Raw genomic sequence first — 55,386 nt, forward strand, 5'->3', positions numbered from 1 at the left:
CCGCTACGTGAAAAACTTCAAGCTGCACCCGCTGCTGAACACCACCTGGCGTTATATCGACCTCCAGAAGTAAACCCTGCTTTCTGTACCCGCAGCCGGCCCCGCAGGGGGCTGGCTGCCCGCGTTTGTCTGGAGACTTGAATCATGCTTGCTTATATCCTGCGCCGCCTGTGGCAGATGGTCCCGACCCTGTTCGGGGTGATGCTGCTGCTGTTCGTACTATTCAACTGGGTGGGGGGAGACCCATCCTACATCCTGGCCGGCAAGAGCTTTTCTGCCGAAACGCTGGCCAATATTCGCCACCAGCTGGGGCTGGATAAATCCCTGCCCGAACAGTTCCTGATCTTTGTACAGCAGGTACTGACCCTGGACTTCGGTATCTCGTGGTCTACCCAGCAGCCGGTAGCCGAAATCCTGGGTAACCGCATTGGCCCCTCGCTGACCCTGGCTTTGCCCATGCTGCTGGTCAGCCTGCTGCTGTCGGTCATCATCGCTGCCATCGTGGCCTATGTCCGCGGCAGCCTCACCGACCGCATCGTTACCCTGATCTGCACGCTGGCCATGTCGGTCAGCGCCCTGGTGTACATCATTGCCGGCCAGTACTGGCTCGCCCACAAGCTGGGCTGGTTCCCCATCCTGGGCTGGAGCGACAGCCTGGCCACCAATCTGTGGCTGTATGTACCGCTGCCATTGCTGCTGGGCCTGGTCGTCAGCCTGGCACCGGATATCCGGTTTTACCGTAGCTGCTTTGTCGAAGAGATGAACCACGACTACGTGCGTACCGCCCGCGCCAAAGGGCTGTCCGAGCAGGCCATCATGCTCAAACACGTGATGCGTAACGCGCTGATTCCGGTCGTCACCTCGCTGATGATGTCGCTGCCCTACCTGTTTCTGGGCGCGCTGCTGCTGGAGCGCTTTTTCGGCATCCCCGGCATGGGTAACGAGGTGCTCAATGCGGTAGACCGCAGCGACTTCCCGGTGATCAAAGCCATCACCATTTATGTCGCCCTGGCCACCATGGTGTTCAACCTGCTGGCCGACATTGTTTACAAGCTGATCGACCCGCGCGTGCAGCTGAAATAAGGACTCCCCATGACAAGTCAAACAACCCTAGCGGCCGACGATGCCAGCTGCCCGGCGTCCCGCAGCCTGTGGCAGCTGGGCTGGCAGCGCCTGCGCCGCGACCGTATCGGCCTCACCGCCCTGTGGGTGGTGCTTGCTTTCGTCCTGCTGGCACTGGCTGGCTGGCTAGGCCTGGCCGGCAGCCACTGGCGCGATGAGGTTGCCAAACCGAATATGCCGCCCGCCCTGTTCAAGGGCTATGGCCCCGCAACCGTAGAGCTGACCGCGGCCGATATCGATGCCGCACAGCAACACAACACCAGCGCTGCCGATGCCAGCGCCGCCACCGGCATGAGTGCCGAAGACGACCCGCTAGCCGCCGACATGGCCGCAGCCCAGACCCAGGCTGCCAAAGCCGCACCACTTAGCGTAGCACCGGCAAACGACAGCGTGCTGCCACTAGGCAGCGACAGCCGTGGCCGCGATGTATTGCAAAAGGTCATACAAGGCACCGCCACCTCTCTGTTGGTGGGCTTGTCTGGCGCGCTGCTGGCCATTCTGATCGGTACGCTGCTGGGCGCGCTGTCCGGCTATTTCGGCCGCCGTGTCGATGACCTGCTGATGTGGTTCTACAGCGTGTTTACCTCAGTACCCGACATGCTGCTGTTGCTGGCCTTTTCCGCGGTGATGAGCCGCGGTATCGACACCGTGATCATGGTCATGGCTCTCACCAGCTGGACAGGCACCTACCGGCTGATGCGGGCCGAATTCATGAAACACAAAGGCCGCGAGTACGTACAGGCCGCCGATGCCATTGGTGCCAGCCACCGCAGCCGCATGTTCCGCCACATTCTGCCCAACGTAACCCACCTGCTGCTGGTGCAGTTTTCCATCCTGACCGTAGCGCTGATCAAGTACGAAGCCATCCTGTCTTTCCTGGGCTTCGGGGTAGGCGTCAGCCAGACCAGCTGGGGTGCCATGCTGGCGGAAGCGCCTGCCGAGCTGCTGCAAGGCTACTGGTGGCAAATGGCTGCCGTAACCCTCTTCATGTCGCTGCTGGTCACCGCCTTCAGCATGCTCACCGACAGCCTGCGCGACGCGCTGGACCCGAAAGTGAAATAAGGATTCCCGATGACCCAAGCATCCCCCCTGCTGAGCGTACGCAACCTGGGCGTGAGTTTCCGCATGGAAAGCGGCGAACACTTCCAGGCGCTCAAAGGCATCAGCTTCGATATTGCGGCCAACCGTACAGTGGCCCTGGTGGGCGAATCCGGCTCCGGCAAGTCGGTCACCTCCATGGCCATCATGCGGCTGCTGCCGGAGAACAACACCGAGATCGCCGCTGACAGCGAAATCCTGTTTGAAGGCCGCAACCTGCTGCAAGCAGACCGCCGCGCCCTGCGGGCGCTACGCGGCCGCGATATTGCCATGATCTTCCAGGACCCGATGAGCTCGCTGAACCCGGTATTCACCGTGGGCGACCAGATTATCGAAACCCTGATGCTGCATACCGGCATGCGGCGCAAGGCGGCCCGCCAGCGCGCCGTCGCCCTGCTGAAAGAAGTCGGCCTGCCCGAGCCAGACCGCAAGGTAGACGCCTACCCGCACCAGCTGTCCGGCGGCCAGCAACAGCGCGTGATGATCGCCATGGCCATTGCCTGCGAACCCAAACTGCTGATTGCCGACGAGCCTACTACGGCACTGGATGTCACCATCCAGCAGCAAATCCTGCAGCTGCTGGCCCAGCTACAGAAAAAACACGGCATGGCAGTGCTGTTCATCACCCACGATCTGGGCCTGGTGGGCGAGTTTGCCGATGAAGTCATCGTGATGCGCCATGGTGAAATCCGCGAGCACGGCCCGCTGCAGCAAGTGTTCACCCAACCGCAGGACGCGTATACCAAAGCGCTGCTGAACTGCCGTCCGCAGCTGGATAGCCGCCCGGCACGGCTGGCGGTAATCGACGATTTTCTGCAAGACCAGCCCTACCAGGTACCACCGCAGCGCGAACGCGGCTACGCCCCGGGCGACGATATCGTGCTGGACGTGCAGGGCCTGTGCAAAAGCTTTGAAAGCCGCGAAGGGCTGTTCGGCAAGCATGTGTTCCATGCCGTGAAAGACGTGTCGTTCCAGCTGGCGCGCGGTAAAACGCTGGGTATTGTGGGCGAATCCGGCTCCGGCAAAACCACGGTGGGGCTCACGCTGATGCGCCTGCACCAGGCCAGCGCCGGACGAGCCCTCTTTAATGGCCAAGATATCCTGGCTATGTCGCCCGGCGAATTTCACGCCTGCAAACGCCGTATCCAGATTATCTTCCAGAACCCCTACGCCTCGCTGAACCCGCGTTTTACCGTAGAGGAAATCCTGCTGGAGCCGATGACACTGCACGCCATCGGCCGCGATCACGCCGAGCGCAAACAGCTGGCTGCCGCGCTGCTGGAACGCGTAGGCCTGCCAAGGCGTGCCTTGCAGAAATACCCGCACGAGTTTTCCGGCGGCCAGCGCCAGCGCATTGCCATTGCACGCTGCCTGACCATGAAGCCGGACGTGCTGATCTGCGATGAGTCGGTGTCTGCGCTGGATGTGTCGGTACAGGCGCAGGTACTGAACCTGCTACAAGACCTGCAGGATGAATGCGGGCTGTCCTACCTGTTCATTTCTCACGATCTGTCGGTAGTGAAGCATATCTCCGACCAGGTCATGGTGATGCAGCACGGCCAGGTGGTAGAGCAAGCCAACGCCGATACCATGTACGCCAACCCGCAGCACCCCTACACCCGCCAGCTGCTCTCGGCCATACCGCAAGGTTGGCCGCAGCATGGCGGCACACAGGTAGCGTAGCCTAGCCGGGCCGGCTAGCCTGCTGCGGGTGGCTGCAAGAAGTGTTGCAGCATCCAGGCGGCTGCCGGCCCGGGTGGCTGTGCACGCCGCCACACGGCGTGCAGGCTGCGCCGCTGCGGCCAACCTGGCAGCGGTAAAGGCACCAGTTCGGGCGCGTACCGTGCGACCAGCCAGTCTGGCAACTCGGCCCAGCCAAAACCCAGCTGGGTCATCTCCAGCAGCAACAGATAGCTGGGCGCGTACCAGCGCTGCCCTGCGCCACCAGCCGGTGCCGTATCGCCATAGGTGTTCAGGCGCAGCTGGCGATGGGACTGCAGCTGTGACTCGTCTTGCGGCCACTGGCGGGCCAGCGCGTGCTGCGGTGCCACGTAGAGCGAGGTGCTGGCCGGCTGCGGCAGCGGCTGGCTGGCCAGCAAGCCATCCTGGATGGCCAGGCCGCACAGCAGCCCCAGCTGCGCCCGCCCCTGCCGCACCAGCGCCAACACGTCGTCCTGCTCGCCCACCAGACACTCCAGCTCGGTATGGGGAAACTGCGTGGCAAACGCCTGCAGCGCTGCCTCCAGGCTACCGGTATGAAAGGTATCGGAGAGCACCAGGCTCAGCCTTGGCTCGGTACCTTCCGCCAGGGCCCGGGCCTGCAAGCAAAGCTGGTCTTGCGCCGCCAGCGCCTGGCGTGCCATGGGTAGCAGGCGCTCGCCGGCCTCCGTCAACTGCGGCTGGCGGCCACTGCGCTCGAACAGGCTGACGCCCAGATCAATTTCCAGATTTGCCACGCACTCACTCACGGTGGACTGGCGCTTGCCCAACGCGCGCGCCGCCGCCGAAAACGAGCCGTGCTCGGCCACCATCACCAGGGTAAGCAATGCTTCATTGCTGACAGACATATCGGCCTTTCCGATAGAAGCTAACTTTTATACACCTGAAAAACCTATCACACTGCCGGCATGATTCCCACCGCCAGCTTAGGTCCCCCATGAACCCGCACGAGAAAACCCTGCCCGAGCGCGCCTTGCATGCCGTCCTGTATGAAGTTTGCGCCATGCTGATACTGGTACCACTGGGCAGCTGGCTGCTGGGGCACAGCCCGGCGCAGATGGGGGTGCTGGCCATCATGCTATCCACCATTGCCATGAGCTGGAACGTGGTATTCGGCGCCCTGTTCGAACGCCTGGAGCGCGCCCGACAATGGCAACGTACGGTAGCGGTACGCTGCCTGCATGCCACCCTGTTTGAAGGTGGCCTGGTGTTTATCTGCGTGCCGGTAGTGGCCTGGTGGATGGCAATAAGCTACTGGCAGGCGCTGCTGCTGGATATCGGCATTCTGTTGTTCTTCTTGCCGTATACCTATGTTTTCAACTGGTTATACGATGCCGTGCGGCAGCGGTATTTTTTCCAGCACCAAGAGTGAAGAAAGCACGCAACAATGCCAAAAGGATTGTCTTATAGATAGGTTGTCGTCATGAGTCGCTGCGGCAAGAATGAGCCTCCATGCAGCTTTGCTGCGTCATGTAACAGAATGGAAGGCCATGCGTCCAAGCCAGTGGCTGCTGCTGATTGTTCAATTTTACCTGTACGGGGCCGGCTGGCTGCTGGCCATTCTGCTGATACGTCATCAACGTCGTTTGTTATGGCAATACAGTCTGTCAGCACTTTGTCTGGCTAACGGCATACTGCTATGTATGCTGATGCCGGCCGATACTTTGTCTCAACCTCTGCCTTATGCGTTGATGTCCTGGTGGCTATTGGCCGGCTTGGCTTACGCGGTCAATGGCAACTTGCTTTTCATGCGTCTGCCGGCTTGTTCACAGCGGACAATACTGCTGGGTAGCCTTGCCGCCACACTCCCGCTGTTGATACTAGGTTACCTGGGGCTGAGTGATTGGCGTCTGATTGTCATGTCGATAGAAATCGCACTGCTTATCCTGTCCGTCACCTGGATAACCCACTCGGCGATGCTGCGCGAGTTTCCAGGCCCGGGCTCATGGCTGTTTCAGCTGGCGGCAAGCCTGTTTGGCCTATTTTTCGTGGGGCGTGCCGTACTACGCCTGTGGCTGGGGGAAAGCGTGATACCCGAGCTGTACCAGCCTAGCGACAATAACTTGCTGGTAGCCGTGGCGTTCATGGTGATGGCAGCCATTTTCAACCTGACCGCAGCGGTAAGGATTGCAGCACGCATGGCCAAGCAGCTGCACCAGCTATCACAACACGACCCGCTGACCGGCCTGCTCAACCGGCGCGCCTTGCATACCCGGCTAACGGAGGCACAGCAGCAGCAGCAGTTTCCCTGCTATAGCATCATCATGATCGATATAGATCATTTCAAACCCATCAACGATGGCTACGGCCATAGTATCGGCGATGCGGTACTGGCCAAGGTTGGCCGCATCCTGAAGCAGTACACCGACGAGCACTGCCAAGCCTTTCGGCTGGGAGGGGAAGAGTTTGCCCTGGTGCTGCAAGGCGTATCGCTGGAAAAAGCACTGGTGCAGGCCGAGACACTACGACATCACATCGCCCAGAGCCCTGTGATCCAGGATAACCATGTCATCTGCTTTACGGCCAGCCTGGGCGTTGCAGAAGGCAGTACCGGCCTGCAAACGCTGGAGCATGTACTGAATGCCGCCGACCGAGCCATGTACCAGGCCAAGCAGCAGGGTCGCAACTGTGTCAGCCACACCCCGCGCTCAGCCACGCGCAGCATCGTCAGCTATGCGCAGGTAAAACCCTCGACTTCGTAACTAGTAGCCACGCTGCCGCTCTACCTGCCCAGCTACCGCCTCACCCTGTGCCAGACGCTGCAGCCGGTCGGTAATCTGCGCCACCGCCTGCTGGCGCAAGGTAATGGCGGCAATATGCGGCGTCAGCGTCACCGCCGGGTGCTGCCACAAGCGGCTATCTGGCGGCAGCGGCTCGCGGGAGAAAACATCCAGCTGGGCACAACGCAGCAGCCCATCGTCCAGCGCTGCCAGCAGTGCCGCTTCGTCCAGCAGGTCGCCACGGCCGGCGTTGATCAGCATGGCACCGGCAGGCAACCGTGCCAGCCTGGCGGCATCCAGCAACCCTGCCGTCTCGGGTGTGGAAGGTAGCACGCAGGCCAGTACGTCACTTTCCGCCAGCAAGGCGTGCAAGCCCTCTTGTCCATGGTGGCTTACAAGCCCCGGCAGGCTACGCGGCGTGCGGCTCCAGCCCTGTACGCGGTAACCGTCGGCCTGTAAGCCACGCGCCACGGCCAAGCCGATTTCGCCCAGCCCCAGCACTCCGACACGCACATCGGCGGACAGACGCGGTGGCAGCATTTTCCACACGCCGGCAACCTGCTGGCGACGGTAGATATCCATATGCCGCTGATACGACAACACGCCAAAACGCACGTATTCCAGCATCTGCGCCGCCATGCCCCCATCCAGCAGGCGATAGATCGGTAGCGCCGGGTCCAGGTCATCGCGCGCCAGCAGCTTATCCACCCCAGCGCCCAGGGCAAAGACGCCTCGCAAGGCCGGTAAACCGGCAAATAGCCCGGCGGGCGGCCCCCAGGTCACCACGTAAGCCACTTGGCTCGGGTCGTCCAGCTCATCCAGCGTGATAAACGTTTGCTGCGGCATGGCGGCACGGAAAAGTGCGATGTAAGCCTGGGTTTCTTTCGGGCTAGGGGTGTAGAGCAGGATCATGGTATGGCGCGCCAAAGGAAGAACAGCACTTATAAACCAGCCGGGTAGCGGTGCCAAGATGCTGGCTGGCTTTAGCGCGCCCTCTTGCTTGCCAGGCACTGGCGCTTGATGACATGCCGCTGCCTGTCACCCCGGGCTTGCGCCTTGACAGCGGCGAGCAGGATAGCGCTACGCTGCCAGCCGACACACGGCGGCCAACCTACCGAGGCCGCGATCCGGCCGCTGCGTCAGGTGCCGCAAAAAGTGCGGTAGCCGCGTGCCAGCTCGGCACTGGCCGGCAGCGCGTAGCGTTCCAGCCCAGGGCGCTCCGCATAAGGCTGGGCCAGCACGGACAGCAATTGCTGCGCCAGTGCCATATCACCGTACTCGCTGGCCGCAGCCAGCGCCTCTTCTACCAAATGGTTACGCGCAATGTACAAAGGGTTGGCCGCACGCATCTTGCCCGCCACCAGCGCCATAGAGCCGCCGTGCGCCAGCCGCGCTTGCCAGCGCGCCAGCCAGCTGTGCAAAACGTCTGGCTGCGCAAACAAGGCCGCCAGGCGGGTGGCATCACCGTCCAGCACGTCGGCCAGATAGCGCCAGGCGAGTGTGAAATCCACCCGCTGCCGATGCAGCATCAGCAGCCAGTCTTCTGCCAGCGCCAGGTCGTCTTCCTGTGCATCGGCCAGGCCCAGCTTGCCCCGTGCCTGCGCCAGCCACGCCTGCTGGTAATGCGTCTGGAAGCCATGAATCACCTCGGTGGCCTGCGCCACGGCGTCGTCCATCGACGCGGCATCCAGCAGCGGCAGCAGCGCCTCGGCCAGCCGCGCCAGGTTCCACTGCGCGATGGCCGGCTGGTTGCCGTAGGCGTAGCGGCCACGCTCGTCAATCGAGCTGAACACCGTGGCCGGGTCGTAAGTGTCCATAAAGGCGCAGGGGCCGTAATCGATGGTTTCGCCGGATAGCGTCATATTGTCGGTGTTCATCACACCGTGAATGAAGCCCGCGTGCAGCCACTGTGCCACCAGGCTGGCCTGGCGCTGGCATACCGCCGCCAGCATGGCCAGGTAAGGGTTGGCCGCGTGCTGCAGCTGCGGGTAATGGCGCTGCAGCGTATACGCCGCCAGCTGGCGCAATGTAGCGTCGTCGCCGCGGTTGGCAAAGTACTCGAAGCTACCCACGCGAATATGGCTGGCCGCCACCCGCGTCAGTACCGCACCCGGCAGCGGGCGGTCGCGGTATACCGTATCGCCGGTAGCCACCACGGCCAGTGCCCGCGTGGTGGGGATGCCCAGCGCGTGCATGGCCTCGCCGATGATCAGCTCGCGCAGCATGGGCCCCACCGCCGCCTTGCCGTCGCCACGGCGCGAAAACGGCGTGCGGCCGCTACCCTTGAACGCGATGTCGCGGCGCAGCCCTGCCGTATCCACCACCTCGCCCAATAGCAAGGCGCGGCCATCGCCCAGCTGCGGCGAATAGCCGCCAAACTGGTGGCCGGCGTACACCTGCGCCACCGGCTGCGCACCAGCGGGTAACTGCGCCCCGGCAAACAGCGCAGCCAAGGTAGCCTCATCCACGCCGCTGCTGTCCAGCCCCAGCTCGCCTGCCAGGTTAGCATGCCAATACAGCAGGTGCGGCGCGCTTGGTTTATCCGGGTTGGCCGCAGCGCAGGCCTGCGGCAGCTGCGTAGCGTAGCTGTGTTCAAACGGGATGCGAATCATGGTGACCACCTGGGCAATGTGCGTGCAGTACTAGGTAGCCTGCTGGCGGCAAAAGTGCCGCAGCAGGCGAGAAAAAGCCGCCTTGTTAGGCGGCCGGGGTCATGCTTTCTATGCGTAGCTTAGCGGCCGCGGCCAACCTTGCCGGCGGGCTTGGCCCCCGCACCACCACGCCCTGCGGCTGGCTTCGCGGCGGCGGGCTTGCCGGATGCCGGTTTGGCTGCTGCCGGTTTGCCTGCATGAGCCTTGGCGGTGGCGGGTTTGCCGTTGCCTCGCGGCGCACCGGCGTAGCTGCGCGGCTGGCCTTGCTGCGCCTTGGCGCGGGCGGCCAGGCTCTGGCCGGCAAAGCGGTGGCGCGCGGCGGCAGCCTTGTCGCCCGGTGGCGTCGGCGGAATCAGGCAATGCTTGGCGTGGCCGATCAAATCGCTACGGCCCATTTGCACCAGCGCGTCGTAAATGATCTGCCAGTTATCCGGGTGGTGGTAGCGCAGCAGCGCCTTGTGCAGCTTGCGGCGGTAACCATCACGCACCACGTCCACTTTTTCCGAGCTGCGCGACAGGCGTTTCAGCGGGTTGCGCTTGGTGTGCCACATGGTGGTGGCCAGCGCCATCGGCGTCGGGGTAAAGGTTTGCACCTGGTCGAGACGGAAGTTGTTTTTCTTCAGCCACAGCGCCAGGTTCACCATGTCTTCGTCGCTGGTACCCGGGTGGGCGGCGATGAAGTACGGAATCAGGTACTGCTCTTTGCCGGCCTGGCGGCTGAAGCGCTCGAACAGCTCCTTGAACTTGTCGTAGGCGCCCATGCCCGGCTTCATCATCTTGGACAGCGGGCCGTCTTCGGTGTGTTCCGGCGCAATTTTCAGGTAGCCGCCTACGTGGTGCTGTACCAGCTCCTTGATGTATTCCGGCGATTTCACCGCCAGGTCGTAACGCAGGCCGGACTGGATATTGATCTTCTTCACGCCAGGCAAGGCGCGCGCCTTGCGGTACAGCTGGATCAGCGGCCCGTGGTCGGTGCCCAGGTTTTCGCAGATATCCGGGAACACGCACGACAGCTTGCGACAGGAACGCTCGATTTTCGGGTCTTTGCAGCTCAGGCGATACATATTGGCCGTAGGGCCGCCCAAGTCGGAAATGTGGCCGGTAAAGCCCGGCGTCTTGTCGCGGATTTCCTCGATTTCCTTGAGGATGGACTCCTCCGAACGGCTCTGGATGATGCGGCCTTCGTGCTCGGTAATCGAGCAGAAGGTACAGCCGCCAAAACAGCCGCGCATGATGTTGACCGAGTACTTGATCATCTCCCACGCCGGGATGTGCGCGTCACCGTAGACCGGGTGCGGGTTACGGGCGTAGGGCAGGCCGAACACGAAATCCATTTCTTCGGTGGTCAGCGGAATCGGCGGCGCGTTCAGCCATACGTCGCGGGTACCATGCAGCTGCACCAGCGCACGGGCGTTACCGGGGTTGGATTCCAGGTGCAAGGTACGGCTGGCGTGCGCGTACAGTACCGGGTCGTGTGCCACCGCCTCGTAAGACGGAATGCGGATCACGGTTTTGGCGCGCTCGGCGCGGCGCTTGGCCAGGCGCTCTTCGCGCGACTCGATTCGGATCACCTGCGGCTTGCTCGGGTCGTTGGCCGCAGTCGCTTCGGCAGCTTGCTCTGGGATCTCCTGATACGGGTTCAGGATCACGTCCACCTTGCCCGGCACATCCACCACGCTGGAATCCATCTCCTGCCACTCGTCGTCCGGCTTCCAGCCGTGCGGCACCATGAAAGCCGTACCGCGGATATCACGCATCTCGGACAGCTTTTCACCACGAGCCGCGCGGTGGGCAATTTCCACCAGCGCGCGCTCGGCGTTGCCGTACAACAGGATGTCGGCTTTGGACGTGGCCAGCACCGACTGGCGCACCTTGTCGCTCCAGTAATCGAAGTGGGCAATACGACGCAAGGAGGCCTCGATGGAGCCAATCATCACCCCTACGCCAGGGTAGGCCTCGCGGCAGCGCTGCGCGTACACGGTTACGGCACGATCCGGGCGCTTGTTCGGCTCGCCGTGCGGGGTGTAGGCGTCGTCCGAACGCGGGCGGCGATCAGCCGTATAACGGTTGATCATGGAGTCCATATTGCCGGCAGTGACGCCATAAAACAGGTTGGGCTTGCCCAGCGCGCGGAAAGCGTCGGCGCTGTTCCAGTCCGGCTGCGCAATAATGCCCACGCGGAAACCCTGCGCTTCCAGCAGGCGGCCCACCAGCGCCATCCCGAAGCTGGGGTGGTCGATATAACAGTCACCACTGATGATGATGATGTCGCAGCTATCCCAGCCCAGCTCGTCCATCTCGGCACGGCTCATGGGCAGGAAAGGGGCGGTACCAAAGCGTTGCGCCCAGTACTTGCGGTAGCTGTTAATGGCTTGGGGTGCGGCAGGAAGCGTCATTGTGTGCAGGTGTTTCTTGAAAGACCGCGCATTGTGCCAGAAAGCGTCGGCGCTTTCACCTGAAAAAATGCTTTTCTTTCATCAACATAGCGAGAAAATAACCCTGTAGCCAAGCTGGATTTCTTGCTATGCCACAATAGAATCACAAAATACCATTAAGTAATTTGCTCACTATTCTTTAGTATTCGATAATGATTTAACACTATTGCCGAGTACATCAGCATGCCCGCTTATTCGTGGTTGGCTCGTTTATCCATCAGGGCCCAGTTTCTGCTGGTTTTATCGATTGTTGGCATCGGGCTCATGCTCACCGGTGGCATGTCGTGGCGACAGCTGGAAGAGCTGCGTATCAACGGCCCCGCCTATAGCCGCATTGTGCAAGGCAAAGACCTGATTGCGGATATCCTGCCGCCACCTCGCTACATCATCGAATCTTATCTGGTAGTCATGCAGGCGCAGCATAGCCAGAGCCTGTCTGCCGTGCGTACCTATCAGGATCGTGTGCTGGAGCTGGAAAAAGAGTTCCAGGCGCGCCACGAGTATTGGCAGCGCATGCCGCTGAACGACGAAAGCCAGCGCTTGTTGCTGACCGCATCCGACAAGCCTGCCCGCGAGTTTTTCAAACTGGCGCGCGAGCAATATTTCCCGCAGCGGCTGGCCGAGCAAGATACCCGCAGCGTGCTTACCCAGCTGGCCAACCATTACCAGCAGCACCGCTATGAGATCGACAAGCTGGTGAAACGCGAAAATACCCTGCTGGCCGAAGAGGAAAAGCGTGCCGAACAGCTAGTGCACCAGGGCAGACTGTTTCTGGGTGGCACGATTGCACTGGTATTACTGCTGTCTATTGCCCTGGTGCACCAGATCAGCCACCAACAGCGCAATAGTGTCAACCAGCTGCGTAAAGCCATGGCGGGGCTGGCCAAAGGGCAGCTCAATCTGACACTGCCCCCCCAGCCGGACAACGAGCTGGGGCAAATAGGCCAAAGCACGGAAGACATGCGCCACAGCCTGCAGCAGCTGATCGTGCAGATGCAGAACGCCGCTGGCGAGCTACAGGGCAACGAGCAGGATATCCAGCACGAGGCGGCACAAGTGCAGCAGCTTGCCAGCCGCCAGCGCGAGCGCATTGGCCAGATGAGCGCGCAAGTACAATCGCTGACCAATACGCTGGCACGTTTGGCCAATGACAGCGAACACTCTGCGTCCACCTCGGTCGCCGCCATCGAATCGGCAGGTAACAGTGGCCGTGACTTGCAGCAAAGCAGTGAAGTACTGGCCAATGTAGTAGAAACCGTGCGCGAAACCACGGTATTACTGGATGAGCTTACCCAGAAGGCAGGCCAGATTGTCGGTGTGGCCAACACCATTCACGAGATTGCCGAACAAACCAACCTGCTGGCCCTGAATGCGGCCATCGAGGCGGCACGCGCCGGCGAAAGCGGCCGTGGCTTTGCGGTAGTCGCGGACGAGGTGCGCAAGCTGGCAGAACGTACGGCGCAATCCACCGGCAGCATCAACGACATCCTGGGTACGGTACAGCGCTCTACCACCGAGGCAGCCATGAGTATTCGCCAGGGTCTGGCCCAATCCGAACAGGGGCTGGACAAGGTGCAACAGGCCAGTCATAGCGTGAGTGCCCTGCAAGAAAGCATCAATTCTCTGGGGCAGGCACTGCAGCACGTCGTAGAACAGATACAAGGCAGCCAGCAGCTGCGGCAGGAAGTACAGCAAGAATTGGGCGAAGTGCTGCAAGATACGCATAATCAGCAAGAGGCAGTCGACCGGCTGTACGGCCTGATTCGGGTTGCCGACCAAACCACACAGAAGCTGGAACAAGCCAGCCACCGATTCACACTTTAGACTGCGCTCACCATGGCTCCCATTCCCCGCGTATTGACGGCTGTACTAGTGCTTCTGCTCGGCCAGGCCACCTTGGCCAGCACCCGCCAAACCACGGTGGCAGTGGCATTCGGCGAATCGCTGGAACCTTATGTGATTCCACAACTGGAAGCCGGCATCGAACTGGACATCATCCGGGCAGCACTCAAAAGCCAGCACTACGAGATGAAGCCGGTATTCCTGTCGCAAAAGCGCCTGCCGCAAGCTCTGGCTGACCGCAAGATAGACGCGGTAGCCACCATCGTGCCGGAGTCTGGCGCGAAAGGGGCGTATTCGGATGTGTATATCAGCTATGAAGACAAGGCTATTACACTGACTCACCGCCGCCTGGAGATCCACCGCGTAGCAGATCTGACCAACTACAGCATCTCGGCATTCCCCTTGGCCGGACAATATCTGGGTGCCGAGTTTGCCGCCCTCGCAGCCAAACACCCGGACTACCACGAAACCGGCAACCAGATAGACCAGAACCGCCTGCTATACCGCGGCAGCATCGATGTGGTCGTGGCCGACTACCGCATCTTCAATTACATGAACAAGCGCATGCAGACCGACTTTGGCGAGGCCCCCCTGCCCGTCAGCTATCACGATATTTTCATCAAGCTGCCCTACCGGGTGCTATTCAGGCAGCCTACGCTGCGTGACGCCTTTAACCAGGGCCTGAAGCTGATCCAGCAAAATGGCGAATACCAACGCATCCTGAAGCGATACAGCTAAGGCCCGGTGGGCTAGAATGCCGCATTGCATTCAGGCCCCGCATCATGAAAAAACTCCTCTGCCTGCTAGGCAGCAGCGGCATGTTGGCCGCTTGCGCCACCCCGGTCAGCCCGCTGGCCAGCCAGCCGGTACCCGCCCCCATCCTGCAGCAAAACCAGCCGGCAGCCCCGTTACCGCCGGTAAGTAGCCAGCCCTTGCCTCAAGCACCGGCAAGCAGCCCGCCGGTGGTGACGCCGCCTGTCGTGGTAGTGCCACCTGCTGTCGTGGTGGCACCGGCCAAACCGGTTGCGGCCAACCCCAAAGCCTTGCTGGACAAGCTGCTGCCCGACTACGTGAAACCCCGCAATGGCTGGCGCGACGATCTGGTATCGGCCTTCAGCGCCTTGCAGATACCGCACACCGCCGAGAACTACTGCGCGGTCATCGCCGTCATCGAGCAGGAATCCACATTCCAGGCCGACCCTGTGGTACCAGGCCTGCCCAAAATTGTCTGGGGCAAGATCGGTGACAAAGCAGGTAACTACTATGTACCACTGCCGGTAGTGAAAACCGCTTTGCTGAAAAAGTCGCCGAACGGCCAGAGCTACAAGGAGCGCATCGACAATCTGCGCACCGAAAAAGAAATGAACGACCTGTTCGAGGACATGTCGGCCGAAGGGCAAAAGCTGGGCCTGCCCATGGGCATGAAAAACCCCATACGCACCGGCGGCCCCATGCAAGTCAGCGTGGAGTTTGCCGAAGCGCACGTACGCGCCTGGCCCTACCCCTATGCCCGCAACGGCAGCATCCGTGATGAAGTATTCAGCCGCAAAGGTGGCGTTTATTTTGGCAGCGCCATCCTGCTGCAATACCCGGCGCCTTATACCGACATGCGCTATCGCTTTGCCGATTTCAACGCCGGGCGCTACGCCAGCCGTAACGCAGCCTTCCAGCAGGCGGTGGCCAAGCTCAGCGGCAGCAAACTGGCACTGGATGGCGACTTGTTACGTTACAAGAACGGCCAACCCGGCAGCGACAGCAGCAGCACCCAGCTGGCACTGGCCAAGTTGCGCGCCCGCCTGGGCTTGAGCGACGCCGACATGCTGCGCGACCTGAAGCAGGAAAAGAGCGCCGGTTTCACCCAGACCGCGCTGTATGGCCGTGTGATGCAACTCGCCGACCAAAGCCAGGGTCGCAAAGTGGCGCGCGAGATCATGCCGGAAATCCGCCTGCAAAGCCCCAAAATCACCCGCAAGCTCACCACGGCCTGGTTTGCCGACCGTGTCGATGGCCGCTACCAGCGCTGCCTGGCACGGCGTTAAGCTGAGCTAACACGGAAAAAACCCTTCCGATTCAGGAAGGGCTTTTTCATGTCGTGACATCACATCACAAGCGCGCCAGGTTATGTCTCGCTACCGCCTGGCCACAAAACGCCAAACGCAAAAAAGCCACCCGAAGGTGGCTTTTTTACTGAAACTGGCGTCCCCACGGGGATTCGAACCCCGGTTACCGCCGTGAAAGGGCGATGTCCTAGGCCTCTAGACGATGGGGACCTAGTGGCGCACCCGGAGCGATTCGAACGCCCGACCCTTTGGTTCGTAGCCAAATACTCTATCCAACTGAGCTACGGGTGCGCTGTGTGGCGGAGAAAGAGGGATTCGAACCCTCGATACAGGTTTAAGCCCGTATGCTTCCTTAGCAGGGAAGTGCCTTCGACCTCTCGGCCATTTCTCCGTCAACAGAACGCCATATTAATTAACACTTAGCGTTCTGTCAACCACTACTTGCAATAATTTTGCCTATGCAGGCTGATCCAGACCAAACACCTTGTGCAGCACGCGTACGGCCAGCTCCAGGTACTTCTCGTCGATCAGTACCGACACCTTGATTTCGGAGGTAGAGATCATCTGGATATTGATGCCCTCTTCCGCCAGGGTGCGGAACATGGTGGAAGCCACACCGCAGTGCGAACGCATGCCTACGCCGACGATGGACACTTTGGCTACCTTGTCGTCGGAGTCGATCTTGCCGGCGCCGATGTGGGTCTGCACATCACGCAGGATAGCCAGTGCCTGCTGGTATTCTCCGCGCGGCACGGTAAAGGAGAAGTCGGTGGTACCGTTCTCGCCAACATTCTGGATGATCATGTCCACTTCGATGTTGGCATCGGCGATCGGGCCCAGAATCTGGTAAGCGATGCCCGGCTTGTCCGGTACGCCTTTTACGTTGATGCGTGCTTCGTTACGGTCAAACGCAATACCTGCCACTACGGCCTTTTCCATGTTCTCATCTTCCTCAAACGTAATCAGTGTGCCTTCGCCCTCGTCTTCAAAGCTGGAGAGCACGCGCAGGCGTACTTTGTATTTGCCGGCAAACTCGACAGAGCGGATCTGCAGAATCTTGGAGCCCAGGCTAGCCATCTCGATCATCTCCTCAAAGGTGATGGTCTTCAGGCGGCGGGCTTCCGGTACCACGCGCGGGTCGGTGGTATACACGCCATCCACATCGGTATAGATCTGGCACTCATCCGCCTTCAGCGCCGCAGCCATGGCCACGGCCGAGGTGTCGGAACCGCCACGGCCCAGCGTGGTGATATTGCCGTCTTCGTCCAGACCCTGGAAACCGGCCACGACAACCACGCGGCCAGCGTTCAGGTCGGCGCGCATGGCTGCTTCGTCGATGGACTGGATGCGGGCCTTGGTGTGGGCACTATCGGTCACCACACGCACCTGCCAGCCGCAGTAGCTCTTGGCATTCACGCCGATTTCTTTCAGCGCCATGGCCAACAGGCCGATGGTGACTTGCTCGCCGGTAGAAATCACCACGTCGAGCTCGCGTGGGTCCGGGTACTCTTGCAGCTCTTTAGCCAGGGCGATCAGGCGGTTGGTTTCACCACTCATGGCCGAAACCACCACCACTACATCATGTCCCTGGGCTTTCCATTTGGCGACACGGCGGGCCACGTTCTTGATGCGCTCAGGGGAGCCCATCGAGGTACCGCCGTACTTTTGTACGATAAGTGCCATGTTTTATTTTCTTGAATAGGGTTGGGATGTCGGACAATGATTCTGTCCCGATACACCCCCTTATGGCAAGGCACTTGTAGCGCATTTGGCCTGCTTTTTTGCTGCCATGCGTCATGAATAGGCCAACTGTTCAATGGATACAAAATACCATTGAAAAGCAGCAGCAACTGTACGCATCATTTGACAGACTTATGCGGCCAACTAGCATGGTAAGAGAAGCAGCCAAAAGATAAACACAGCCGCACCAGGCAGACGGGGCAGACCATGAAACACATTATCCTGGTGGTAGACGATTCGCCGGTACTCAGACAGATCTCTTTCGAAACACTCAGCGAGGCCGGTTATAAGGTAGTGCAGGCAGAAAATGGCAAAGCAGGCTTGCTACAGCTGGATAAATACACCCCGTCGCTGATCATCAGCGACCTGAATATGCCCGAGATGAACGGGCTGGAATTCATCCGCACACTGCGCCAGCGCCCGCCACTGGCGCAAACACCGGTCATCATGGTTACCACCGAGCTTAGCGACAGCATGAAAGCCGCCGGCCGCGCCGCCGGGGCAACCGCGTGGCTCACCAAACCACTGCAACCCCCGCTGTTGCTCAAGGCAGTGAATGCCCTGCTGCACCAATAAGCTCGGGCAGCCCGGCCGCAGCGCCAGCTATCAGATAAACATCAGGCCGGCATAGACCACAAAGGCGGCTGTTTCATGGCTTCCAGCTGCTGCTCCAGCTCGGTGATGCGCTCCAACCAGTAGTGTTCACTACCAAACCACGGGAAGGCGGCCGGGAAGGCCGGGTCTGCCCAACGTGCCGACAGCCAGGCACAGTAATGCAGCAAACGCAGGCTGCGCAGCGGCTCGATCAGCCGCAGCTCGCGGTAATCCAGATCACAAAACTCCTCGTAGCCGGCCAGAATCGCGGCCAACTGCGCCGACTGCTGCTCGCGCTCGCCGCTAAGCAACATCCAGATATCCTGGATAGCCGGCGCCATGCGGCTGTCGTCCAGGTCAACAAAGTGCGGGCCGTCAGGCGTCCACATCACATTACCGGCGTGACAGTCGCCATGGGTACGCAGCAGGGTCAGCGCAGGCAAGCTGGCAAAGGCCGCCTCGGCCATGCCGATGACCGCCTGCGCTACCTGGCCAAAGCGCGCGGCCAGATGTTTGGGCAGATGTCCGCCTGTTTCGATAATACGCAAGGCATCGTGGCCAAAGGTTTGCACCGTGAGCGCCGGGCGCGTGAGGTAAGCCTGGCTGCGGCCAATAGCATGAATGCGCCCCAAAAACCGCCCCAGCCACTCCAGCGTGGCCTCGTCTTCCAGCTCGGGCGCACGGCCGCCGCGCCGGGGAAACAGGGCAAAGCGAAAGCCCTGCCATTGCAATAGTGTCTGGCCGGCAAACGCCAGCGGCGCCACTACCGGGATTTCGGCGTCTTGCAACTGGCTGGCAAAGGTGTGCTCTTCCAGAATCTGGGCGTCCTGCCAGCGTCCTGGCCGGTAAAACTTGGCAATCAGCAGCGGGCCGTCTTCCATGCCCACCTGATAGACACGGTTTTCATAGCTGTTCAGTGCCAGCATGCGGCCATCGCAGCGCAAGCCGGTACTTTCCACGGCGTCCAGCATCAGGTCGGGGGTCAGCGCGGTATAAGGGTGTAGGGTATCCATGCCCCGCATTATGCGCGCAGCGCACGGCCTGCGGCCAACCTTTGCAGTCGCCGCCGTCAAGGCTTACCATCGTGGCATGAGCCTATCCTTTACCTACTTCGAAGCCGAAGACCGCCTGCTGGTATTGATCCAGCCCGGCGGCCACCAGCTATGGCTGACACGCTACCTTACCCAGTCCATCCTGCGCGATATTGCCGCCCTGTTTGCCCGCGCCGTGCCGGGCGAAGGCATACCCGGAGCCGGCAGCAGCGAACAGCGCATTGCGCTGGAGCACCGTATGGCCATGAACGAAGAAGATCTGGCAGACCAGCCTGGCATGGGCGGCGGCATGAAGTTTGCACAGAACTCCCCGACACTCCCCGCCAGCGGTAGCGTGCCGGTATGCACCGGGCTGGATGCGCAGGCAGGCAGCGACTACGCCAGCATCAGCTTTACCGTCGGGCAGCAAAACATCAATATGCGACAAAACCGCCCTGGCTTTCACCGTTTCCTGCGCACCCTGGCACTATGCGCGGAAAAGGCCGGGTGGCACATTCAGGATGTCCCGCCGTGGCTGACGCAAAGCCTGCTGGCCGACCTGTTAAGCACGCTACCACCGCTGGACGAGCCGGATGCCAGCCACGACAGCGGCCAGCAGCCTTAAGCTTGCCATCAGCCATCTACATCACACTGCTGCTTTTTGCGACGATACCATGACCAGCCCAACCCACAGCCCGCAACACCACGCCGCCCAACGTAGCCTGTGGGTCAGCGTAGCGGTCAATATCGTGCTGACCATCGCCCAGCTGCTCGCCGGCGTATGGGCTGGCTCGCAGGCGCTGGTGGCTGATGCACTGCACTCGCTGTCCGACCTGCTGGCAGACTTTGTCGCGCTGCTGGCGCGCAAACACAGCAGCAAGGCACCGGACCACGACCACCAGTACGGCCACTACCGCTACGAAACTGCCGCCTCGCTGGTATTGGGCACCCTGCTGTTGGCCGCAGGTTGCAGCATGCTATGGGGCGCCGGCAACAAGATCATCAGCCATACGGCGCTGTCGCCCGTCCACCCGCTGGCACTGTACGTCGCGCTGTTTACCCTGGTTTCAAAAGAGAGCCTGTTCCGCTACATGCTGGCGGTAGCTACCCGCGTGAAATCCAGCATGCTGGTGGCTAACGCCTGGCACGCACGGGCGGATGCTGCGTCCTCGCTAGTGGTGGCAGTCGGTATTGGCGGTAACCTGCTGGGCTACACTTGGCTGGACCCGTTGGCCGCCGCATTGGTTGGCTTCATGGTTGGCCGCACCGGCTGGCAGTTTGCCTGGGACGCCCTGCACGACCTGATGGACCGTGCTGCCGACGACGATACGGTAGCTGCGATCCAGCAAGCGCTACTGGAAACCCCCGGCGTACAAGGCATACACGACCTGCGCACCCGCCGCCTGGGCGACCATGTCCAGGTAGACGTACATCTGGAGATAGACGGTAAGCTCAGCGTGCGCGAGGGGCACGATATCGCGGCCAATGCACGCCAGCGCGTCGTAGCCAGCCACCCCGTACTGGACGTGATGACCCACATCGACCCGGTATAGCGCTGGCGCAAGGGTAAATCCGCATTGGCATCCGGCGCAGGTGGGGCTTTAATCAGGACAAGCCCTAGCGGGCATTGCGCCGGAGAACTGCACACCGCCATGAAAGTCGCCCTTTTCATACCCTGTTTTGTCAACGAACTGTACCCGCACGTAGCCATGGCTACTGCCGAGCTGCTGGAAGGCTACGGCGTAGACGTACACTACCCGCTGGCCCAGTCCTGTTGCGGCCAACCTTTAAGCAATAACGGCGACAGCCACGGCGCCTGCGATGCAGCGCACCGTTTCACCGGCATTTTCAAAGACTACGACTACGTGGTGTCACCGTCCGGCAGCTGTACAGCGCACGTCAAGCACCACTACCCGTGGTATATCGCCGACAACGCCGACTACCAGGCGCTGCAGCCGCGCATCTACGAGATCGTGGAGTTTCTGCAAGACGTGCTGAAGGTGGAAAAGCTGCCCAAGCCGGTGTACTTCCCGCATACCGTGTCCATCCACCAGAGCTGCCACGGCCTGCGCGAGCTGGGCCACGCCGCGCCGTCCGAGCTGATGATCCCCTACCACTCGCGGCTAGAACGCATCCTGCAGCTGGTAGACGGCATCGAGGTCAAGCAGCCGGAACGCCGTGACGAATGCTGCGGCTTTGGCGGCACCTTCAGTGTGGACGAGCCGGAAGTGTCGGTGGCCATGGGCGAAGACCGCGTAGCACAACACGAAGCCACCGGAGCGCAGTTCATCGTCGGCGCCGACCCGTCGTGCCTGATGCACATGGGCGGCATCATCCGCCACCGCTGCCGCCCGATCCGCCCGCTGCACATCGTGGAAATCCTCACCGGTCGCGGGGGCGCAGCATGAAAAACGATAATATCCACCACGCCGAAGCCGCCGCCGCTTTCCTGCAAGACCGCGAACAGGCGCGCTGGCACGACAGCGCCATCTGGTGGGTACGCCAGAAGCGCGACATGCAGGCCAAGCAGCTGCCGGAATGGGAACAACTGCGTGCACTGGCGCAGCAGATCAAGGCGCACACGCTGTCGCGGCTGGACGACTACCTGCAGCAGTTCCAGGCCAACGCCGAGAAAAACGGCGTCACCGTGCACTGGGCGGCCGACGCTGACGAGCACAACCGCATCGTGCACGGCATTCTGGCCGCCGGGGGCGTGAAGAAGCTGGTGAAGTCCAAGTCCATGCTCACCGAAGAGTGCGGGCTAAACCCCTATCTGGAGCAGCACGGCATCGAGGTAATCGATACCGACCTGGGCGAGCGCATCGTGCAGCTGCGGCAAGAGCCGCCCAGCCACATCGTGATGCCGGCCATCCACCTGAAAAAAGAACAGATCTCCGAGCTGTTCCACCGCGAGCTGGGCACCGAGGCGGGCAATAACGACCCCACCTACCTCACCCACGCCGCGCGCGCCAACCTGCGCGAGCATTTCCTCACCGCCGACGCCGGCCTGACCGGCGTGAACTTCGCCATCGCCGAAACCGGTGGCGTGGTGGTGTGTACCAACGAAGGCAACGCCGACCTCGGCACCGCGCTGCCGCCTATCCACATCGCCAGCATGGGCCTGGAAAAAATCATTCCGCGGCTGGAACACCTGGGCGTGTTCACACGCCTGCTGGCGCGCTCGGCCATCGGCTCACCGATTACCACCTACACCTCGCACTTCCACCGCGCCCGCCCCGGTGGCCAGATGCACATCGTGATCGTGGACAACGGCCGCAGCGACATCCTGGGCAACGACGACTTCTACCAGAGCCTACGCTGCATCCGCTGCGGCGCCTGCATGAACACCTGCCCGGTGTACCGCCGCAGTACCGGCCACAGCTACAGCTACATCATTCCCGGCCCCATCGGTTCTACCCTGGGCCCCAGCCGCGACATCAAAAAGCACGGCAGCATGGCATTTGCCTGTACCACTTGCGGCTCATGCAGCAATGTGTGCCCGGTAAAAATCAACCTGCACGAGCAACTGGTGTTGCAGCGCAAGCGCGCCTTCGACGCCGGCACGCTGAAGCCGGCCAAGAAAATGGGCCTGCTGGCGATGCGCTTCCTCACCCAGCACCCGTCGCTGATGGACGCCGGCGGCAAGGTGATGCGCAAAGTGGTACCCATCGTGCCGGAGAACCTCACCCGCCATAGTGCATGGTCGCGCCCCGGCCGTGCGCTGCCGGAAATGCCGGAACAAAGCTTCAAGGAAATGTGGCAAGCCCGTCAGGAGAAAAAGTCATGAGCAGCCGAGAACAGATCCTGGCGCGGCTGCGCCAGAACCGCCCGCAAGGCCCGGCGCTGCCGGACATCGACGCGGTGCCGTTCATCACCTTTGACGACAAGTTCGACGCCTTCCGCACCCTGGTACGCAACCTGGGCGGCGACGCCGTACAGCTGGCCGACGGCGACAGCGTGCAAAGCGTGGTGCACCAACGTTGGCCGCAACACGGCCGCCTGGTAGACCTGACGGCAGAAAGCCACGAAGAAAGCCCCAGCCCGCACGCCTGGCACGACGTGGACGTGGCCGTCGTACCCGGCGAGCTGGCAGTGGCCGAAAGCGCCGCGGTATGGGTCAGCCACGCCAACAACCAGTGGCGCTCGATCTACTTCCTGACCCAGAAGCTGGTGCTGGTGGTGCCGCGCGACGCCATTGTGGATACCATGCGTGACGCCTACCGCCGCATTGCCATCCGCGAGCAGGGCTTTGGCGGCTTCATCAGCGGCAGCTCGCGCACGGCCGATATCGAACAAAGCCTGGTGATGGGCGCACACGGCGCCATGGCCGCGCTGGTGATCTTTGTCTGATTGCAGTTGTTGCTTCTTTTAGCGGCCCGTGTGGCCGCTTTTTTTGCGGCCAACGTTGGCCGCAGACGCAAAAAAGCCACCCGAAGGTGGCTTGTATATTGAGCGGCAGCTCAGCGCTCTACCTTGTAACGCGGCGGCAGCAACAGTGCAGGCACTTCGCGCTGGCGTTGCGGCAGGATACGCCCGCCAATGCCCAGCTTCACCGTCTTGCGGCCTTCGCCTTCGTCGTGTGTATCGCGTGCGTCACGGCTATCCGGCACGTGGCGGCTATCGCGACGGGGCTTATCGCCATACAGCGACGGGCTACGCTCGCCACGCTCGGCGCGTTCGCTACGGCGCGGGGCGTCCGGACGGTCGGTGCGCTCGGCACGCTCGCTGCGTTCCGGGCGTTCGCTACGCTCGCGACGCGGCGCACTGTCGGCCTCGTCACGCGGTGGGCGGCCACCAAAACCCTCAGGCAGCGGCAGCGGCGGCAAGGTTTGGCGGGTCAGCTTTTCGATCGCCTCGTGCTGGCGCGTCTCGTCCGGGCTCATCAGCGAGATGGCCACACCGGAGGCACCAGCACGGCCGGTACGGCCAATGCGGTGAACGTAGTCTTCCGGCGAGTTCGGCATTTCGTAGTTCACTACGAATGGCAGCTCGGAAATGTCCAGACCACGGGCCGCCACGTCGGTGGCTACCAGTACTTTGACTTCGCCGCTCTTGAAGCGCTCCAGCGTTTCCAGACGGGCGCTCTGCGCCTTGTCGCCGTGGATGGCTTCGGCGGCGTGGCCGTCGCGCTTCAGGTCGCGCGACAGCTGGTCGGCCGAAATCTTGGTCTTGCAGAACACAATGACTTGGCTCATTTCGCGCTGGCGAATCAGGTGCGACAGCAAGGCGCGCTTGCGGAAACCGTCTACGGCAAACACCAGCTGCTCGACCTGGGCGTTGGTCGAGTTCTGGCGGGCCACTTCCACCGTTTGCGGGTCGCGCATGAAGTCTGCGGCCAACCTTTTGATCTCGGGCGCGAAGGTAGCGGAGAACAGCAGGGTCTGGCGCTCTTTGGGCAGCAGCGACATGATCTTGCGGATGTCCTGGATAAAGCCCATGTCCAGCATACGGTCGGCTTCGTCCAGTACCAGCACGTCTACCTTGTTCAGCTGGATGGTTTTTTGCTGGATGTGGTCCAGCAGGCGGCCCGGGGTGGCGATGACGATTTCGATGCCACGGCGCAGCTCGGCGACCTGCGGGTCCATATTCATGCCGCCGTACACGGTGGTTGTACGTAGCGGCAGGTATTTGGTATACGCCTTGGCATTTACGCCAATCTGGTCGGCCAGCTCACGTGTGGGCGACAGAATCAGCGCACGCACCGGGTGCATGGCTGGCGAAACGCTGGGGTTGGCAAACTTTTTCAGACGCTCCAGGATAGGCAGCAAGAATGCAGCAGTCTTGCCTGTACCGGTTTGGGCGGCTGCCAGCAAATCACGGCCGGACAACACCAGTGGAATGGCCTTGGCCTGGATGGGGGTAGCTTCCGAGTACCCCATTTCGTCGATGGCACGCAGGATTTCAGGTGCCAGGCCTAGCTCGGCAAACGACATGTCAGGAACTCCATCAGCCTTGCCCGCTTTATTGGGCAAAGCCGTTTATAAACGATTAAAAAGCGAAGCGCCGCCAGTGCCTGGCGGCGCATCATGCGTCCGGCCCTAGCCGAACAGGCTGACCACACTGATCAGCAGAATGACAAACAGCCACAGCAGTACCGTGCGCCATACCAGACCCACCGCACTCTTCAGGTATTGCGGGTCGGCTTCATCACCCACACCCAGCTCGGGGCGGAAATTGATGGTGTAGTTTTGGCGCAGCGGGTCGCCCAGCTTGACACCCAGCGCGCCGGCAGCAGAAGCCAGCAGAATACCGGTGGCGTAATTGCCCCAGGTTTTCGCCTGCGAGCGCCAGCAGTAAACCGCATCTTCAAAGTCGCCCATTACGGCAAAGCTTGCGGCAGTCAAACGTACCGGCAACCAGTCCAGCCATTCACCCGCGCGGCCGGCAAAGCGGCCGAACAAGTCATCCGCAGCACGGCCACCCCATTTCTGGGCCAGCAGCTGGGTGAAACGGTACAACACAGCCCCTGTCGGGCCAGGCAACAACACAAACCAGAACATGGTGCCAAACACGTGGCGGTAGCTGTCTACCACCCCTTGCTCTATCGCCAGGCGGGATACTTCACCAATACTCAGCTCGGCCGTCGGCTGATTGGTCCAGCTGGCCAGTGCCTGCTTGGCCTCCAGCTCCTGGCCATCATTGAGTGCCAGGGAAATTTCAGAGAAGTAGCTGGAGAAATGGCGAAAGCCCATGGTCAGGTACAGCACCAGCACGTTCCATACAAACCCCAGTACCGGGCTGATCGCACACAGCAGGTAAAACCCGCCGCCCGCCAGCAACAGCACAGGCAACATGGCTGCCAGCCAAGCCAGCACGCCATGACGGTTGTAACCCGCGTTCAGGGTGCGCTCCAGATGGTTGGCGTAACGGATGAACAGCAACAGTACCCGGTTACGGTTACCCAATGGGCGGAATTGCTCCAGAACCAGCGCGGCGATAAGTGAAATCAGGGTCATGGGTCTGCGGAAAGGTATTGGTTGTGGCCCGCGAAGGAAGATACCACAAAACCGTCATCAGGCGGGCAGCTGCGCTCAGGCGGACCCCAGGCGGCGGGAGCCACCTACACCGGAAGACAGGGTGCCGTGACGGCCATAGCCATCCACGCCTTGCATGGCACTACGAAGGGAGTCGATGACTGCCGTGGCAAAACGCATACGCTCGTCGGCCATGCTGGCATTCAGGTCATTCAACGCTTTCAGACGCAATAGTGCAAGCTCAAGCGCCTGCCAGCATTGCTGCACCTCGCCAGGAGCCTGCTGCAACCATGGCAGCCAGTCATCCTGCTGCGCCAACCCTGCAGCCTGCTGCAAGGCAAGGCGCTGCGCGCGCAACCCTGAAAGCTGCGTCAGCTGCTGCATTTTTTGTTGCGCAAGCTCTTCAATCTGAAAAGCGTCCATACGCAAAATGGCCTGCTGTTCCTGCTGCAGTATCGACTGCAACGTTTCCAGCAAGGCCATTTCAGACTGGCACGAGGCCAGAAATACCGCTACATCCATTTGCATCAGTCCGGTTTACAACCCTGGCGTGCCAGTTTACCGCGCCAGCAGCTCCTGCGCAGAAGCAATCAGGCTATCGGCGATAGCACCGGGGTTGATCTTGAACTCGCCGGCAGCGATGGCAGCCTTGATCGAGGCTACTTTGTCGGCATCGAAAGCCGGGGCTGCTGCTGCAGCCTGCTCCATGCCCTGCAGGCGGCTGGCAAACGGATTGATCGCAACGCTTTCACCGCCATCGGCACGCGAAGATGCCTTGGCACTTGCATCGCTTTCTTTCGGGCTGGTACGGCTGGGGGCAGCGTAGCTGGCTGCAACCTTGCCTGAGTTGTCGATTTTCATGATTTACCTGCACTGCTTTTTATCGGTTATTTCTATTATCGCCCGAAAAATCCGAAACTTGACGCTTTTTTTAGGGCACGAATACCGAAACACTACCATCCGCTTCCACGATGCCAGAAACCACCTTGCCGTTTCCAGCACGCACATTCACGCGCTCGCCCACGCCAGCGTTACCCAGCGCGGTAGCGTCACTACCGATGACGAAACCATCGCCTTTTGCCTGCAGGCGCACCGGCTGATTCATTTTGACAACATAAGGCAGGCGCAGCTGCCCGCCCTGCAGTACGGTACCCGCCGGCAAGGTAGCGGTCACCATACGGCCGATTACCAGCTGCACGTCGCGTAGCCCTTGCGATGTCTGGTTGCGATTGATAGCGGCCAGACGGATATCTGCCGCCTGTAGTACCTCGCCGCTGCGTACCAGCCGTGTCGTCACTACCGCTACCGGTAGCTCGCTCGCCGCAACCGGCAGCCGCAAAGTCCAGCCGGCTGCTGCACAACTCACTTCCAGCTGGCTACGTGGCGCACTACTGCCTGCCGGCCAGCCTGCCTGCAAATCTTGTGGGCAATTCGGCATGGCTGCCTTCTGGCGCGGCGCAGCCAGGCGGTATGCATAGCCGTCGTCCCCCTTCTGGCTTTGCAGGAATACTTCTGCCGCCTTTTCCGGTAGCCGCGTCTCGGCCGCCAACACTGCCGCCGCCAGCAGCAAGCTGCCTGGCAACCATAGAAGTTTGTGTCTATTCATATCCTGATTGTAACGCCAGTACAACAAACGGTCGGCCAATACGGCCCTATCGAACAATTGTTTCAATTAACCACAACAAACGAGCTTATGCTCTAAAAAATACAAAAAACCTCTGGCAACACGCCAGACACAACACGAGGAGCTACACCATGCGCACTACTCTGCGCGCCGCCGTCATGGCTGCCCTGCTTTCGCCTGCTGCTTTCGCTGGCAGCAGCTACAGCAATATCTATTTCTTTGGTGACAGCCTCACCGACACCGGTGCCTTTGGTGGCCAAGCCTATCCCAATGGTTCCGGCGGCTTCATCATCTTGCCAGCCGACGCACGCTGGACAACCAATAATGCGGCCAACCACGCCAATATTCTGGCAGGCAGATTAGGACTCACCGTCTCGGTGAACAATGCTGACCTAACCGTACAAAAGACAGGCAATAACTTTGCCCAAGGCGGGGCCCAATCGGTTACCTACGCTACCGGCGCAACGCTACCCAATAGCAGCAGTACACAAACCGCCGGCCCCGGCGGGCTGGACATCCGCGACCTGCCGCAGCAAGTACAAGACTACCTGTCTGCCAATGGTGGCAAGGCCAATCCGAATGCAGTGTACTTTGTCTGGAGCGGCGGCAACGACATTCCTACCGCAGCGGGTGCCGGCAGCAGCAATGCTTCCACCGTGGCGACCGCCGCTGCCAACAGCCTGGCCACCCAGATTGGCGTACTGAACAAGGCAGGTGCCAAACTGATCATCGCCCCCAACCTGCCTTCTTTCGGCAATACCCCGGCAGCAATGTATGCCGTTATCGATGGGGCAACTACCGACGAAAGCACCAGAAACACGCTGAAAGGTATCGTGGCGGGCGTTCTGCGCAGCGAAGCCACGCCCACCTCCGCCTCGCAAACCGCCCTGACAAACAAGGCGCTGGCAGCACTGGCAGCAGCACTTAGCGGTGGCGCTACCAGCGGCAGTACTTTCGATAGCCGGCTCACCCAGGTTACCGACGGCTACAACACCAGCAAAACCGGCCTGAACAACCTGTCCACCCTCTATAACACCTCGGCCGATGGTGCCATCTCCGCCACGGGTGCCAATGTCGTGCGCGCCAACGTCAACGCCCTGTTTGCCGAAGTACTGGCCAACCCGGCAGCCTACGGTATCGACAACGTTACCGGCCCGGCGTGCGGTACTACCTCGTCGCTGATCTGCACCACTGCCAACGTCACCGGCAGCCTGAGCTACCTGTTTGCCGACGACCGCCACCCCACGCCTACCACCCACGCCCTGCTGGGCAACTATTTTGCCAGCCTGCTGCAAGCGCCCTACTTTGCCGAAGCGCTGGCCAATGTGCCGGCCGCCGCCAGCAGCCGGCTGGGCAGCACCCTGGATGCCCGCGCCCGTGCGCTGGACCATGAACCGCGCGCCGTAGGTACTGTCGGGGCATTCAGCAGCGTGACCGGCGGCAAGCAGGACGTTGGCCGCAACGGTGAGCAGGCCAAGGGCGAGCTGCTGACCGTGGGCGTGGACTACCAGTTCACCCCGTCCCTCAGCGTAGGGATGGCCTTCACCCAGGGCAAGCTCGACACCAGCGTAGGCAAGCTGGGCAGCTATGACAGCCAGCACAGCCTGATGAGCGCCAGCGCCAACTACCGCAGCGGCGCGCTATGGCTGGATGGCGACGCCACCCTGGGCGTTGCCGATATCGATACGCGCCGTGTGGCCGACCTGGGCAGCGTCAAGCGCCAGGAAACCGGCAGCACGCGCGCCAACCACAACGGCCTGCGCCTGACCGCCGGCTACCGCATGCAGCAAGGCCATCTGCGCACCGGCCCCTTTGCCGGCGTCGCCATGCAGCGCGGCCATGTGGCCGCCTTCAGCGAGCACGCCAACCAGAGTACCAGCATGCGCTTTGGCAAACAGGTGCTGGACTCCACCGTCCTGCAGGCGGGCTGGGAGCTGCAAGCGTCGCTGGGCACCATCACCCCTTACCTGATGATCAGCATGAAACAAGAACAAAACGACGACGCACGCATGCTGCAAAGCGGGGTATTCGGTACCCAGGGCGAGTTCACTGTCAGCGGCAGCCAACCAGACCGCAGCTGGGCGGAATGGCAAACCGGCGCCACCGTCTCGCTGGGTAAAGGCATGAATGGCTATATCCAGGCCAGCGGCAGCAGTGGGCAAAAAGGCGGCAATGGCACGCGCTACAACCTGGGTCTGGCCGCCAGCTTCTGATGCGGCCAACCTTAGCCACGCCCGCCACTGTCTGGCGGGCTTTTTCTTTGCCGCATCACCATAAAGAAAAACCCCTTCCGGCAGGAAGGGGTTGTAGGTTCAGGCTGCGATTGCTCAGCCCAGCGCCTGGCGTACGTAGGCCTTCACCGCATCGGCGTCGGCGTCGAACACCGTTACCTTTTGCGGCAGGTCTTCCAGGCCCTCGAAGCCGTCCGGGCGCGGTGCGTCGCGGTTCAGCGCCTCGCGGATGGTGTCGGCAAACTTGGCCGGCAGCGCGGTTTCCAGGCACACAATCGTTTCGCCCGGCAGGCGCACTTCGCGCGCCACCTTGATGCCGTCGGCGGTATGCGTATCTACCACCACCTGGTCTTCGGCGTCTACGGTGCGGATGGTGGCCAGACGGTCGGCGTGGCTGCTCTTGCCGGACACAAAACCGAACTGCTCGCGCATCTGCGCCAGCTTGTCGCCCAGGTCGAAACCGCGGCCGGCGTCTACCTCGGCCCACAGTGCTGCCACGGCAGCGCCGTCACGGCCCAGCAGGTCGAACACGAAACGCTCGAAGTTGGACGCCTTGGAGATGTCCATCGACGGGCTGGACGTTACCCAGGTATTGGCGGTGCCACGCGGCTGGTAACGGCCGGTCTTGAAGAACTCGTCCAGTACGTCGTTTTCGTTGGTGGCCACGATCAGGCGTTGTACCGGCAAGCCCATCTGGCGGGCGATGTGGCCGGCGCAAACGTTGCCGAAGTTACCGGACGGCACGCAGAAGCTGACTTGCTCGTCGTTGCTACTGGTGGCGTTGAAGTAGCCCTTGAAGTAGTACACCACCTGCGCCACCACACGCGCCCAGTTGATGGAGTTGACGGTGCCGATCTTGTACTGGCTTTTGAAGGCATGGTCGTTCTGCACTGCCTTCACGATGTCCTGGCAATCGTCGAACATGCCTTTGATGGCGATGTTGTGGATGTTGGCGTCCTGCAGGCTGTACATCTGCGCGCGCTGGAACGGGCTCATCAGGCCGTCCGGACTCAGCATGAACACGTTGATGCCCTTCTTGCCGCGCATGGCGTACTCGGCCGCCGAACCGGTATCGCCGGAGGTGGCGCCCACGATGTTCAGCTGTTCACCCTTCTTGGCCAGCACGTACTCGAACAGGTTGCCCAGGAACTGCATGGCCATGTCCTTGAACGCCAGCGTTGGGCCGTTGGACAGCTCCAGAATCACCAGGCCGTCGTGCAGGCGTTTCACCGGGGTGATGGCCTCGCTGCCGTATACCTCGGCGGTGTAGGTGTGGTCCAGAATGGCCTTGAGGTCGGCTTCTGGAATATCTGTAGCAAACAGGCGGATGATCTCGAACGCCAGCTCGGCGTAGGACAGGTCGCGCCAGGCATCCAGCTGGGCGCGGCCAACCTGCGGGTAGCTTTCCGGCAGCGCCAGGCCGCCGTCCGGTGCCAGGCCCATCAGGATAGTGTCGGAAAACGAAAGCGGCGCCATGCCGCCACGGGTGCTGATGTATTTCATGTTATCGAACCAGTGTGTTCAGGCATTGCAGGCCCACATTGAGCAAACGGCCCTGCCAGGCAGGCTCGGCCAGAATGTCTTTGCCTTTGGCCGACACTTCCAGCAGCTCGCTGTTGCTCAGGCCGGACACCAGCTTGTCGCTGGCGCAGCTGCAATAGCCATTGATCTTGCTTTGCGAGCTCAGCAAAGGCAGCAGCGGCGTGCTGGCAATCTTGCTGCGGCACGCATCGTTCAGCCGGTCCTGTGCCAGCTGGCGCGGGGCCAGCGTGGCGCAGCCCGCCAGCAGGCTGCTGGCGGCCAACAGGATAAGCAGGCGCTTAACCATTGAGCTCTTCCATGCGCAGGCGCACTACCTTGCCCGCTACGCTGTCCAGCGCCTCGATGGCGGCAATGGCGGCGTTGGCCGCTTTTTCCAGCACGCGGTGCGTGAGGATCACGATCTCGGCCGAACCATCGGCAGCGGAGCCTTTCTGGATCAGCGCTTCGATAGAGATACCGTTCTCGGCCAGCAGGCGCGTAATGTCGGCCATTACGCCGGCACGGTCGATGGCCTGGATGCGCAGGTAGTAGCTGCTCACTACCTCGCCCATCGGCAGGATAGGCAGGTCTTTGAGCTGGTCCGGCTGGAAGGCCAGGTGCGGCACGCGGTGCTCCGGGTCGGAGGTCAGCAGACGGGCCACGTCGACAATATCCGCCACCACGGCCGAGGCGGTGGGCAGTGCACCGGCGCCCGGGCCGTTGAACAATGCCTGGCCGATGGCGTCGCCACGCACCAGTACCGCGTTCATCACACCATTCACGTTGGCAATCAGCTGTTGCTCGGGGATCAGCGTGGGGTGCACGCGCAGCTCGACGCCTTGTTCGGTGCGGCGGGTCAGGCCCAGCAGTTTCACGCGGTAGCCCAGCTCTTCGGCGTACTGGATGTCCTTGCCGGCCAGCTGGCTGATGCCTTCCAGATAACACTGGTCGAAGTGCATCGGAATACCGAAAGCAATGGCCGCCATGATGGTGAGCTTGTGGCCAGCGTCGTGGCCTTCCACGTCAAAAGTCGGGTCGGCTTCGGCGTAGCCCAGTGCCTGTGCTTCTTTCAGCACGTCGGCAAAGTCGGCACCCTTCTCGCGCATTTCGCTGAGAATGAAGTTGGAGGTACCGTTAATGATGCCAGCCAGCCATTCGATACGGTTGGCCGACAGGCCTTCGCGCAGCGCCTTGATGATGGGGATGCCGCCGGCTACCGCCGCTTCAAACGCCACCATCACGCCTTTTTCCTGCGCGCGGGCAAAAATCTCGTTGCCGTGTACCGCCAGCAGCTTTTTGTTGGCAGTCACCACGTGCTTGCCGTTGGCGATAGCCTGCAGTACCAGCTCCTTGGCCACGGTATCGCCACCGATCAGCTCCACCACGATGTCCACGTCCGGGTGGTTTACCACGGCGAAGGCGTCGGCCACCACGGTCACGTCGGCACCCACCAGCTCGCGGGCTTGCTCTACATTGCGGCGGGAAGCAATCGTCAGACGGATGTCGCGGCCGGCACGGCGGCTGATTTCTTCCGCGTTACGCTTCAATACGGTGGCGACACCGCCACCGACTGTTCCCACCCCCATCAGGCCAATATTGATCGGCTTCATTGTTGAATACTCCTGCTGTTTCGGTTTTCAAATTTCCCTGGCACGTCGGCCTGCTGCCAGTGGCAGCTGCTGGTTTGTTTATCCAGCTTTTTATTTCTGCGCTGCGGCCAACCCTGGGTTGGCCGCAGACAGCACAAAGGGGCGCGCACGCCCCTTTTTTTAATGATGCCTCACCCGCGCCTGGCGCTTGACCAGACGGTGCTGCAGTGCGGCGCGGGCAAGTGTGTTCATGCGGTACCGTGGCGTTTGCGGTAGTTTTCCAGGAAGCGGGCGATACGGCCGATGGCTTCGGTCAGATCGTCGCTATTAGGTAGGAATACCACGCGGAAGTGATCCGGCGCAATCCAGTTGAAGCCGCTACCCTGCACCAGCAACACGCGCTCTTGCTGCAACAGCTCCAGGATGAACTGCTGATCGTCCTCGATCGGGTAAATCGCCGGCTCCAGCCGCGGGAACAGGTACAGCGCGCCTTGCGGCTTGACGCAGCTCACGCCCGGAATATCGGTGAGCAGCTTGTAGGCCAAGTCGCGCTGGCGCGCGAGGCGGCCGCCCGGTGCCACCAGGTCGTCGATGCTCTGGTAGCCGCCCAGCGCGGTCTGGATGGCGTACTGCGCCGGCACGTTGGCGCACAGACGCATCGAGGCCAGCATGTTCAGGCCTTCGATATAGTCTTTGGCGCGGCGCTTGTCGCCGGACAAAATCATCCAGCCGGCGCGGTAGCCGCAGGCACGGTAGTTTTTTGACAGGCCGTTGAAGGTGCACACCATCAGGTCTGGCGCCAGCGAGGCGATAGAGGTGTGGGTGGCGCCGTCGTACAGTACCTTGTCGTAGATTTCGTCGGCGTACAGCAGCAGGCCGAACTCGCGCGCCACCTCTACCAGCTGTTGCAGCACGTGATCCGGGTACAGCGCGCCGGTAGGGTTGTTCGGGTTGATGATGACCAGCGCCTTGGTACGCGGCGTGATCTTGGCGCGGATGTCGGCGATGGACGGCATCCAGCCGTCGTTTTCGTCGCACAGGTAGTGCACCGGCTGGCCGCCGGCCAGGCTGACGGCGGCGGTCCACAGCGGGTAATCCGGCGCCGGCACCAGCACTTCGTCGCCATTGTCCAGCAGCGCTTGCATGGCCATTACAATCAGCTCGGATACGCCATTGCCGATGTAGATGTCTTCCATGCCGACCTGCGGCAGGTGCTTCTGCTGCGCGTAGTGCATGATGGCCTTGCGCGCGGCAAACAGCCCCTTGGAATCACAGTAGCCGGAGGCGTTTTGCAGGTTGACGATCACGTCTTCGATGATCTCGTCCGGGGCAAAGAAACCGAAAGGCGCCGGGTTGCCGATGTTCAGCTTGATGATGCGGTGGCCTTCTTCTTCCATGCGCTTGGCGTGTTCGAGCACCGGGCCGCGAATGTCGTAGCAGACGTTGGCAAGTTTCTGTGATTTCTGGATGGGCTGCATGGGGGGCGATACCGTCTGTTTGGCGTGCTGCCCGTGTGGCGGGCAGCGTTGCTTTTGTCCTGTTTTATGCCGCAAGCGGCGGGCTTATCCGGCCCTGGCATTCTGGCCAGGCGGGGTATAATCCTATCCCAAACCGTGGTGCACTGCACTACACCAGCCAACAGGATTTCATCATGAAGCTGCACGAAGCCAAAACTGCAGGTGCCAACCTGTTTACCGCGCACGGCGCGGGCTATGTCGAGATCAACCGCGAACGCCATGAAGGCAGCCTGGTAGTCAGCGCTGACAGCATTACACCGTGGGCGCCGGCCAACTTTGCGGCGCTCGAAGAGGCGCACTTTGCCCAGCTGCTGGCGCTGCAGCCTGAGCTGGTGATTTTTGGCAGCGGCCCCACGCTGCGCTTCCCGCACCCGCGCCTGAGTGCGGCGCTGACCAATGCCGGTATCGGGGTAGAAGTGATGGACACCAGCGCGGCCTGCCGCACTTACAACATCCTGCTGGCAGAAGACCGCAAAGTCGTGGCCGCCTTGCTGGGCAGCTGATGGATATCGCCCTGCTGGGCAAGTGCCTGCTGGGCGCGCTGGCAGTGCTGTTGATCCAGTGGCTGTCCGACAGCCGCGATTTCTTTGTCGCCGGGCTGGTACCGCTGTTTCCCACCTTTGCCCTGATTGCACACTATATGGTTGGCCGCAGCCGCAGCGCCGCCGACCTGCAACAAACCGCCCTGTTCGGCCTATGCTCGCTGCTGCCCTACGCTGCCTACCTGCTGGCGGTATATTGGCTGAGTGTGCGTGTGCCGCTGGCTACCACCTTGTTGCTGGCCACGCTGTGCTGGCTGCTCGCTGCCGCCATCCTGTTATGGGGCTGGCAGCACTGGCACGGCTAGCCGTGCAGGATCGCACAAACAGCAAGGGCGGCCACGGCCGCCCTTGCTGCGTCGTCGGGTAGCACTTATGCGGCCAACTCGCCACCAAAACTCTCGTACGCCAGCAGTGCCTCGGCAGCCGTCATCAGCGATGGGCCACCGCCCATATACACCGCCACTTGCAGCATTTCCATGAATTCGGCACGACTGCAACCCAGCTCCACCAGTGCCTTGGCGTGAAACCCCAGACAGCCCTGGCAGCGGGCGGCAATGCCAATCCCCATGGCAATCAGCTCCTTGTGCTTGCTGCTTAGCGCACTATCCGCCAGCGCGGCGCGGCTCATCTGGCCGAAGCCTTTCATGGTGTCGGGGATTTCGCGGCGCAAGTCGGCCAGCTTGGTAGACAAGGTGGCGGTAAGGTCTTGGTAGTTGTGGCTCATGGCGTGCTCCATTCAATCAATTGTTTTACGATATATATTTTTATATATTGTTTTCACAAAGACAAGCCTTTTCTTGGCCGCGCAGCACAAATGCCACAAAGCCGCCCGTGGGCGGCCTTGTGGCATGGCTAGTCACTCAGTGCAGCTTCAGCGCAGGCTTTGCCACCCTGCGCAGGCGATCCCCTACCCACAGCAGCCCGGCCAGCCACCAGCCGTGCACCACTGCCTGGTGCATGCGGTACAGCGAGGCGTAGATCAGCTTGGCACCGCGCCCTTCCACGTAGTAATCGCGCTTGGGGCCGACAATGGCCGCCAGGCTACCCACCGCAGTGTGCTTGCCCAGCGACACCATCATGCCCTGCGGCTTAAAGGCAAAGTCGGCTGCCGACTGCTGTTGCAGCCAGGCTTGCAGCGCACCGGCCAGCCACTGCGCTTGCTGGTGCGCCACTTGCGCGGTGGCCGGTAGCGGGCGGCCATCCGGCCCCAGGCAAGCTGCGCAGTCACCCATGGCCACAATGTTCTCGCTGGCTACGCAGCGCAACTGGGCGTCTACCTGCAACTGGTTCAGGCCGTTCACCGCCAGGCCATCCAGCTGGGCCAGCCAGGCTGGCGCTTTTACCCCAGCCGCCCATACCGTCATGTCGGCCGCTACCGTACTGCCGTCCTGCAGCTGCACGCCGTCGGCGGTCACCGCCGCCACCCGGCTGCGGGTGAGCACACGCACATGGCGTGCGGCCAACTGTTCTTCGGCGTAGGCCGACAGCGACGGCGGCGCGGCGGCCAGGATGCGCTCGGCCCCTTCGATCACGCTGATGTGTACCTGCGCCGGCTGCAGCCGGGCACCATAGACGTGCATTTCGCGCACAGTGTGGTTCAGTTCGGCCGCCAGCTCCACGCCGGTGGCGCCGCCGCCGACGATGGCGATATCCAGCCCCGGCTGCTGGCCGCTGCTGCAACAGAAGGCCAGCTCCAGCAGGCGGTGGCGCAGGCGCTCGGCGTCCTGCGGCGTGTTCAGCTGCAAGGCGTGCTCGGCCACGCCGGGGGTGCCGAAATCATTGCTCTGCGCCCCCACCGCCAGCACCAGCCAGTCGTAGCCGATGTCGCGTGGCGGGCTTAGCTGCTGACCGTCGCTGCCGTGGATGGCGCCCAGGCGGATCAGCCGCTGCTGGCGATCCAGCCCCTGCATGTAACCGAACTCGAAGTCGTAACCGTTGTGGTAGCCGTGGGCGAAGTAGTTCACCTCGTCCTCGCCGCTGTTGAGCACGCCGGTGGCCACCTCGTGCAGCAAGGGCTTCCAGATGTGGGTGGGCGACCCGTCCACCAGGACGATGCGGGCACGGTGGCGCAGGCCCAGCTGGCGGCCCAGGCGGGTGGCCAGCTCCAGGCCCCCGGCGCCACCGCCAACGATGACAATGCGCGGTAAATCGGCAGAACGACTGAGCATGACAACTCCTTTGGATCAGAATGCGTTACCGCAGCCGCCTGCCACCAAAAAAAACGGCTGGGGTAACGCATCGCGCGCCAGCCCAGCCGTGTGCTTGTCCGCCAGCAGCCTGTCAGCCAGGCACGCCGCGCGTCAGCAGTATCACCAGCAGTGCCAGCAACAGCAGCGCGATCAGTTTCAGCATGAAGTTCTGCGTTTTCTGTTCGCGCATCAGTTGGATATAGCCTTGCAGCACAAGTTCGGTAGTCTGGCCCGACAGCGCCTCGCCCAGCTTGCGCGGAATGGTGGGCAAGGTGGTGGCCCACTGCGGTACTTCGTGCTTCAGCGTGCGCAACAGGCCGCGCCAGCCGATCTGCTCGTTCATCCACTTGGTGAGGAACGGTTTGGCGGTATCCCACAGGTCCAGCTCGGGGTCCAGCTGGCGGCCCAGGCCTTCGATATTCAGCAGCGTCTTCTGCAGCAACACCAGCTGCGGCTGGATTTCCACATTGAAGCGGCGGCTGGTTTCGAACAGGCGCAGTAGCACCATGCCGAAGCTGATTTGCGACAGCGGCTTGTTGAAGATGGGCTCGCACACGGTACGAATTGCCGCTTCCAGCTCCTCGGCGCGGGTATCGCGCGGCACCCAGCCGGACTCGATATGCGCGGTGGCGACGCGGTGGTAGTCGCGGTTGAAGAAGGCCAGGAAGTTCACCGCCAGATAGTGTTTGTCGGTGTCGGTGAGGCTGCCGACGATGCCGAAGTCCAGCGCGATATAGCGGCCATCGGCAGCCACCAGGATATTGCCCGGGTGCATGTCGGCATGGAAAAAGCCGTGGCGAAACACCTGGGTAAAGAAGATTTCCACGCCAAAGCGGCTGAGTTTTTTCAGGTCCACACCCGCTTCGCGCAGGCGGTCGATCTGCCCCACCGGAATGCCGTCCATCCACTGCATGGTCATCACTTCGCGCCGGGTGTAGTCGTAATACACCTCCGGCACCAGCAACATATCGCTGCCGATAAAGTTGCGGTGCAGTTGGCTGGCGTTGCCGGCCTCGTGCATCAGATCCAGCTCGTCGTGCAGGTGGCGGTCGAACTCGGCCACCACCTCGCGCGGTTTGAGCCGTTTGCCGTCGGGCAGGAAGCGCTCTACCAGGCCGGCCAACACTGCCATCAGTGCCAGGTCTTGCTCGATCACCGGCAGAATGCCGGGGCGCAATACCTTCACCGCCACGTCTTTGCCTGGCTGACCGTGGCTGCCGTGCAGCCGGGCGCGGTGCACCTGGGCTACCGAGGCGCTGGCCACCGGCACGTTGTCGAATTCGGCATAGATACTGGCCAGCGGCTGGCCAAAGCTGCGCTCGATCACCTCGCGCGCGATAGCGCTGTCGAACGGCGGCACGCGGTCTTGCAGGCGCGCCAGCTCGTCGGCGTAATCGGGCGGTAGCAGGTCGCGGCGGGTGGACAGCACCTGGCCGAACTTGATGAAGATCGGCCCCAGGTGCTCCAGCGCCAGCCGCACGCGCTGCGGCAGTGGCGCATCGGTATCGCGCGGCACGGGCAGCAGGCGGAACAGCTTGGCGATCAGCCCCACCTTGGGGCGGCCGGCCAGGAAATCGTCCAGGCCGAAGCGGTAGAACACGGAAACAATCTTGAACAGACGCGCAATACGCATGATGGGGCTTTGTTGTTATGGTTGGCGAAGGTTGGCCGCACGCGCTTCCAGCAGCGCCAGGCGTTTTTCGAAACGGTCGGCATCTTCGCGCAGCGTGTCCACCGCGCTGACAAACGCCTCGACATCGGTTTTTTTGGCCAGCAGCGGCGCTTCTTCGCGCAGGTGCTCGACCCAGGTTTCCAGCAGGCGGCCGCCGATCTCGCCCTTGATGCCGAACAGGCCGCGCACCCAGCCTTGCACGCGGTGCGCCGCCACGTCGCCCACCACGCGCGACAGGTCTTCGGTAGCGTCCCACTGCAGCTGGCGCACGATGCGGCCAACGCTGGCGGCCAGCTCGGTATCGCCTTCCAGCACGATGTCGGCCATGGCCGGCTCGCGGCCGGACAGCTGCGCCAGCGCCACGCCGTGCTTCAGTCGCAGGCGCGCTTCCGGTTCGCCCTCGCAAGCGGCCAGCCAGCCATCGCTGGTGACCACACCCGCCAGATCGAACGGCGGCAGGCTGATGCCAATGCGGCGCCCGGCGTGCTGGGCCAGCTCGGCACGCACCGCCGGGTGCTGGTTCAACAGATGATTCAATGCGGCAATACGCAAGCCCATGTCAGTGCCCCTTGCTGGCCAGACTCAATAAAACGGTACCAATGATGATGGCCACGATGCCGGCCAGCTTCAGCGGCGGCATGCCCTCGCCGTAGTAAAACACGCCCACGGCCGCCACCACCGCCATGCCCACGCCGCACCAGATGGCGTACACCACGCCCAGGTCCAGCCGCTGTACCACTTGCGACAGCAACCAGAACGCCAGCACGTAGCCGGCCACCACCACCAGCGAGGGCAGCGGCCGGGTAAAACCGGCCGCCAGCTTCAGCGACGAGGTGGCGGCGATCTCCGCCGCAATCGCCGCGGCCAGCATCAGCCAGGCGTTCATGCCTTACTGCACCACCGGTACGATCTGGATTTCCACGCGGCGGTTCAGCTGTTTGCCGGCTTCGGTCTTGTTGTCACCACGCGGGCGGCTGGCGCCGTAGCCGGCGGCGCTCATGCGCTCCGGCTGCACGCCCAGGCTGGCCAGCTGGCTTTGCACAGCGGCAGCGCGCTGTTCGGACAGCGGCAGGTTGATCTTGTCGTTACCGCTGGCGTCGGTATGGCCTTCAATATCCAGCGTGGTCTTGCCGTAGCGCTTGACGATGCTGCCAATGGTGGCCAGCGTCGGCAGGAAGGCTTGCTTCAGGCTGGACGAGTTGGTGTCAAACGCGGTGGCCGAGGTCATGGTCACAGTCAGGCTGTGGTCAGCGTTTTTCTTCAGCTCGATAGCACCAGACTGGATTTGCGGGGCCAGCTGCTTTTCGAAGTCCTGCGCCTGCTTGTCCATGTACGCGCCCACGCCGGCACCGGCCAGGCCGCCGCCGATAGCGCCGATCACCGCGCCCTTGTTGCGGTTGCCCTTGCCGGCTACCGCTGCGCCGAGCACGGCGCCACCGATGGTGCCCAGCACGGCGCCCTTCTGGGTGTTGGTGTATTGGTCGAGGTCTACCGAGGCGCAACCGCTGGCCAGCAGGGCAGCGGAAACCACGGTCACGATGCCGAGTTTGGAGAGGTGTTTCATGCGGTAAGTCCTTTCGATGTGGGCTGGGCGGCAGGGGGTTGCCAGCACCAGTGCCAGGGCTCGTACAAGTAGCCGCTGGCGTTGTTCCGGCCAAAGCTCATGGCAAAGCCATGGTTGGCCGCATGCTGCTGCAGCCAGGCAAAGGCCGCGGTAGTTTCAAAGTGCTCTTCCAGCACTGGCGAGCCCGGCGTGCCGATATCGATGGCACAGCCGGTGTGGTGCTCGCTGAAGCCGGGGGCGGCGCTGACGGCCAGAATGGTGTCCAGGCTCTGGCCGCGCGCCAGTTTGGCGGCCACGATCTCGTGCTGCCGCGCCACACTGCGAAACGCCGACACCAGAAACAGCGTCACGCCGGCGGCAGCTGCGGCATCGCGCATGGCCTGCCACGCCGTAGCCGCGCCGGGCAGCAAGTGGAACTCGCGCCCGGCGTCGTTGACGTCGGCCAGTACCAGGCTGGCTGCAGCTGCCTCGGCGTAAGGCTGCAGGCCGCGTGCGGCCAACCTGGCGGTGTCGATGCCCAGCTCGGCCAGACGCAGTGCCAGCTCGTCCTGCATCAGAACTTGATGCCTTTATGCAGCGCTACGACGCCGCCAGTCATATTGTGATAGTCCACGCGGCCAAAGCCGGCGTCCAGCATCATCTGCTTCAGGGTTTCCTGATCGGGGTGCATGCGGATGGACTCGGCCAGGTACTGGTAGCTGTCGGCGTCATTGGCCACCAGCTTGCCCATCACCGGCAGCGCCTTGAAAGAGTAAAAATCGTACAGCGGCGACAGCGGCTTCCAGACCTTGGAAAACTCCAGCACGAACAGTTTGCCGCCCGGCTTCAGCACGCGGAACATCTCTTTCAGCGCGGCATCTTTATGCGTCATGTTGCGCAGGCCGAAAGCGACCGACACGGCGTTGAAGTAGTTATCGGGGAACGGCAGCTTTTCGGCATCGGCCAGCGATACCGGCAGGATCATGCCCTCGTCCAGCAGGCGGTCGCGGCCCACGGTTAGCATGGAGCTGTTGATGTCGGTGAGCCACACTTCGCCGCTCTTGCCCACTCGCTTGGCCCAGCCACGCGCCAGGTCGCCGGTACCGCCGGCGATGTCCAGCACCTTGTCGCCGGCACGCACGCCGGAGGTGGTGAGGGTGAAGTGCTTCCACACGCGGTGCAGGCCACCCGACATCAGGTCGTTCATCACGTCGTACTTTTGCGCTACCGAGTGGAATACCTCGGCCACCTTGCCCGCCTTTTCGCTTTCATCGACGGTTTTAAAACCAAAATGCGTCTGGTTGTCCATGCTTACTCCCTGCTCGCGCCTGCGGCGGCGAGGCGATTCAGATAATCCTGCCAGTACTGGTCGTGTTTTACGCCCAGCTCGTATAGGTAGGCCCAGCTATACAGGCCGCTGTCGTGGCCGTCGTCAAAAACAATTTTCAGCGCGTAGTGCCCCACCGGCTCCAGGCCGGTAATGGCCACGTGCTGCTTGCCGGTTTGCAGTACCTCGTTACCCACACCGTGTCCGCGTACCTCGGCCGAGGGGGAGTACACGCGCAGGTATTCGGCCGGCAGCCGGAAACGGGCACCGTCGTCAAAGCCGATTTCCAGCTGGCGCGATACCGCATGCAGGATCACGTCCTGCGGGCTGGCGCTATCGTGGGTCAATCCGCTCATGGGCTTAGTCCTTGCGGGTCAGCAGCATGGCATCGCCATAGCTGAAGAAACGGTATTCCTGCGCTACAGCGTGCGCGTAAGCGGCACGCATCTCGGTGTAACCGGCAAAAGCCGACACCAGCATCAGCAGCGTGGATTTGGGCAGGTGGAAGTTGGTCAGCAGCTTGTCCACCACATTAAAACGGTAGCCCGGCGTGATAAAGATATCGGTCTCGCCACGGCCTGCCTTCAACACACCATCGCCACGGGCGGCGGATTCCAGCGCGCGCATGCTGGTGGTACCCACCGCCAGCACCTGGCGGCCGGCTGCGTGCGCGGTATTGATGGCATCTACTGTTGCCTGCGGGATATCGTAGATCTCGCTGTGCATTTTGTGGTCGGCAATATTGTCTACCCGCACCGGCTGGAAGGTACCTGCACCAACGTGCAGCGTGACATTGCACAACTTGACGCCTTTTGCGGCCAACTGCTGCAGCATGTCGTCGGTAAAGTGCAGGCCGGCGGTAGGCGCGGCAACCGCGCCTTTTTCGCGCGCATACACGGTCTGGTAACGCTCGTCGTCGTCGCCGTCGGTATCGCGCTCGATATACGGTGGCAGCGGCAGCTTGCCGGAAGCATCCAGAATATCGAATACGTTGGCCGCATCCAGAAAGCGCAGGCGGAACAGCTCGCCAACACGCTCTACCATCTCGGCCTGCCAGCGGTCGGCAAAAATCAGTCGCGTGCCCGGCTTGGGCGACTTGCTGGCGCGTACGTGGGCCAGCACGTGGTGCTCGTCCAGCACGCGCTCTACCAGCGCCTCGATCTTGCCGCCGCTGGCTTTTTCGCCAAACAGGCGCGCCTTGATCACGCGGGTATCGTTAAACACCATCACGTCACCGGCCTGCAAGGCATCGGCAAACGCGGAAAACTGCGCATCAGCCAGCGTACTGCCGTTGACCAGCAACAGGCGGCTGGCACCGCGCACGGCGGGCGGGTGCTGCGCGATCAGGTTTTCGGGAAGGTGGTAATCAAAGTCGGAAACGTGCATGGCGGGTATCTTTTGGAAAACGTGGCGATTATACCTTTCGAGCGCCATCCCGTGGCAGCGTTCCCGGCACACCTTCTGCTTGTGCCAGATCAACAAGCGTTTTATCGCACCTCGCTAAAGTTTACTGGCTGCTTACAATGTGCCGATTTGTTAGTGCTTTCACTCGAATGCGCAACATTTTTCCAACACGTCCGCAACTTAAACACACGTTTGAAATGCGGCAATTGCTGGACATCTTGCTGACAATTGCGGCAAACTCGCGCCCATATCAAAACAGGGACTGACACCTTGACCCGAAAAATCCTCGTGCTGCACGGCCCCAATCTGAACCTACTCGGACTGCGCGAGCCACAGCACTACGGCCGGGACACCCTGGACGACATCAACCAGCGCCTGCAAGTACAAGCCCGTGATGCCGGTTTTGAGCTGGATGTTCTGCAAAGCAACGCCGAACACGTGCTGATTGACCGTATCCACGCTTGCCTCACCGACGGCACGGCTTTTGTCATCATCAACCCGGCGGCGTTTACCCATACCAGTGTGGCCATTCGCGATGCACTGGCTGGCGTCAAGGTGCCATTCATTGAAGTCCACTTATCCAACGTCCACGCCCGCGAGCCTTTCCGCCACCATTCGTATTTTTCGGATCTGGCGATAGGCGTGATTTGCGGCCTGGGCGCTGATGGCTACGCTCTGGCACTGGCTCACGCGATCAAGCGTCTGAGCCTGCCGGCATAACACCCGAATACTATCCGAAGGAAGACCATGGACCTGCGCAAACTGAAAAAGCTGATCGATCTCGTCGAGGAATCCGGCATTGCTGAACTCGAAGTGACCGAGGGCGAAGAAAAAGTCCGCATCACCCGCGTATCCGCCAATGCGGCGGTCAACTTCGCACAACCCATGCAAGTACACCTGCCGCAGCAGACTGCCCCGGTAGCTGCGCCGGTAGCCGCCGCCCCCACCGCGCCTGCCCCGGTAGCCGCCGCAGATAACGCCAACGCGGTGAAATCCCCGATGGTGGGTACCTTCTACCGCCGCCCGAGCCCAGGCTCCAAGCCGTTTGTAGAAGTCGGCCAGCAAGTCAATGTAGGCGACACCCTGTGCATCATCGAAGCGATGAAGCTGATGAATGAAATCGAAGCCGAGCGCAGCGGTGTGGTGAAAGCCATCCTGATCGAAGAAGGCCAGCCGGTAGAGTTCGGCGAGCCGCTGTTCATCATCGAATAAGCAGCGATCTGCCGTGAATTTCAAATGACAGGGCACGCCAGCGTGCCCTGTCGTTTTCGCGTGAATTGAAGGGCTGCCAACAGCCCGAGCCCGATGCCGCTCGCAGGCATACGGGCTGCGGAGAAACCGACATGTTTGAAAAGATCCTGATCGCCAACCGCGGGGAAATTGCCCTGCGTATCCAGCGCGCCTGCCGCGAAATGGGTATCAAGACCGTAGTCGTGCATTCCGAAGCCGACCGTGAAGCCAAATACGTCAAGCTGGCCGACGAGTCGGTCTGCATCGGCCCGGCATCGTCCACCCTGAGCTACCTGAACGTACCCGCCCTGATTGCTGCCGCCGAAGTCACCGACGCCCAGGCCATTCACCCGGGATACGGTTTCCTGTCCGAGAACGCCGACTTTGCCGAGCGCGTGGAGCAATCCGGCTTTGCCTTTATCGGCCCGCGCGCCGAAACCATCCGCCTGATGGGCGACAAGGTATCGGCCAAGCAAGCCATGATCGAGGCCGGTGTGCCCACCGTACCCGGCGTGGCCGGCGCGCTGCCGGATGACCCGGTAGAAATCACCAAGATTGCCCGCAAGATCGGCTTCCCGGTCATCATTAAAGCCGCGGGTGGTGGTGGTGGCCGCGGCATGCGCGTGGTGCATACCGAAGCCGCGCTGATCAACTCGGTGAATATGACCCGTACCGAAGCCGGCGCTGCCTTTGGCAACCCCACCGTGTACATGGAAAAATTCCTGGAGCAGCCGCGCCATATCGAAATCCAGATTCTGGCCGACCAGCACGGCAACGCCGTGTACCTGGGCGAGCGCGATTGCTCGATGCAGCGTCGTCACCAGAAGATCATCGAAGAAGCGCCAGCACCTGGCATTACCGCCGAACAGCGCCAGCGTATTGGTGAAGCTTGCGCCGAAGCCTGCCGCCGCATCGGCTACCGCGGTGCCGGTACGTTTGAATTCCTGTACGAAAACGGCGAGTTCTACTTCATCGAGATGAACACCCGCGTGCAGGTAGAACACCCGGTATCCGAGCTGATCACCGGCATCGATATCGTGCAAGAGCAGATCCGCATTGCTTTTGGCGAAAAGCTGCGCTTCACCCAGGAACAGATCGTGTTCAAGGGCCACGCGATGGAATGCCGTATCAACGCGGAAGACCCGTTCACCTTCATCCCGTCGCCAGGCAAGATTGAAAGCTACCACCCGGCCGGTGGCCCGGGCATCCGTATCGACTCGCACATCTACCAGGGCTACACGGTTCCGCCCCACTACGACTCGATGATTGGTAAACTGATCTCTTATGGTGATACCCGCGAACAGGCCATGGCGCGCATGCGCGTTGCCCTGTCCGAAATGGCCATCACCGGCATCAAAACCAATATCCCGCTGCATCAGGAACTCTTCATGGACAATGCCTTCCGTCAGGGCGGCACCAGTATCCATTATCTGGAAGAGCGCCTGGCGCAGCTGAAGAAAGGCAGTTAATTCCATGGCATGGCTGCAAGCCACCATTCACGCTGACTCGGCCGTGGCCGAGAAACTGGCCGACGTCCTGATGGACGTTGGCGCCCTGTCCGCCACCATCGAAGATGCGCTGGCGGGTACCGATGACGAGCAGCCGATTTTTGGCGAACCCGGCGAGCCGGTAGACCAGCTGTGGAGCCACAGCCTGATCAACAGCCTGTTTGCCGAAGACGCCGATGTCGCGCTGCTGGTGACCGCTGCGGCCAACCAGTGCCACATCGATGTGCCCAGCTACACGGTATCGCGCGTGGAAGAGCAGGACTGGGTACGCCTGACGCAAAGCCAGTTCGATCCGATCCGCATCTCCGACCGCCTGTGGATTACCCCCACCTGGCACACCTCGCCGGACCCGGCCGCCATCAACCTGCAGCTGGACCCGGGCCTGGCCTTTGGTACCGGTAGCCACCCGACTACCCGCCTGTGCCTGCAATGGCTGGATCAGCAAATCCAGGGCGGCGAAACGGTGCTGGATTACGGTTGCGGTTCCGGCATTCTGGCTATTGCCGCGCTGAAACTGGGTGCCGGCGCCACGCGTGGTATCGATATCGATGCCCAAGCCGTGCGCTCCAGTATCGATAATGCGCAGCAAAACAGCGTTAGCGCCGACTTTGGCCTGCCTGACACCCTACTGCCAGGCGAGTACGACGTTGTCGTGGCCAATATTCTGGCCAACCCGCTGCGCATGCTGGGCGAATTGCTGGCTAGCCATGTGAAAACCGGTGGTAAAATCGTGCTTTCCGGCATTCTTGCCGAGCAGGCCGAAGAGCTGTCCGCCATTTACGCCAAATGGTTCGACATGGACGCCGCCGTGTTCGACGAGGGCTGGACCCGACTATCCGGAACCAAACGCCCGTAAAACATGAGCCAAACCACACAGTGCCCCAGCTGCCAGACCAAATTCAAAGTCTCTGACGCCCATCTCGCCCTCGCTGGCGGCATGGTACGCTGCGGGCGCTGCAGCCATGTTTTTCATGCACCCAGCCATCTGGAAGCCCTTGTACCGGAGGTGCCTGTGGCACCGCCGGTACCACCGGCACCACCCGTCATGTCACAACCGGCCAAGGCTGCTGACATGCCCGGGCCAGATAGCCTGGACGACGATTTCGAGCTGGAGCTACCCGACTTCCAGCCTGCTCCGGTCAAACCGGCACCGGTCAGCCGCGAGCCGGTACAGGGGCTGCCAGACACCCCCATCCATGACGATGATTTCGATCTGCCGGACTTCGACCTGCTGGACAAACAGCGCGTTGCGGCCGAGCTAAGCCAGGCCGCGCCCAAGCCCGCCGAACCGGCAATTGCGCCGGATTTCCGCGCCGCCGCCGCCGAGGCCGAGGCCAACCGGCAGGAAATCGCGGCATTCCAGCAAGCGCTGGCCGAAGCCCTGCGTAGCCCGGCAAGCAATAAAAAGCTGTCTGCCTACCAGAACGAACCCGAGCCCGAGCCGGCTGAAGCGGACGAACCGGTAGCGCCAAGCCCTGCTCCGCTTATACAGCCACGCACGGAACCGGTTTTCAGCGCCGCGCCAGCCGACACCGCACCGCCCGAAGCGGACGAAACCACACCGGAAGCGCCTGCGGCCAACAGTAGTGCACTGAAAACCACCGTGCAAAGCCTGATTGTTCTGGTTTTAGGCTTGGCATTGCTAGGGCAGATTGCCTTCTTTAACCGCACCCGTATCAGCGCCGAAGCGCCCGAGCTACGCCCGGCGTTCGAAGCGCTGTGCGCCAGCCTGGGGTGTAGCGTACCGCTGCCCACCGACCGTCAGCTAATCCGTACCGAATGGTCCGAGCTGTCTTTTGTGCCGCAGAACGATCACCTGATCCAGCTGAACGCCACGCTGAAAAACATGGCCAACTACCCGCAAGCCTTCCCGGTGATGGAGCTGACGCTGAAGGATGCCGAGGACAAGGTGGTAGCGCGCAAAGCTTTCCGCCCGGAAGACTACGTCCCGGCTAGCGAGTTCAAGCTAGGCCAATTCAACGGCAATAGCGAACTCAAGCTGCAGCTGCGCATGGAGATGACCCAGGGTAAGGCGCTGGGCTATAGCCTGCACTTTTACTACCCCTGAGCGAGCGCCCCCAGTGCCAGGCACTCGCCTGGCACACTCTGGGCAATACCTGCTTGAAATTCCTCCCGGATAAGCCACGATAATAAAAAACGTGGAGGATTCGATGGCTCTGCACCCCTTTATCTATAAAGAAGAAACACTGGAAGTGGCAGGCAGCTTTCCGGAAGCCGGGCAGACATTGCCCAGCTTCATGCTGGTAGACGAACAGCTACGCGATGTCTCGCTGGAACGCTACCTTGGCCGCGTCAAGCTGGTAGTGACGCTACTCTCCATTGATGCGGAATCGGCAGGCATCTCCCTGTTGCAAGACTTGCGCCGTGCGCTGGAAGCCTGGCCCCTGCTGCAGTTCATTGTGGTTACCGTCGACTCCCCCTTCAGCCTGCAGCGTGCGCGGCGCGAGCACGGCCTGCCACAGGTAGTGTTGCTGTCCACCCTGCGCGGGCGCGACTTCCACAAACACTATGGCGTGCTGCTGCAGGATATTCCGCTGGCAGGCATAACCTGCCCGGCGTTGTGGCTGGCGGATGAGCAGGACACCATCCATTTTGCCCAGCGGCTGGACGCTGACGAGCACGAATTTGATCTGGCCAGCCTGCGCGAAAAGCTGGCTATCGTGTTTTCCCCTCCGCCACCAGAAGCGCCCGCCGAAGACGATTAAGCGAGTAGCGGGCTACGTATCACACCCCATAAAAACAAACCCCTTTCACCATGAAAGGGGTTCTGCGGGCAGGCTGCGGCCAACCTTGTTCAGGGGGTGCCGAACTCCGGCTTGGGCGTGCGGCCCAGCAGGCGTTCTACCACGCTCTGCGGCTTGGCCTGGTGGTACAAGAGCTCACACACGGCGGCGGTAATCGGCATATCCACCTCCAGCCGCTCGGCCATGCGCAGCACCTCGCGTGCCGTAGGTACGCCTTCGGCTACGTGGCCCAGCTCGGCCAGAATGGTGTCCAGCGACTTGCCCTCGGCCAGTTTCAGGCCTACCTGACGGTTACGCGATAGCGCACCGGTGCAAGTCAGCAACAAATCGCCCACACCAGACAAACCCAGCATGCTTTGCTGGCTGCCGCCCAGCGCTACCGCCAGGCGGGTGATCTCGGCCAGGCCGCGGGTAATCAGCGCGGCGCGGGCGTTCATGCCAAAGCCCAAGCCATCGGCCACGCCGGTGGCGATCGCCATCACGTTTTTCACAGCGCCCCCCACCTCTACGCCCACCAGGTCATCGTTGGCATAGATGCGCAGCAAGGGGCTGTGCAGCTCTCGGGCAAAATCGCGGGCAAAGGCGTAGTTTTCCGAGGCCAGCGTCACGGCTGCCGGCAAACCCAGCGCCACTTCCTTGGCAAAGCTGGGGCCAGACAACACGCCAACGGTTTTCAGGCGCGGAAACTCCTCGGCTACCACCTGATGTGGCAGCAGGCTGGAACCCGCCTCGAAGCCCTTGCACGCCCACAGGATGGGGGCGTCCACTTTCAGGCGGGCCAGCTCTTTCAGGCTGGGGCGCAGGCCGGCAATCGGCGTGACCACCAACACCAGCTCGACCCCCATCACGGCTTCGGACAAATCTGCCGACAGGTGCAGGTTATCCGGGAACGGGCATTCGGGTAGATAGCGGCGATTCAGGCGGTTGGCCTGCATGTCTATCATTTGCGCGGCATCACGCCCCCACAGGGTAACGTGGTGCTGGCGGCTAAAGGCCAGTGCCAGCGCCGTACCCCAGGCACCCGCACCAAGAACGGTAATCTTCATCACGGCTTTCTTACAGGCCCCACAGGCCGCTAATACGGGCGTAACCGACGCTGCCGTCACGGTGCTTGACCTTGACCCAGCTGCTTTGCGGTGCTTCCTGCATGTCCAGCACCAGGTCTTTTTCGGCCCAGAACAGCAGCTTGGCGTTATCTTGTGCGCTTTCACGTACCGCCAGCTTGTCGCTGGTCACCAGCAAGGTACGGCGTGTCGACAAGGCGGCAGACGGTATCCATGCAATACCGCCAGTGGCGTCGCGTACGCGGGACCAGTCTTTTTGCGCGGCCAGCACTTCTACCGGGTAGTAGCGGCTAACCACAAACAGCTTCTGTGCCGACAGGGTGGGCGCGTCGTACAGCGCTACACCGGTTTCTTTTACCGAGCGGAATTCCAGTGCAAAAGCCGTACCGGCCAGCGAGGCCAGTACGGCAGTAGCAACAATAAGGTGTCGCTTCATGGGGTTCAGGCGTTGCCGGCTTCGGCCTGCTCTGCACGCTGCTGCATGTACAGGGCTTCGAAGTTGATCGGCGACAGCAGTACAGGCGGGAAGCCGGCGCGGCCAACCAGGTTGGACACGGTTTCGCGGGCGTACGGGAACAGGATGTTCGGGCAAGCCACACCCAGGATCGGGTCGATGTCTTCTGCCGGTACGTTACGGATCTGGAAGATACCTGCCTGGCTGACTTCGCACAGGAACATGGTTTTGTCGCCCAGTTTGGCCGTTACGGTGATGGTCAGCGACGACTCAAAGAAACCGTCTTCCAGCTGCTGTGCGCCATTGGCCAGCTGCATGTCGATTTCTGGCTGTTCCTGTTCCAGGAAGACGGCGGGGGCGTTAGGGATTTCCAGCGACAGGTCTTTTACGTAGATTTTTTCGATGGAGAAAACCGGTTGCAGCTCTTGTTGTTCGCTCATTTTTTACGTCTCTATGGCACCTGGCAGGTGCGGGGTTGGAATCAGCTGTCATCATCGCATGAATAGATGACAGCGACGAGATACAGATCAATCAGCCAGCAATACGTCCAGCTTGCCGGCACCATTCAGCGCCACCAGGTCATCGCAGCCACCCACGTGGGTATCGCCAACGAAGATTTGCGGCACGGTGCGGCGGCCGGTGATGCTCATCATTTTTTCACGCTCGGCCGGGTCCAGGTCGATGCGGATTTCCTTGATATCGCTCACGCCCTTGCTGGCCAGCAGCTGCTTGGCACGAATGCAGTAAGGGCAGACTGCGGTGGTGTACATGGTAACGGGTTTCATGGCGGTATCCGGTAAGGTTTGGGTCGATTATAAGCGTGTGCCGTAGCGCGATGCTACCGCTCACGGTGCCAGCAGCAAGCTGGCCTGGTAACGGCGGATCACGTCGCCCACTGCGGCGTCCAGCGCCGGTGTCAGCTCGCTGGCGCGTGGCGAGTTCACCACGGCCACAATCACCAGGCGCTGGCCGCTGGGCGCTTGCCAGTAGCCAGCCAGCGCGCGGGTGTCGTCGAGCGTGCCGGTTTTCATGCGCAAACTGCCGGCAAAGCTGCCCAGGCGCTTGCGCAAGGTGCCGTCTTCGCCCGCCAGCGGCAGGGTAGCGGCCAGCTCGGGGCCGTAAGGGCCACGCGCCGCATCGCGTAGCACCTCGCCCAGCAGACGTGCACTGATGCGTTCCCGCCGCGACAGGCCGGCACCGTTTTCCAGTACCAGTGTATCTGCGGCCAACCCTTTGCTTTGCAAGAGGCCGCGTACCTGGGCGACGGCATCGTCCAGCGTATTGCCGCTTTGCGGCTGCTCCATGCCCAGGGCCAGCAGTACGCTGCGGGCCATGGTGTTATTGCTGTGCTTGTTCACATCGGTCAGCACATCGGTCAGCGGGTCGGACTCCTGCTGCAGCAAGGTGCGTGCGCCAGCCGGTGCCGCGGCAACACCCACGGCGGCCGGCCCTTCCCCACCCAGCCCGCGCCACAGGGCACGGAAACTCTGGCTGGCAAAGCTGTTGATATCCAGCACGTTGACGTAGTTGGCCGCACCGTCGCAGCCCTGCGGCAGCTTGCCACTGACACGGATAGTGCGCTCGTCTACCGCCACCTTGACGTGCTGGCGCACGTCGCCGCAGCTAGCGGCGCTACCGGCTTGCAGCTGGTTATCCAGGGTAAATTGCGGCAGCGGCGGGTCGAGCTGTACCGCCGGCTTGCCACCATCAAAGCCATAGCGCAGCCAGGCGACTTTCAGGTTCAGCAGATGGGTATCGGGTGGTACGGTAAACACCCGGTCGGCGTCGCCGGCAAAACCATCGGCACTGCCAATATTGCTGTAGGCACGCTTATCCAGCAGCAAGCTGCCTTCTATGCGCTGCACACCGCGCAGGCGCAGCTGGCGCAGCATCTCGGCCAGACGCGGGCTATCCAGGCGCGGGTCGCCGCGGCCAACCCAGTACAAGTCGCCGCGCAACACGCCGTTTTCCAGCGGGGCATCACTTTTGAATTCGGTTTTCCAGCGGTAGTTCGGCCCCAGGCGGTTCAGGGCGGCCCAGCTGGTGAGCAGCTTCATGGTAGAGGCCGGGTTGACCGGCACGTCGGCACGCCAGGCGTCGAATACGCTGTCGCTTTCTACCGGTGCCGCCCAGATAGCGACTTCATTGGCGCGAAAGCCGGCCGGCGCGGCAGCCTGTGCGCTGGCCGCGCAAAACAATAACAAGGTCAGGGTACGTTTCACTCAGAGCTCCAGTGGGTCGACATCCAGCGACCAGCGCAGCTGGCGCGATGCCTTGCGGGCCAAGGCCTCGATGGTGGGCAGCGCCGCACGCAACCAGCCGTGCAGGGCGGCGCGGGCAGTGGATTCCAGCGTGAGCTGGGCGCGCTCACGCCCGGCCAGGCGCGCCATCAGCGCGGGTGCCGGGCCGAACACGGTAATACCGTCCGGCGGCGTGCCCAGTTGCTGCAATACCGCCTGCAAAAACTGTTCGGCGTCGGCGTACAAAGGGGCGTCGGCACGCAGCAGTATCTGGTAGGCCGCGGGCGGAAAGCCAGCCTCGCGGCGCTCGGCCAGCTGGCTGGCGGCAAAGCCGTCGAAATCGTGCTGCTGTAACGCCAGGTAGAGCGGGTGGTCCGGCCACTGGGTCTGAATCACCACGTGGCCGGGCACACCGGCGCGGCCGGCGCGGCCGGCAACCTGCATCAGCTGCGCAAACAGGCGCTCGCTGGCGCGGAAATCGGCCGAATACAAACCGCCGTCGCTCCCCAGCACCACCACCAGCGACAGCGCACCGAAATCGTGCCCCTTGGCCAGCATTTGCGTGCCCACCAGGATATCCACCTGGCCGCTGTGCACGCGCTGGTAAATACTGTCCCACGCCGCCTTGGTACTGGTGCTGTCGCGGTCGATACGCAGGATGCGCGCCTCGGGCAGCAGGCGCTGCAGCGCCGCCTCCAGCCTTTGTGTGCCTTCACCCAGCGGCTTGATGTCGGGGTTGCCGCAATCCGGGCACTGAACGGGGATGCGCTGCTGCGCACCGCAGTGATGGCAGCGCAGCTGACGGGCCGTCAGGTGCAGTACCATGCGGGCACTGCAATGGCGGCAGGCAGATGTCCAGCCACAGTCGGTACACGCCAGCACTGGCGAGTAACCGCGGCGGTTGATAAACACCAGGCTCATCTCGCGCCGCGCCAGGCGCTGGCGTAGCGCCGCGATGACCTCGGGCGCCAGGCCATCGTCCAGCTTTTGCCGCCGCACGTCCAGCAAGCCAATCTGCGGCAAGCTGGCACCGTCGTGGGCACGCTGATTCAGCACCAGCTTGCGGTAGCGCCCGGCTTCCACATTTGCCACGGTTTCCAGGCTGGGCGTGGCGCTACCCAGCAGTACGGGCACCTGCTGGCGGTGTGCACGCCATACCGCCAGGTCGCGTGCGTGGTAACGCAGGCCGTCGTGCTGCTTGAACGAGCCGTCGTGTTCCTCGTCCACAATCACCAGCCCCAGCTGCGGCAGCGGGGTAAACACCGCCAGGCGGGTGCCGATGACAATCCCGGCACGGCCTTGCCAGGCATCCAGCCAGCCTTGCAAGCGCTCGCCATCGGACAAGCCACTATGCAGGCAGGCAATGCCGGTAGCCGGAAAGCGTCGGGCAAAGCGGTCGATCAGCTGCGGCGTCAGGTTGATTTCGGGGATGATCACCAACACCTGGCGCCCTGCGGCCAACACCTGGGCAATCAGCTGCAGGTAGACCTCGGTCTTGCCGCTGCCGGTAATACCGTGCAGCAGGAAGGCAGCAAAGCTGCCCAGCGCCGCCGCCACTGCGCTACGCGCGGCCTCTTGCTGGGCGTTTAGCGGTAGCGCGCCTTCTACGCGCAGCGCGGCAGGCTGCCACGGCAGCGCGGTGATGTCGCCACTGGCCAGCCCGGCTTTCAGGTAGCTACCCGCTTGTGGGTGTAGCTGGCGCAGGGCCTCGCGGCTGAGTGGCTGTTGCAAAGCCTGCCACAGCAGTGTCTTGACGGTACTGCGCGCCGCCGGCGGCCGTGCCAGCCCCTGCGCGCTGAGCTGGTAAACATGGTGATCGGCCTGTTTGACCGGCCGCGCTTCGCGCAGGCTGGTAGGCAAGGCAGTAAACAAAGCCTGGCCCACCGGGTGCAGGTAATAGCGGGCGGCAAATTGCACCTGCTCCAGCAACAGGGCGGGCAATGGCGGCAGCTCGTCCAGCACGGCCAGAATCGGCTTGAGCTTGTCGGCAGCCACAGTAGGGGGCGGTATGCTGTTGTCGATAACGCCACACATTTCACGCGGGCCAAAGGCTACTTTTACCCGAGTGCCATTCGGCAACGGGCTGTGGTGCAGGTAGCTGAAGGCGGCGCGTAGCGGCACATCCAGCCACACGCCCAGTATCACGCGCTCAGTCAAATAAACTCCCGTTTCCCGCCAGGCCACGCCGGTATTGGCTTGGCACAAGCTGTGCACAGATGCTGTGGATAACTTTGTGCACAAGCTGTAGTTGAGTGCTCGCCAAGGCCGTCAAACCTGCTTCCGCGTTAGATTGCACAAAAATTAATCTAAATATTTTGTCTTTTAAATTCAGAGACTTACGGTTTTTCAATTTTTTTATCGCTAGCGCTTGACAGAAAGCGCACAAACTTATCACGCATGTGAATAAGTACAGGAACAACACTGCACACGGCTGTCAAGCCCCTTGCGCAAACCGTCGCCAACAATAAAAAACGGCCACCGCATCATACGATGGCCGCAGGCAAAAAGCAGCGTGCTTACTGGTGGTACTGACGCGACAAGCGGTGTACGGCTTCAACCAGCGCACCGGCGTGTGCCGGGTCGGCAAACTGCGAGATGCCATGGCCCAGGTTGAACACATGGCCACTACCGTGGCCGTAAGCGGCCAGGATGCGGCCAGCTTCGGCCTCGATCGATGCCGGGCTGCCAAACAGCGCGTTAGGGTCGAAGTTACCCTGCAGGGCGACCTGCTTGCCCACGCGGGCACGCGCCAGGCCAATGTCGGTAGTCCAGTCCAGGCCTACGCAATCGGCGCCAATGCCGGCGATGGCTTCCAGCCACTGGCCGCCACCTTTGGTGAATACGATCACCGGCACACGGCGGCCATCTACCGCGCGCGTGAGGCCGGCGATGATCTGCTGCATATAAGCCAGCGAAAACTCTTTGTACGCCGCGTGGCTCAGTGCGCCACCCCAGGTATCAAAGATCTGCACGGCTTGCG

At 61.9% G+C, this 55,386-nt stretch carries 56 protein-coding genes, 3 tRNA genes and 1 pseudogene (2 of these 60 only partly in view); 25 read left to right on the forward strand and 35 right to left on the reverse strand.

Features of this window, described 5'->3' with window-relative positions; translation table 11 throughout:
- The 4 genes from LCH97_RS09080 to LCH97_RS09095 all read left to right on the forward strand — a co-directional run.
- On the forward strand, positions 1–73 hold the end of the coding sequence (locus LCH97_RS09080; RefSeq protein ID WP_227301454.1) for an ABC transporter substrate-binding protein. Its footprint begins 1,652 nt before the window's first position; 73 of the gene's 1,725 nt are visible here — the last part of the coding sequence; the start codon falls outside the window, past its left edge; the stop codon is at positions 71–73.
- A gap of 71 nt (positions 74–144) precedes the next feature.
- Positions 145–1,083 (forward strand): ABC transporter permease, encoded by a 939-nt coding sequence (locus LCH97_RS09085; RefSeq protein WP_227301455.1) that lies wholly within the window; start codon positions 145–147, stop codon positions 1,081–1,083.
- Positions 1,084–1,092: 9 nt separating this feature from the next.
- Positions 1,093–2,184 (forward strand): ABC transporter permease, encoded by a 1,092-nt coding sequence (locus LCH97_RS09090; RefSeq protein ID WP_227301456.1) that lies wholly within the window; start codon positions 1,093–1,095, stop codon positions 2,182–2,184.
- A gap of 9 nt (positions 2,185–2,193) precedes the next feature.
- Positions 2,194–3,903: an ABC transporter ATP-binding protein gene (locus LCH97_RS09095; RefSeq protein ID WP_227301457.1), complete on the forward strand. Its 1,710-nt coding sequence runs from the start codon at positions 2,194–2,196 to the stop codon at positions 3,901–3,903.
- 14 nt (positions 3,904–3,917) lie between these two features.
- Here the strand turns inward: LCH97_RS09095 and LCH97_RS09100 are convergent, their stop codons facing one another.
- Positions 3,918–4,787: a LysR family transcriptional regulator gene (locus tag LCH97_RS09100; RefSeq protein ID WP_227301458.1), complete on the reverse strand. Its 870-nt coding sequence runs from the start codon at positions 4,785–4,787 to the stop codon at positions 3,918–3,920.
- A gap of 89 nt (positions 4,788–4,876) precedes the next feature.
- Here LCH97_RS09100 and LCH97_RS09105 point away from each other — a divergent pair, with 89 nt between their 5' ends.
- Positions 4,877–5,311, forward strand: coding sequence for a multidrug/biocide efflux PACE transporter (locus LCH97_RS09105; RefSeq protein ID WP_227301459.1), 435 nt, complete (start codon positions 4,877–4,879; stop codon positions 5,309–5,311).
- 487 nt (positions 5,312–5,798) lie between these two features.
- Entirely contained in the window at positions 5,799–6,641 is an 843-nt protein-coding gene (locus LCH97_RS09110) for a GGDEF domain-containing protein (RefSeq protein WP_227301460.1), read from the forward strand.
- Here LCH97_RS09110 and LCH97_RS09115 read toward each other — a convergent pair whose 3' ends face one another.
- The 3 genes from LCH97_RS09115 to LCH97_RS09125 form a co-directional block, all read right to left on the reverse strand.
- Positions 6,642–7,571 (reverse strand): glyoxylate/hydroxypyruvate reductase A, encoded by a 930-nt coding sequence (locus LCH97_RS09115; protein WP_227301461.1) that lies wholly within the window; start codon positions 7,569–7,571, stop codon positions 6,642–6,644. It abuts the gene before it with no gap.
- A gap of 227 nt (positions 7,572–7,798) precedes the next feature.
- Positions 7,799–9,271, reverse strand: coding sequence for a YdiU family protein (locus LCH97_RS09120; RefSeq protein WP_227301462.1), 1,473 nt, complete (start codon positions 9,269–9,271; stop codon positions 7,799–7,801).
- Positions 9,272–9,390: 119 nt separating this feature from the next.
- A complete protein-coding gene (locus tag LCH97_RS09125) occupies positions 9,391–11,706 on the reverse strand; it encodes a YgiQ family radical SAM protein (protein WP_227301463.1) in 2,316 nt (771 codons plus the stop codon).
- A 303-nt stretch (positions 11,707–12,009) separates the two neighbouring features.
- On the opposite strand from LCH97_RS09125, the gene LCH97_RS09130 reads away from it, so the two are divergent.
- From LCH97_RS09130 to LCH97_RS09140, 3 genes are read left to right on the forward strand one after another with little or no spacing between them, the layout of a single operon-like run.
- Positions 12,010–13,569, forward strand: a complete 1,560-nt coding sequence (locus tag LCH97_RS09130; RefSeq protein WP_227301464.1) for a methyl-accepting chemotaxis protein — start codon at positions 12,010–12,012, stop codon at positions 13,567–13,569.
- Positions 13,570–13,617: 48 nt separating this feature from the next.
- The gene (locus LCH97_RS09135; RefSeq protein WP_227301465.1) at positions 13,618–14,325 is read left to right on the forward strand and encodes an ABC transporter substrate-binding protein; all 708 of its coding nucleotides are present in this window, start codon (positions 13,618–13,620) and stop codon (positions 14,323–14,325) included.
- 44 nt (positions 14,326–14,369) lie between these two features.
- The gene (locus LCH97_RS09140) at positions 14,370–15,626 is read left to right on the forward strand and encodes a DUF1615 domain-containing protein (RefSeq protein ID WP_227301466.1); all 1,257 of its coding nucleotides are present in this window, start codon (positions 14,370–14,372) and stop codon (positions 15,624–15,626) included.
- A 155-nt stretch (positions 15,627–15,781) separates the two neighbouring features.
- Here LCH97_RS09140 and LCH97_RS09145 read toward each other — a convergent pair.
- From LCH97_RS09145 to LCH97_RS09160, 4 genes are all read right to left on the reverse strand, one after another.
- Positions 15,782–15,857: transfer RNA gene (locus LCH97_RS09145), tRNA-Glu, on the reverse strand.
- A 4-nt stretch (positions 15,858–15,861) separates the two neighbouring features.
- Positions 15,862–15,938: transfer RNA gene (locus tag LCH97_RS09150), tRNA-Arg, on the reverse strand.
- A 6-nt stretch (positions 15,939–15,944) separates the two neighbouring features.
- Positions 15,945–16,038, reverse strand: a tRNA-Ser gene (locus tag LCH97_RS09155).
- A 65-nt stretch (positions 16,039–16,103) separates the two neighbouring features.
- On the reverse strand, positions 16,104–17,330 hold the full coding sequence (locus tag LCH97_RS09160) for an aspartate kinase (protein WP_017508151.1): 1,227 nt from the start codon (positions 17,328–17,330) through the stop codon (positions 16,104–16,106).
- Between the two features lie 264 nt (positions 17,331–17,594).
- Here LCH97_RS09160 and LCH97_RS09165 point away from each other — a divergent pair, with 264 nt between their 5' ends.
- Complete coding sequence (locus tag LCH97_RS09165; protein WP_227301467.1) at positions 17,595–17,963, forward strand: response regulator; 369 nt, start codon at positions 17,595–17,597, stop codon at positions 17,961–17,963.
- Between the two features lie 41 nt (positions 17,964–18,004).
- Here the strand turns inward: LCH97_RS09165 and LCH97_RS09170 are convergent, their stop codons facing one another.
- Entirely contained in the window at positions 18,005–18,994 is a 990-nt protein-coding gene (locus LCH97_RS09170; protein WP_227301468.1) for a serine/threonine protein kinase, read from the reverse strand.
- Here LCH97_RS09170 and LCH97_RS09175 point away from each other — a divergent pair.
- From LCH97_RS09175 to LCH97_RS09195, 5 genes are all read left to right on the forward strand, one after another.
- A complete protein-coding gene (locus tag LCH97_RS09175) occupies positions 18,993–19,637 on the forward strand; it encodes a hypothetical protein (protein ID WP_227301469.1) in 645 nt (214 codons plus the stop codon). The two genes, LCH97_RS09170 and LCH97_RS09175, sit on opposite strands and share 2 nt — an antisense overlap.
- Positions 19,638–19,686: 49 nt before the next feature.
- Positions 19,687–20,565, forward strand: a complete 879-nt coding sequence (locus LCH97_RS09180) for a cation diffusion facilitator family transporter (protein ID WP_227301470.1) — start codon at positions 19,687–19,689, stop codon at positions 20,563–20,565.
- Between the two features lie 99 nt (positions 20,566–20,664).
- Positions 20,665–21,420 (forward strand): (Fe-S)-binding protein, encoded by a 756-nt coding sequence (locus tag LCH97_RS09185; protein ID WP_227301471.1) that lies wholly within the window; start codon positions 20,665–20,667, stop codon positions 21,418–21,420.
- Positions 21,417–22,799 carry a lactate utilization protein B gene (locus LCH97_RS09190; RefSeq protein WP_227301472.1) on the forward strand — a complete coding sequence of 461 codons (1,383 nt, stop codon included), beginning with the start codon at positions 21,417–21,419 and terminating at the stop codon, positions 22,797–22,799. The genes LCH97_RS09185 and LCH97_RS09190 overlap by 4 nt, the downstream gene beginning before the upstream one ends.
- On the forward strand, positions 22,796–23,362 hold the full coding sequence (locus LCH97_RS09195) for an LUD domain-containing protein (protein ID WP_227301473.1): 567 nt from the start codon (positions 22,796–22,798) through the stop codon (positions 23,360–23,362). The genes LCH97_RS09190 and LCH97_RS09195 overlap by 4 nt, the downstream gene beginning before the upstream one ends.
- A 110-nt stretch (positions 23,363–23,472) precedes the next feature.
- On the opposite strand, the gene LCH97_RS09200 is transcribed toward LCH97_RS09195, so the two are convergent.
- From LCH97_RS09200 to flgA, 5 genes are all read right to left on the reverse strand, one after another.
- A complete protein-coding gene (locus LCH97_RS09200) occupies positions 23,473–24,945 on the reverse strand; it encodes a DEAD/DEAH box helicase (protein ID WP_227301474.1) in 1,473 nt (490 codons plus the stop codon).
- A gap of 105 nt (positions 24,946–25,050) precedes the next feature.
- Entirely contained in the window at positions 25,051–25,968 is a 918-nt protein-coding gene (locus tag LCH97_RS09205) for a CobD/CbiB family protein (RefSeq protein WP_017508160.1), read from the reverse strand.
- Between the two features lie 75 nt (positions 25,969–26,043).
- Positions 26,044–26,508 carry a flagella synthesis protein FlgN gene (locus tag LCH97_RS09210; protein WP_227301475.1) on the reverse strand — a complete coding sequence of 155 codons (465 nt, stop codon included), beginning with the start codon at positions 26,506–26,508 and terminating at the stop codon, positions 26,044–26,046.
- 36 nt (positions 26,509–26,544) lie between these two features.
- Positions 26,545–26,847, reverse strand: a complete 303-nt coding sequence (flgM, locus tag LCH97_RS09215; protein ID WP_017508162.1) for a flagellar biosynthesis anti-sigma factor FlgM — start codon at positions 26,845–26,847, stop codon at positions 26,545–26,547.
- 70 nt (positions 26,848–26,917) lie between these two features.
- Positions 26,918–27,592: a flagellar basal body P-ring formation chaperone FlgA gene (flgA, locus tag LCH97_RS09220; RefSeq protein WP_227301476.1), complete on the reverse strand. Its 675-nt coding sequence runs from the start codon at positions 27,590–27,592 to the stop codon at positions 26,918–26,920.
- Between the two features lie 149 nt (positions 27,593–27,741).
- Between flgA and LCH97_RS09225 the strand changes: the two genes are divergently transcribed.
- On the forward strand, positions 27,742–29,823 hold the full coding sequence (locus LCH97_RS09225; RefSeq protein WP_227301477.1) for an autotransporter domain-containing protein: 2,082 nt from the start codon (positions 27,742–27,744) through the stop codon (positions 29,821–29,823).
- Between the two features lie 114 nt (positions 29,824–29,937).
- Here the strand turns inward: LCH97_RS09225 and thrC are convergent, their stop codons facing one another.
- The 4 genes from thrC to LCH97_RS09245 form a co-directional block, all read right to left on the reverse strand.
- Positions 29,938–31,344, reverse strand: a complete 1,407-nt coding sequence (thrC, locus tag LCH97_RS09230; protein WP_227301478.1) for a threonine synthase — start codon at positions 31,342–31,344, stop codon at positions 29,938–29,940.
- Position 31,345: 1 nt separating this feature from the next.
- Complete coding sequence (locus tag LCH97_RS09235) at positions 31,346–31,669, reverse strand: hypothetical protein (RefSeq protein WP_017508166.1); 324 nt, start codon at positions 31,667–31,669, stop codon at positions 31,346–31,348.
- Positions 31,662–32,972 (reverse strand): homoserine dehydrogenase, encoded by a 1,311-nt coding sequence (locus tag LCH97_RS09240; protein WP_017508167.1) that lies wholly within the window; start codon positions 32,970–32,972, stop codon positions 31,662–31,664. Before LCH97_RS09240 ends, LCH97_RS09235 begins: the two co-directional genes overlap by 8 nt.
- 227 nt (positions 32,973–33,199) lie before the next feature.
- Positions 33,200–34,429: a pyridoxal phosphate-dependent aminotransferase gene (locus tag LCH97_RS09245; protein WP_227301479.1), complete on the reverse strand. Its 1,230-nt coding sequence runs from the start codon at positions 34,427–34,429 to the stop codon at positions 33,200–33,202.
- Positions 34,430–34,602: 173 nt separating this feature from the next.
- Between LCH97_RS09245 and LCH97_RS09250 the strand changes: the two genes are divergently transcribed.
- A complete protein-coding gene (locus tag LCH97_RS09250; protein ID WP_227301480.1) occupies positions 34,603–34,971 on the forward strand; it encodes an Mth938-like domain-containing protein in 369 nt (122 codons plus the stop codon).
- Positions 34,971–35,315, forward strand: a complete 345-nt coding sequence (locus tag LCH97_RS09255) for a GlpM family protein (RefSeq protein WP_227301481.1) — start codon at positions 34,971–34,973, stop codon at positions 35,313–35,315. Before LCH97_RS09250 ends, LCH97_RS09255 begins: the two co-directional genes overlap by 1 nt.
- Before the next feature lie 65 nt (positions 35,316–35,380).
- On the opposite strand, the gene LCH97_RS09260 is transcribed toward LCH97_RS09255, so the two are convergent.
- From LCH97_RS09260 to queA, 10 genes are all read right to left on the reverse strand, one after another.
- Entirely contained in the window at positions 35,381–35,734 is a 354-nt protein-coding gene (locus LCH97_RS09260; protein WP_227301482.1) for a carboxymuconolactone decarboxylase family protein, read from the reverse strand.
- Between the two features lie 136 nt (positions 35,735–35,870).
- Positions 35,871–37,178 (reverse strand): NAD(P)/FAD-dependent oxidoreductase, encoded by a 1,308-nt coding sequence (locus tag LCH97_RS09265; protein WP_227301483.1) that lies wholly within the window; start codon positions 37,176–37,178, stop codon positions 35,871–35,873.
- A gap of 112 nt (positions 37,179–37,290) precedes the next feature.
- Positions 37,291–38,832 carry a ubiquinone biosynthesis regulatory protein kinase UbiB gene (gene ubiB, locus LCH97_RS09270; protein WP_227301484.1) on the reverse strand — a complete coding sequence of 514 codons (1,542 nt, stop codon included), beginning with the start codon at positions 38,830–38,832 and terminating at the stop codon, positions 37,291–37,293.
- Between the two features lie 15 nt (positions 38,833–38,847).
- Positions 38,848–39,429: an SCP2 domain-containing protein gene (locus LCH97_RS09275; RefSeq protein ID WP_227301485.1), complete on the reverse strand. Its 582-nt coding sequence runs from the start codon at positions 39,427–39,429 to the stop codon at positions 38,848–38,850.
- A gap of 1 nt (position 39,430) precedes the next feature.
- Positions 39,431–39,757 (reverse strand): multidrug efflux SMR transporter, encoded by a 327-nt coding sequence (locus LCH97_RS09280; RefSeq protein WP_147682674.1) that lies wholly within the window; start codon positions 39,755–39,757, stop codon positions 39,431–39,433.
- Between the two features lie 3 nt (positions 39,758–39,760).
- The gene (locus LCH97_RS09285; protein WP_227301486.1) at positions 39,761–40,435 is read right to left on the reverse strand and encodes an OmpA family protein; all 675 of its coding nucleotides are present in this window, start codon (positions 40,433–40,435) and stop codon (positions 39,761–39,763) included.
- On the reverse strand, positions 40,432–40,989 hold the full coding sequence (locus LCH97_RS09290; RefSeq protein WP_227301487.1) for a M15 family metallopeptidase: 558 nt from the start codon (positions 40,987–40,989) through the stop codon (positions 40,432–40,434). The genes LCH97_RS09285 and LCH97_RS09290 overlap by 4 nt, the downstream gene beginning before the upstream one ends.
- Entirely contained in the window at positions 40,989–41,723 is a 735-nt protein-coding gene (gene ubiE, locus LCH97_RS09295; protein WP_017508177.1) for a bifunctional demethylmenaquinone methyltransferase/2-methoxy-6-polyprenyl-1,4-benzoquinol methylase UbiE, read from the reverse strand. The genes LCH97_RS09290 and ubiE overlap by 1 nt, the downstream gene beginning before the upstream one ends.
- A 2-nt stretch (positions 41,724–41,725) precedes the next feature.
- The gene (locus LCH97_RS09300) at positions 41,726–42,055 is read right to left on the reverse strand and encodes a gamma-butyrobetaine hydroxylase-like domain-containing protein (protein WP_370630727.1); all 330 of its coding nucleotides are present in this window, start codon (positions 42,053–42,055) and stop codon (positions 41,726–41,728) included.
- 46 nt (positions 42,056–42,101) lie between these two features.
- A complete protein-coding gene (gene queA, locus LCH97_RS09305; protein WP_227301489.1) occupies positions 42,102–43,127 on the reverse strand; it encodes a tRNA preQ1(34) S-adenosylmethionine ribosyltransferase-isomerase QueA in 1,026 nt (341 codons plus the stop codon).
- 288 nt (positions 43,128–43,415) lie between these two features.
- Between queA and aroQ the strand changes: the two genes are divergently transcribed.
- The 7 genes and pseudogenes from aroQ (at position 43,416) to LCH97_RS09335 (ending at position 48,609) form a co-directional block, all read left to right on the forward strand.
- Positions 43,416–43,865, forward strand: coding sequence for a type II 3-dehydroquinate dehydratase (gene aroQ / locus LCH97_RS09310; RefSeq protein WP_227301490.1), 450 nt, complete (start codon positions 43,416–43,418; stop codon positions 43,863–43,865).
- Between the two features lie 27 nt (positions 43,866–43,892).
- Complete coding sequence (gene accB, locus LCH97_RS09315; RefSeq protein ID WP_227301491.1) at positions 43,893–44,357, forward strand: acetyl-CoA carboxylase biotin carboxyl carrier protein; 465 nt, start codon at positions 43,893–43,895, stop codon at positions 44,355–44,357.
- Between the two features lie 131 nt (positions 44,358–44,488).
- Positions 44,489–45,844 carry an acetyl-CoA carboxylase biotin carboxylase subunit gene (accC, locus tag LCH97_RS09320; RefSeq protein ID WP_227301492.1) on the forward strand — a complete coding sequence of 452 codons (1,356 nt, stop codon included), beginning with the start codon at positions 44,489–44,491 and terminating at the stop codon, positions 45,842–45,844.
- 4 nt (positions 45,845–45,848) lie between these two features.
- Positions 45,849–46,739: a 50S ribosomal protein L11 methyltransferase gene (gene prmA / locus LCH97_RS09325; RefSeq protein WP_227301493.1), complete on the forward strand. Its 891-nt coding sequence runs from the start codon at positions 45,849–45,851 to the stop codon at positions 46,737–46,739.
- Between the two features lie 3 nt (positions 46,740–46,742).
- A pseudogene (locus LCH97_RS18860) lies at positions 46,743–46,811 on the forward strand (MJ0042-type zinc finger domain-containing protein); the annotation flags it as partial.
- Positions 46,812–46,955: 144 nt separating this feature from the next.
- Positions 46,956–47,951, forward strand: coding sequence for a DUF3426 domain-containing protein (locus LCH97_RS09330; RefSeq protein WP_370630728.1), 996 nt, complete (start codon positions 46,956–46,958; stop codon positions 47,949–47,951).
- A 103-nt stretch (positions 47,952–48,054) separates the two neighbouring features.
- Positions 48,055–48,609 (forward strand): redoxin family protein, encoded by a 555-nt coding sequence (locus tag LCH97_RS09335; RefSeq protein ID WP_227301495.1) that lies wholly within the window; start codon positions 48,055–48,057, stop codon positions 48,607–48,609.
- A gap of 89 nt (positions 48,610–48,698) precedes the next feature.
- Here the strand turns inward: LCH97_RS09335 and LCH97_RS09340 are convergent, their stop codons facing one another.
- From LCH97_RS09340 to hemE, 7 genes are all read right to left on the reverse strand, one after another.
- The gene (locus LCH97_RS09340) at positions 48,699–49,694 is read right to left on the reverse strand and encodes an NAD(P)H-dependent glycerol-3-phosphate dehydrogenase (RefSeq protein ID WP_017508186.1); all 996 of its coding nucleotides are present in this window, start codon (positions 49,692–49,694) and stop codon (positions 48,699–48,701) included.
- A gap of 10 nt (positions 49,695–49,704) precedes the next feature.
- Positions 49,705–50,148: an SH3 domain-containing protein gene (locus LCH97_RS09345; protein WP_227301496.1), complete on the reverse strand. Its 444-nt coding sequence runs from the start codon at positions 50,146–50,148 to the stop codon at positions 49,705–49,707.
- A gap of 5 nt (positions 50,149–50,153) precedes the next feature.
- Complete coding sequence (gene secB / locus LCH97_RS09350) at positions 50,154–50,606, reverse strand: protein-export chaperone SecB (protein WP_017508188.1); 453 nt, start codon at positions 50,604–50,606, stop codon at positions 50,154–50,156.
- A gap of 87 nt (positions 50,607–50,693) precedes the next feature.
- Positions 50,694–50,951 carry a glutaredoxin 3 gene (gene grxC / locus LCH97_RS09355; protein ID WP_026107825.1) on the reverse strand — a complete coding sequence of 86 codons (258 nt, stop codon included), beginning with the start codon at positions 50,949–50,951 and terminating at the stop codon, positions 50,694–50,696.
- A 60-nt stretch (positions 50,952–51,011) separates the two neighbouring features.
- Positions 51,012–52,388, reverse strand: a complete 1,377-nt coding sequence (gene dacB, locus LCH97_RS09360; RefSeq protein WP_227301497.1) for a D-alanyl-D-alanine carboxypeptidase/D-alanyl-D-alanine-endopeptidase — start codon at positions 52,386–52,388, stop codon at positions 51,012–51,014.
- A complete protein-coding gene (locus tag LCH97_RS09365; protein WP_227301498.1) occupies positions 52,389–54,563 on the reverse strand; it encodes a primosomal protein N' in 2,175 nt (724 codons plus the stop codon).
- 359 nt (positions 54,564–54,922) lie between these two features.
- A protein-coding gene (gene hemE / locus LCH97_RS09370; RefSeq protein ID WP_227301499.1) for a uroporphyrinogen decarboxylase crosses the window boundary here: on the reverse strand, positions 54,923–55,386 show its 3' end. The gene runs 598 nt beyond the window's last position; only the last 464 of its 1,062 coding nucleotides appear in the window; the start codon falls outside the window, past its right edge — the gene reads right to left on this strand; it ends in the stop codon at positions 54,923–54,925.

This window comes from Vogesella sp. XCS3, from assembly GCF_020616155.1.
Taxonomy (GTDB): Bacteria; Pseudomonadota; Gammaproteobacteria; order Burkholderiales; family Chromobacteriaceae; genus Vogesella.

Excerpts from the sequence above, each read along its gene's own strand:
- LCH97_RS09085 (WP_227301455.1), top strand. The coding sequence starts at position 145 with ATGCTTGCTTATATCCTGCGCCGCCTGTGGCAGATGGTCCCGACCCTG.
- LCH97_RS09090 (WP_227301456.1), top strand. The coding sequence starts at position 1,093 with ATGACAAGTCAAACAACCCTAGCGGCCGACGATGCCAGCTGCCCGGCG.
- LCH97_RS09095 (WP_227301457.1), top strand. The coding sequence starts at position 2,194 with ATGACCCAAGCATCCCCCCTGCTGAGCGTACGCAACCTGGGCGTGAGT.
- LCH97_RS09100 (WP_227301458.1), bottom strand. The coding sequence starts at position 4,787 with ATGTCTGTCAGCAATGAAGCATTGCTTACCCTGGTGATGGTGGCCGAG.
- LCH97_RS09105 (WP_227301459.1), top strand. The coding sequence starts at position 4,877 with ATGAACCCGCACGAGAAAACCCTGCCCGAGCGCGCCTTGCATGCCGTC.
- LCH97_RS09110 (WP_227301460.1), top strand. The coding sequence starts at position 5,799 with ATGTCGATAGAAATCGCACTGCTTATCCTGTCCGTCACCTGGATAACC.
- LCH97_RS09115 (WP_227301461.1), bottom strand. The coding sequence starts at position 7,571 with ATGATCCTGCTCTACACCCCTAGCCCGAAAGAAACCCAGGCTTACATC.
- LCH97_RS09120 (WP_227301462.1), bottom strand. The coding sequence starts at position 9,271 with ATGATTCGCATCCCGTTTGAACACAGCTACGCTACGCAGCTGCCGCAG.
- LCH97_RS09125 (WP_227301463.1), bottom strand. The coding sequence starts at position 11,706 with ATGACGCTTCCTGCCGCACCCCAAGCCATTAACAGCTACCGCAAGTAC.
- LCH97_RS09130 (WP_227301464.1), top strand. The coding sequence starts at position 12,010 with ATGCTCACCGGTGGCATGTCGTGGCGACAGCTGGAAGAGCTGCGTATC.
- LCH97_RS09140 (WP_227301466.1), top strand. The coding sequence starts at position 14,370 with ATGAAAAAACTCCTCTGCCTGCTAGGCAGCAGCGGCATGTTGGCCGCT.
- LCH97_RS09160 (WP_017508151.1), bottom strand. The coding sequence starts at position 17,330 with ATGGCACTTATCGTACAAAAGTACGGCGGTACCTCGATGGGCTCCCCT.
- LCH97_RS09165 (WP_227301467.1), top strand. The coding sequence starts at position 17,595 with ATGAAACACATTATCCTGGTGGTAGACGATTCGCCGGTACTCAGACAG.
- LCH97_RS09175 (WP_227301469.1), top strand. The coding sequence starts at position 18,993 with ATGCCCCGCATTATGCGCGCAGCGCACGGCCTGCGGCCAACCTTTGCA.
- LCH97_RS09170 (WP_227301468.1), bottom strand. The coding sequence starts at position 18,994 with ATGGATACCCTACACCCTTATACCGCGCTGACCCCCGACCTGATGCTG.
- LCH97_RS09180 (WP_227301470.1), top strand. The coding sequence starts at position 19,687 with ATGACCAGCCCAACCCACAGCCCGCAACACCACGCCGCCCAACGTAGC.
- LCH97_RS09185 (WP_227301471.1), top strand. The coding sequence starts at position 20,665 with ATGAAAGTCGCCCTTTTCATACCCTGTTTTGTCAACGAACTGTACCCG.
- LCH97_RS09190 (WP_227301472.1), top strand. The coding sequence starts at position 21,417 with ATGAAAAACGATAATATCCACCACGCCGAAGCCGCCGCCGCTTTCCTG.
- LCH97_RS09195 (WP_227301473.1), top strand. The coding sequence starts at position 22,796 with ATGAGCAGCCGAGAACAGATCCTGGCGCGGCTGCGCCAGAACCGCCCG.
- LCH97_RS09200 (WP_227301474.1), bottom strand. The coding sequence starts at position 24,945 with ATGTCGTTTGCCGAGCTAGGCCTGGCACCTGAAATCCTGCGTGCCATC.
- LCH97_RS09205 (WP_017508160.1), bottom strand. The coding sequence starts at position 25,968 with ATGACCCTGATTTCACTTATCGCCGCGCTGGTTCTGGAGCAATTCCGC.
- LCH97_RS09210 (WP_227301475.1), bottom strand. The coding sequence starts at position 26,508 with ATGGATGTAGCGGTATTTCTGGCCTCGTGCCAGTCTGAAATGGCCTTG.
- flgM (WP_017508162.1), bottom strand. The coding sequence starts at position 26,847 with ATGAAAATCGACAACTCAGGCAAGGTTGCAGCCAGCTACGCTGCCCCC.
- flgA (WP_227301476.1), bottom strand. The coding sequence starts at position 27,592 with ATGAATAGACACAAACTTCTATGGTTGCCAGGCAGCTTGCTGCTGGCG.
- LCH97_RS09225 (WP_227301477.1), top strand. The coding sequence starts at position 27,742 with ATGCGCACTACTCTGCGCGCCGCCGTCATGGCTGCCCTGCTTTCGCCT.
- thrC (WP_227301478.1), bottom strand. The coding sequence starts at position 31,344 with ATGAAATACATCAGCACCCGTGGCGGCATGGCGCCGCTTTCGTTTTCC.
- LCH97_RS09235 (WP_017508166.1), bottom strand. The coding sequence starts at position 31,669 with ATGGTTAAGCGCCTGCTTATCCTGTTGGCCGCCAGCAGCCTGCTGGCG.
- LCH97_RS09240 (WP_017508167.1), bottom strand. The coding sequence starts at position 32,972 with ATGAAGCCGATCAATATTGGCCTGATGGGGGTGGGAACAGTCGGTGGC.
- LCH97_RS09245 (WP_227301479.1), bottom strand. The coding sequence starts at position 34,429 with ATGCAGCCCATCCAGAAATCACAGAAACTTGCCAACGTCTGCTACGAC.
- LCH97_RS09250 (WP_227301480.1), top strand. The coding sequence starts at position 34,603 with ATGAAGCTGCACGAAGCCAAAACTGCAGGTGCCAACCTGTTTACCGCG.
- LCH97_RS09255 (WP_227301481.1), top strand. The coding sequence starts at position 34,971 with ATGGATATCGCCCTGCTGGGCAAGTGCCTGCTGGGCGCGCTGGCAGTG.
- LCH97_RS09260 (WP_227301482.1), bottom strand. The coding sequence starts at position 35,734 with ATGAGCCACAACTACCAAGACCTTACCGCCACCTTGTCTACCAAGCTG.
- LCH97_RS09265 (WP_227301483.1), bottom strand. The coding sequence starts at position 37,178 with ATGCTCAGTCGTTCTGCCGATTTACCGCGCATTGTCATCGTTGGCGGT.
- ubiB (WP_227301484.1), bottom strand. The coding sequence starts at position 38,832 with ATGCGTATTGCGCGTCTGTTCAAGATTGTTTCCGTGTTCTACCGCTTC.
- LCH97_RS09275 (WP_227301485.1), bottom strand. The coding sequence starts at position 39,429 with ATGGGCTTGCGTATTGCCGCATTGAATCATCTGTTGAACCAGCACCCG.
- LCH97_RS09280 (WP_147682674.1), bottom strand. The coding sequence starts at position 39,757 with ATGAACGCCTGGCTGATGCTGGCCGCGGCGATTGCGGCGGAGATCGCC.
- LCH97_RS09285 (WP_227301486.1), bottom strand. The coding sequence starts at position 40,435 with ATGAAACACCTCTCCAAACTCGGCATCGTGACCGTGGTTTCCGCTGCC.
- LCH97_RS09290 (WP_227301487.1), bottom strand. The coding sequence starts at position 40,989 with ATGCAGGACGAGCTGGCACTGCGTCTGGCCGAGCTGGGCATCGACACC.
- ubiE (WP_017508177.1), bottom strand. The coding sequence starts at position 41,723 with ATGGACAACCAGACGCATTTTGGTTTTAAAACCGTCGATGAAAGCGAA.
- queA (WP_227301489.1), bottom strand. The coding sequence starts at position 43,127 with ATGCACGTTTCCGACTTTGATTACCACCTTCCCGAAAACCTGATCGCG.
- accB (WP_227301491.1), top strand. The coding sequence starts at position 43,893 with ATGGACCTGCGCAAACTGAAAAAGCTGATCGATCTCGTCGAGGAATCC.
- accC (WP_227301492.1), top strand. The coding sequence starts at position 44,489 with ATGTTTGAAAAGATCCTGATCGCCAACCGCGGGGAAATTGCCCTGCGT.
- prmA (WP_227301493.1), top strand. The coding sequence starts at position 45,849 with ATGGCATGGCTGCAAGCCACCATTCACGCTGACTCGGCCGTGGCCGAG.
- LCH97_RS09330 (WP_370630728.1), top strand. The coding sequence starts at position 46,956 with ATGCCCGGGCCAGATAGCCTGGACGACGATTTCGAGCTGGAGCTACCC.
- LCH97_RS09335 (WP_227301495.1), top strand. The coding sequence starts at position 48,055 with ATGGCTCTGCACCCCTTTATCTATAAAGAAGAAACACTGGAAGTGGCA.
- LCH97_RS09340 (WP_017508186.1), bottom strand. The coding sequence starts at position 49,694 with ATGAAGATTACCGTTCTTGGTGCGGGTGCCTGGGGTACGGCGCTGGCA.
- LCH97_RS09345 (WP_227301496.1), bottom strand. The coding sequence starts at position 50,148 with ATGAAGCGACACCTTATTGTTGCTACTGCCGTACTGGCCTCGCTGGCC.
- secB (WP_017508188.1), bottom strand. The coding sequence starts at position 50,606 with ATGAGCGAACAACAAGAGCTGCAACCGGTTTTCTCCATCGAAAAAATC.
- grxC (WP_026107825.1), bottom strand. The coding sequence starts at position 50,951 with ATGAAACCCGTTACCATGTACACCACCGCAGTCTGCCCTTACTGCATT.